The sequence below is a fragment of the Bradyrhizobium ivorense genome, assembly GCF_900696085.1.
GTDB classification, from domain to species: Bacteria; Pseudomonadota; Alphaproteobacteria; order Rhizobiales; family Xanthobacteraceae; genus Bradyrhizobium; species Bradyrhizobium ivorense.
The window spans coordinates 55,420-111,780 of the sequence record NZ_CAADFC020000025.1 but is presented as its reverse complement, the minus strand read 5'-3'; the positions used below and the strand labels follow the sequence as shown (position 1 = coordinate 111,780).

The window sequence follows — 56,361 nt, the reverse complement described above, 5'->3', positions numbered from 1 at the left end:
CACGCGAAGCGTTACCTTGTCGACGGCGGGTTCAACAAGCACGAAGACATCGAATGGGCTGCTAGCCAGGGGATCAAGGTCTATGGCCCGCCGGCCAACAGCAAGCATGGGAGCGATCCCTATGCACCACGCCCCGAGGACGGCCCCGGCATGGCCGCCTGGCGCAGACGGATGAAAAGCCTGCACGGCAAGAGCGTCTACAAACGCCGGGCGCCGGGCGAATGCATCAACGCCCGCTTCCGCAACTGGGGCCTGCGCCAGTTCACGGTTCGGGGTCGCGAAAAAGTGCTCACCGTGCTGCGCTGGTTCGCCCTCGCCAACAACGTCCTCGCCGGACACAGGCTCCTGGCCCAAGCAGCATAACCAAACACCAGCGACCTTGAGGGTTGCGCCCTGATCGCCATCGCTCTACTGGGCCAAATGGCGCGGTCACCCCTGTTAGGGTCACAAGCTCTCAGGATGACGGAGATGGATTCGGCCGCATCCAAGATTCAAATCAGTCCTTCATCCCCGTGATCGACGTGCTCATCGCCCTCGGATCGCGCATCGGCCAGCGGCCGCTCTCGACCTGCGCGAGGAAATCACTGACGATCCGGTTGTATTCGTCGGGCTCCTCGATGTTGATGGCGTGGCCGCAATTCGGCATTACTGCGAGCGCGGCGGACGGAATGTTCTGCTTCATCAGGATGCCGGGCAACAGGCATGGCCAGTCCTCGTCGCCGGTGATGATCAGCGTCGGCACCGTGATCCGCTTCATCTCGTCGGTCAGCGTGTACAGCGACGGCCGCTCCTTCTGCACGCCCTGCTGGGTGTTGGCCGATCCGACCGCCGAGTGCTCGGCCAGCATCGCCTTGAACTCGGCGTGACCGCGCGGATCCTTGTTCTCGTACTGCACGCGGGTCGGGCCATAGGCGTAGCGCTCGGCGAAAGCCGGCATGCCGTCCTTGCGGATCGTATTCGCGATCACGTCGGCCTCGGCGCGAAACGTCTCGCGCTTGTCGAGCTCGGCGCCATAACCGCAGCCGCCGATGCACAGCGAGAGCGCGCGCGCATGGTGACGAAGCCCGAAATGCAGCGTGGCAAAGCCGCCCATCGACAGGCCGACGATGTGCGCCTTGTCCGCGCCGATGTGATCGAGCACCGCCAGAATGTCATCGGCGGCACGCGCCTGTGAATAGGACGCGACCTGCTCCGGCACGTCCGACGGCGGAAAGCCGCGCGCATTGTAGGCGATGGTGCGGTAGCGCTTGCCGAAATGCCGCATCTGCGGCTCGTAGCTGCGCAGATCCCCGGCGAATTCATGGACCAGGATCACCGGGTGGCCCGAACCGGTCTCCTCGAAATAGAGTCGGACGCCGTCGTCTGCTGTCGCGTAGGGCATGGTGACCTCCTGCCTTCTTTTTCGCGTGTTACCGAATGGTTGCTGCGGCCGGCGGCTTGGCACGCGGCAGGTAAGCGCCGTGGCCCTTGCTGCCGACCAACTTGCCGTCGTCGACCACGACCTTGCCGCGCACCATGGTCAGCACCGGCCAGCCGGTGACCTCGAGCCCTTCATAAGGCGTGTAGTCCGAGCCGTCATGGATCAGCTCGTGGCGGATCGTCGTCTTACGCTTCGGGTCCCACAGCGCGATGTCGGCATCCGAGCCGACCGCGATCGTGCCCTTGCGCGGATAGAGGCCGTAGATCTTGGCATGGTTGGTGGCGCTGAAGGCGACGAAGCTGTTGAGGTCGATGCGGCCCTTGACCACGCCTTCCGAGAACAGGATCGGCAGCCGCGTCGCCACGCCGGGGATGCCGTTCGGCACCCAGCGGAAGCTGGTACGTCCCTTCGGCGCCAGCTTGCCTTGCGGATCGTCGTAGCGGAACGGGCAATGGTCCGACGAGAACACCGAGAACACTTTCTGCTGCAAACCCTCCCAGCATGCCTGCTGGCTCTCGACATCGCGCGGCGGCGGCGAGCAGACGTATTTTGCGCCTTCCATGTTGAGCTGATCGAGATCCTTCTCGGTCAGCATCAGATATTGCGGACAGGTCTCACCCATCACCCGCAGACCGCGCTGCTGCGCGCGGCGGATTTCCTCCATCGCCCCGCGGTTCGAGACATGCACGATCATGATGGGGACATCGACCAATTCGGACAGCGAGATCGCGCGATGGGTGGCCTCGCGCTCGACCGGGATCGGCCGCGAGGTGGCGTGAAAGCGCGGCGCGGTATTGCCGGCGCGCTCCAGCCGGTCGGTGAGAAAGCGGATCGCGTCAAAATTTTCCGCATGCACCATCAGCATCGCGCCGGTCTCGCGCGCCACCGACATGGTCTCGAGCAATTCGCGATCCGACAGCGCCAGCCCCTCATAGGTCATGAACACCTTGAGCGAGGTGTAGCCGTCCTCGACCAGCGCCGGCAGCTCCTGGCCCAGCACATGATCGGTCGGATCGGTGACGATCAGATGGAAGGCGACGTCGACATGGCATTCGCCTTCCGCCAGCGCGTGATAGCTCTTGAGCGCCTCGCGCAGCGTCTGGCCCTTCTCCTGCAGACAGAACGGCAGCACGGTGGTGTTGCCGCCGAACGCCGCCGAGCGCGTGCCGGTAGCAAAGCCGTCGGCCATCACGATGCCGTCACCCGACGGCTGGGCGAAATGGACGTGGCTGTCGATGCCGCCGGGCAGCACGAGTCGATCGGTCGCGTCGATGATCTCAGCCGCCGCGCCGAGATCATGGCCGAGCGCCGCGATCTTGCCGTCGCGGATCCCGACGTCGCAGCCAAAGGTATCGGCGGCGGTGACCACGGTGCCACCGCGAATGATGGTGTCGAAGGCCATCAGCGGGCTCCTTGTTTCGGTGAACGGTGTTCGATGACGGCGGCCAGCGGCTCCGCCAGCCCGCGCGTCGGCTTGGGATCGGGCCGGCGGAAGGTGCCGGCGACCGCCTTGCGCGGCCTGAGCACGGCGAGCGTCTCCGCCTGGCGCACCGCGGCGGCGACCGGATCGATCACCGGCACGGGAATGCGATCGCGGACTTTTGCCGCGAGCCCGGCGAGCGGCGCGCCCGAGAGAATGACGACGTCGGCGTGATCCTGCTCCACGGCTTGCTTGGCCAGCGCCACCAGCAGTTCTTCCTTCTCGGCCTGCACCTCGGAGATCGACTGGAATGCACCGTCGAGCGCGCGGACGCCGGCGCAGCGCGCGGTGAGCCCGTGCATGGCGACGCATTCCTCGTACCAGGGCGTCAGCACGCCCGCGAAGGTCACGATGGCAAAGCGCCGCCCGACCATGCAGGCGGTAAGCATCGCGGCCTCGGCAAGACCCACGACCGGAAACGAAAACAGCTCGCGCGCGCCGAACAGGCCGGGATCGCCGAACGCGGCGATGATGGCGGCATCACAGCCGTCGCCGGCCTCGGCCAGCATTTCGAGCGCGATCGCCCCGCCGATCTGGGCCTCGGCGCGGGTCGCGATATAGGGCACGCCGCGCGACGCTGTGACCGGCACCAGCTCGGTCCCCGCCGAGACCACCTTGCTGCCGGCGGCGTGCAGCAGATCGGTCACCGCCGCCGTCGTATTGGGGTTGAGCAGCAGGATCTTCATCGTTCGGTCTTCCTCGTCTTGCGGCCGCGCGGCTTGATCGGCGGCTTGGCGGGCGGCTCGGGCGCCGCGGCGGCGGCCGCGTTGTCATCCAGCGTTTCGATGACGATCTCGCCGGTGCGGCGCACATGGTGGGCCAGCACCTGCCCGGCGCGCGCGGCATCGCGATCCCTGAGCGCCGCCAGGATCTCCTGATGCTCGCGCACCGATTCGTCCCAGCGGCCGAGCACCGAGAGTGCAAAGAAGCGCGCGCGCTCCGCCCGCGCCAGCAGCGCCTCGTGCGTCGCCTTCAGCACGGCGTTGCGGGCAAAGCCGACGATAGCGGAATGGATCTGCTGGTTGGTCTGAAAATACTCGCGCAGCTCGCCCCGGCCGTGATGCCACTCGATCTTCTCCTGCAGCGCGTCGAGCCGTTCAAAGTCGCCCTCCTCCATGCGCAAAGCGGCGAGCTCGGCGGCGCAGCGCTCGATGCCGCTGACCGCCTCGAACAGCTCGGTCAGCTCGGCGCGGCGGAACGGCGCCACCACCGCGCTGTGGTTGAGCCGCAGCTCGACCAGGCCTTCGCTCGCGAGCTGTTTCAGCGCCTCGCGCAGCGGGGTGCGCGAGATGCCGAGCGCGTCGGACAGATCGGCCTCGCCCAGCGACTGTCCGGGCGACAGCTCGCCGCGGACGATCATGGTGCGCAGCCGTGCCGCCGCCTGCTCGTGCAGGCCGACGCGCGGCACCCGCAAGCGGCGCCGCTGCAGCGCCGTCACCGGCTGGGGCCGCTTCGGATCCTTGTTGCGCCGGCTCGTTCTGATTTCAGTCACGGTTCGCCTTCATTTCGATATTGCCCTCGATCGCCACATTGGCGCGCAAATCGGGATTCGTGAACAGGCTACCCCACCCCGAAATGCGCGACGGATCGCGGCCGGTGGCACGCAGGCACGCCCACAGCGTCACGGCGATCGAATCCAGTACGGGAACGCCAAATTCCCGCTCCAGCCGCGCGGCGGCGCCGGCGCCCCGCATGTTGGTGCAAAGCACGACGGCGGCATCGCAGCCCTCGCGCACGACCTCCTCGATCAGCGTCGCGACCTCGGCCTCGCGCACCTCGGCAAAGGAGAAATTGTCTTGCAGCGACAGATGCCGCTCGGCAAAGCAATTGAGCCCTTCCGAATTCCAGTTGGCGATGATCCGGTCCTGCACGTCCTTGCGGTACGGCGTCACCAGCCCGATGCGCCTGGCGCCGATCCGCCGCAGCAGGTCGCGATAGGCCAGCACCGTGGTGCACGCCTTGATCCCGGTCGATGCCGTGATCTGCTCGCAAAGCCGCTCGTCGCGATCGAAGCCGAGCCAGCTCGCCGAGGTGCCGTTCCAGGCGATGACGTCGACCTTGGCATGCGCAAGCAATTCGGCTGCGCGCAGGATCTCGCTGGCATCGAACTGGCGCAGCGCCGCGTCCGACAGCGCGATCTCCGTCACCTTGAAGCGCGAGAAATGCACCGAGACGTCGCCGATGCCGGCCAGCATCGCATAGGTGATCGGCTCGAGCGCGGTGTTCGAGGACGGCGTCAGCATGCCGAGGCGGACGGGACGTGTCATTCGCGAGCCTCATCAATCGGTGCGCCCGCGGACTCGTTGCACCTCTCCCGCTTGCGGGGGAGGTCGTATCGCATCGTTAGATGCGATACGGGTGGGGGCTCCCTCCACACAAAGGGTGCCGCTCGTGGCGACACCCCCACCCCAACCCTCCCCCGCAAGCGGGAGAGGGAGCGCAGCTTCTTCGCGGTTGGTGCTCGATCCAATCCTAGCATGCTTACACCGGCAGCTTGCGGCTGTAATCGATCAGCGTCGAGCAGATCAACAGCGCGATGCCTGCGGTGGCAAAGTACATCAGCGCCAGGAAGTACGAGCCGGTGGCCTGCACGATGAAGCCGACGATCAGCGGCGTGGTGATGCCGGCGATGTTGCCGCCGAGATTCATGCAACCGCCGAGGAAGCCCGACTTGCCGCGGCCGGCCAGCGCCGAGGGGATCGCCCAGTACATGCCGCACCAGCGCAGGAAGAACAGCGTGGTCGACAGCAGCACCACGACCGCGACCGGATTGGTGACGTAGGCGACCAGGAAGATCGAGACCGTCGCCATGATCGCGGCAATGCCGAACAGGGTGCGGAACACCATGTTCGGTGAGCCGCCCCGCTCCCGCCAGCTGTCGCCGATCCAGCCGCCGACCAGCTCACCGACGAAGCCGGCGAAGAAGATGATGAAGGACGCGCCGCCGAGCGCCTTGATGTCGAAGCCGTGCACCTTGAACAGGTAGTTCGGCATCCAGGTCAAAAGCCCGTAGAAGGTGGTGTTGAAGAACATCCACCCCAGGCACATGCACCAGACCGAGCGGAAGCGGAAATAGGCTGCCCAGCCCGCACCCGACGCGGCCGGCGTCGCCGCGTCCTCGATCGCATGCGCCTCCTCGAGATAGCGCGCTTCGGCCTCGTTGACGCCGGGATGCTCGCGCGGCGCGTTGCGGATGTACTGCCAGGCCCAGATGCCGCACAGCATGGTGCCGACGCCGGCGATGACGAAGGCCATCCGCCAGGAATCGAACGCCGCGATCAGCCATGCGATCACGATCGCGCCGAGGGCGGCCCCGAGCGGCGCGCCGCCGTCCAGCAGGGTGGCGCCGCGGCCGCGTTCGGTCTGCGTCATCCAGATCGCGTTGAGCTTGCCGCCGGCCGGATAGATCGGCGCCTCCGACGCGCCGAGGCCAAGCCGGGTCAAGAGCAGCAGGAACCAGCTCGTCGAGAGCGCGGCGAGCGCCTGGAATGCGCCCCAGAAGAATGTCGCCGCCGCGATCACGATCCGCGGCTTGTAGCGATCGGCGAGCATGCCGCCCGGCACCTGCATGAAGGCGTAAGTCCAGAAGAACGAGCTCAGGATCAGGCCCTGCATCGCCGGATCGATGTCGAACTCCTTGGCGATCAGCGGCATCGCGACCGACAGCGAGGCGCGGTCGATGTAGTTGATCGAGATCAGGAACAGCATCAGCAGAAAAATCTTCCAGCGCACGCCGGTTGGCTTCGCCGCGTCCGTCATCGCGATGGTGGACACCTGTTCGCTCATGGCTTCCTCCACTGTCGGCAGATTGATGTTTCCCCGTCGCGTGACCGTCGCCATTGACGGTCATGTCGCCTTGCCCTGCCCGCCGTGAAGTCTGTTCGAATGACGGTGAAACGACAAGCACATTTTGCATTCTGCATACACTTTTTAACAACATATTGATATTACGACATTTATCGACGTACATGCCTTGTCTTTGAGCAGGTCACTGGTGAGCGGTTAGGCAGGGTTCGGCCTGCGCCGTCAGTGCGGCACGCGTCCCGGCACCAGGCGGACGTGTCGTGGCCCCGCAATCCAGATCGCCACGGCTGACATCAGACAGAAGGCGATGATCAACACGAAGGCGAGCCGATAGCTTCCGGTCGCATCATGGATGACGCCGGCCATCCAGGGCCCGGCGGCGCCGCCGCCGATCAGCGCGATGGTGATGGTGCCGAAGATCGCGCCGTAATGCGGTCCCTCGAAGATCTCGGCAACGATCGGTCCCATCACCGAGGTCAGCGCGTAGCCAAAGAAGCCCTGCGCGAACACCATGGCGTAGAGCAGCGCGTGCGACGGCCAGAACTCCAGCGCCAGCAGCGCTGCATAGGAAATCACGAAGCCGAGACAGCCCGCGGTCCAGATCCACTCGCGGCCGATCCGGTCGGACAAGCCGCCGAGCAATATCTGGCCGGGAATGGCGATGACGCTGACCGCGCCGAGCGCCCACGCCGCGACCAGCGGCGAGAAGCCGATCTCGACAAGGTATTTGGTCTGGTGCACCTGCACCGCGTACCAGGCGATCAGCGCCAGGAAATAGCCGAGCGCGATGCACCAGAATCGAAACGTGCGCAGCGCGCGGCCGAGCGTCCATTCGGTCGCCGCCCAGGCGGGATCGACGATCGCGGCGGCGCCCCTGCCCGCTGTCTTGTCGATCGGCGTCTTGTCGCCATCCGGGTTTTGCCCGACATCGGCCGGCCCCTTCCGCACCAGCAGCGCCAGCGGTGCGATGCCGAGCAACACCAGCCATCCCATCGCGACGCAGGACGCGCGCCAGCCCTCGGTCAGAATGATGCCCTGCAGCCAGGGCAGCAGCAGCACGGCGCCGACCCCTGCCCCCGCGAACGCAATGCTGATCGCGAGCCCGCGCCGGCGCACGAACCAGTTCGGCAGGAATTGCGAGTGCGCGGTATAGGTCATCATGTTGGCGCCGCCGCCGACCGCGACCCCGAGCGTCGCATAGAGCTGCCACGGGCTTGCGATCCACGGCGCCAGCAACAGGCCGGCCGACATCAGCGCGACACCGCTGAGGATGACGATGCGGGGACCGCGCGCATCCATCACCCGGCCGACGATCGGCGACAGCACGGCCGAGACGAGGAAGCCGAACGAGAACGCGCCTGCCGCAAGGCCGCGGTCCCATTTGAACTCGTCGATCAAGGGCGGCAGCAGCAGCGAGAACGCGGTGCGCCCGGTCACGCCGATCGCCATGGTCACGAAGGCGATCGCGACGATCAGCCAGCCATAGTAGAACGGCAGCCGCGCCTGCCAATGTTTTGCACCCTGCTCCGCCGGCATGATCAATTCGCCGCCGCGACCGCGTTGAGCGGCGGTTCGCCGCGCGCCGTCCGCTCGATATTTTCAGCGATGAGCCCGGCGCGCGATTCGAGCATGCCCTTGGTCCAGCCCGAGACATGCGGCGTCATGATCACATTGCCCAGGGTATGGAACGGCGCCGTGGATGGCGGCGTGACGCCTGCAGCGGTCGGGTAGCGGTACCAGACGTCGAGCGCAGCGCCGGCGAGCCGTCCTGCAGCGAGCGCGTCAAACAGTGCCTGCTCGTTGACGATTTCTGCGCGCGCCACGTTGATCAAATAGGCTTGCGGCTTCATCAGGGCGAGCCTGTCGGCGTCGAGCAGATCGCGCGTCTCCGGCGAGAGCGACAGCGTGATGGCGAGATAGTCGGAGAGACCGAGCAACTCGTCGAGCCGTTCCGGCCCGCCGACGAACATCAGCTCGCGCGGCACATCGGCTTGCGCCTGCCGTCTGACGGCGCAGACTTTCATGTCGAACGCGTGGGCGCGCCGCGCCAGCGCTTCGCCGATATGTCCAAACCCCAAAATCCCGAGCGTCTTGCCGGCAACCTCCGGCCACAGCGGCGGCGCCGGCGCATCGACCGACCACTGGCTCTCCCATTGGCCGGCCCTGAGCTTTTGGTCGATGCGTTGAAAATTTCGCGTCAGCGCGATCATGGCGCCCATGACGTATTCGGCGATCCCGGCCTCGTGGCCGTAGGCATTGGCGAGCGCCAGTCCCGAGCGGAGCTGCGACCGGTCGATGCGGTCGAGGCCTGCGCCCGGCACCTGCACGAGGCGCAGCTTCGCGCCCGCAGAGGCAAATTGTTTCGTGAACGCCATCGAGACCAGAACATCCGCATCGCCGAGCTGATCGACGACAGCAGCTTCGTCGCCCGCGACGATCTCGCACGGCATGGTCAGGCGCCGCCGCACCGGCTCGACCAGACGGACCGCAAACGATCCGGCGAACACAGCCTTCATCTGTTCGATCCTCTTTGCCGGCGGCACTTGTCGTGCAGCTTCTTGCTCGGCACTATCGCCGCGCGTCTGTCGGCAATCAACTACGTGCCAGGTAGTCATGACCATGCAATCGAGCTTTCCATCGCGGCTGGCCGACGCGCGCAAGCGGCGCGGCCTGTCGCAGCTGCAGCTGGCGTCGATTGCGGACTGCTCGCAGCGCCATGTCAGCTTCCTCGAGCTCGGCCGCACGCGGCCGAGCCGCGAGATGGTGCAGCGCCTGTCGGTGGCGCTCGCGCTGTCGCTGCGGCAGTCGAACGACCTGCTGCTGGCCGCGGGCTTTGCGCCGACCTGGTCGGAGACGCCCTACGGCGCCGAAGCGCTGGCGCCGATCCGGCAGGCGCTCGACTTCATGCTGGCGCAGCAGGAGCCATATCCGGCGGTGGTGGTCGACCGCCGCTGGAATCTGCTGCACGCCAACAACGGCGCCGTGGCGATGGTGGAATTTCTGGTCGGCCCGCTCGACCCGGGCGCCGCGGTCAATCTCGCCGATGCGCTGGTCGCGCCGGACGTGCTGCGCCCTCACCTCACCAACTGGCCTGAAGTCGTCGCCTATTTCGTGCGCAGCGTCGAGGCCGATGCCGCCGCCGACGGAACGGCAGAGACCGCGGCGCTGCGCGACCGCTTGCGCGGCTACGCCGGCGTGCAAGCAAGCCTCGCCGCGCCATCCGCCGAGACGGCCAGCGGCCCGGTGCTGCCGATGCGATTTGCCAAAGGCGCGGTCACGCTCGAGCTGTTCACGACGCTCGCCACTCTCGGCACGCCGCAGGACATCACCCTGCAGGAGCTGCGCATCGAAAGCTTCTTCCCGATGAACGACGCGACCCGCGAGGTGTTCCGGCAATGGGCGTCGGCGCCGACGAGCGGCCGGGCGCGCTGATCCCTGCGGCCAGCCGTACAAGAACGGCGCCCTCGAATCCCGCATGGTGGAATGTGGACGATGCGGATGCGCCGGACATCCGCTGCTGAATGACGAGGCACCTCGCGGAATATTCCCAGTGGCGGCGGGCGCCGGGTCCGTGTTACGATTTTGCTTCAGCGCCGCAAAAACAAAAAAGCGGACACATCAGGGGAGGACTGCACCATGCTGCGAGGCAAGTGGTTGACGGCGTTCTTCGGACTCCTGCTCGCGATCGCCGGTGGCGGTCAGGCGCTGGCACAAGGCACCATCAAGGTTGCTTACACCGATCCGCTTTCAGGGCCATTCGCGCAGGTCGGCGACGCCAACCTGAAGCAGATGCAGTACATCATCGACTACATCAATTCCAAGGGCGGCGCGCTCGGCAAGAAGTTCGAACTGGCGCCGTTCGACAACAAATCGCAGCCGTCGGACGCGCTGATCGCGCTCAAGAGCGCCACTGACCAGAACATGCCCTTCATCATGCAGTGCAGCGGCTCGAACATCGCCGCCGCGCTGATCGACGGCGTCAACAAGCACAACGACCGCAACCCGGACAACCGCATCATCTATCTCAACTGCGGGGCGGTGGCGCCGGAGCTGACCAACGAGCAGTGCAGCTTCTGGCACTTCCGCTTCGACCTGCATGCCGGCATGAAGGCCGAGGTGATGGTCCGCGCGCTGCCAAAGCAAACCACAAAGGTCTATCTGATCAACCAGGATTATCTGTTCGGCCAGTCGGTGCAGCGCGAGGTGAAGAACTATCTCGGCAAGCTGCGGCCCGACATTCAGGTGGTCGGCGACGAGTTGATCCCGCTCGGCAAGATCAAGGATTTCTCGCCCTACATCACCAAGATCAAAGCGTCAGGCGCCCAGGCCCTGCTGACCGGCAATTGGGGGCCGGACATGAACCTCCTGATCAAGGCCGGCATCGATGCCGGCGCCGATCTGCGCTACTACACCTTCTACGCCCATCTCGCCGGCGGGCCGACCGCGATCGGCGCCGGCGGCGACAACCGCGTGCTGGCCGTGATGTCCTACGGCGAAAACGTCGCGCCGGAGATCGGCAACAAGGAAGCCGAAGCGTTCACCAACGGATTCCGCGAGAAGCACAAGTTCGACTTCTCCGCTGCCGGCTTCCGCACCATCTTCGAGTATCTGCAGGCCGCGGTGAACAAGGCGGGTTCGGTCGAGCCGGCCAAGGTCGCCACCGCGATGGAGGACCTCACGGTCAAGGACTTCCTCGGCTTCGACACCAAGATGCGCAAGGAAGACCACCAGATCATCAGCGAATATTTCGTCGGCACCTTCAAGAAGGGCGTCAAGTATGACGCCGAAGGCACCGGCCTCGGCTGGGCCACCTCGGCGACGATCCTCGCCAAGGATATCGATCAGCCCAACACCTGCAAGATGAAGCGCCCCGGCGCCTGACCGGCACAACAGTCGCCTGCTTCCCGTCGACAGGGAAGCAGGCGTCGTACCTTGCGGTGGGGCCGGTGCCATGGAAGTCTTCGTCGTCTCGCTCCTGAACGGCCTCGTCTACGGCATGTTGTTGTTCATGCTGGCGAGCGGGCTCACGCTCATCCTCAGCATGATGGGTGTGCTGAATTTCGCCCATGCCAGCGCCTACATGCTGGGCGCCTATTTCGCCTATACGATCAGCGTTCACATCGGCTTCTGGCCGGCGCTGGTGATTGCACCGCTGCTGTGCGGGCTGATCGGCGCCGCCATCGAGATGTGGGGATTGCGGCGCGTCCATCGCAACGGCCACATCGCCGAATTGCTGTTCACCTTCGGCCTTGCTTTGATCATCGAGAAGGTCGTGCAGATGACCTGGGGCCTGCTGCCGGTGCCCTACCGGGTGCCGGAGTTGCTGGATTTCCCGCTGTTCCGGATCTACGGCACGCAATTCCCGGCCTATCGCGCCTTCATGCTGGCGATCTCGGCGCTGATGTTCGGAGCGATCTGGCTCGGCCTGACGCGGACCCGCGTCGGCCTCGTGATCCAGGCCGCGCTGACCCATCCCGATATGGCCTCGGCGCTCGGCCACAACGTGCCGCGGATCTTCACGCTGGTGTTTGCCGCCGGCACCGCGCTGGCGGGGCTCGCCGGGGTGATCGGCGGCAACTACCAGGTCACCGAGCCGGCAATGGCGTTCACCATGGGACCCATCGTGTTCGTCGTCGTCGTGTTCGGCGGTTTGGGTTCGCTGACCGGCTGCTTCATCGCCTCGATCCTGATGGGATTGATCCAGACCTTCGCCGTCGTGTTCGACGTCTCGCTGGCCGATCTGCTGGCCAAGTTCGGCTTCACCGTGACCTCGAGCACGCCGTTTGCAGAAGTTCTCAACGTGACGCTGCCGCGAGTCGGCGCCCTGCTGCCGTTTCTGCTGCTGGTGCTGATCCTGGTGTTCCGGCCGCGCGGGCTCATGGGGACGCGTGACACATGAACATGCTGCGCCGCCATTGGCCGTGGTTGCTCGCCTTCGTCGTCCTGCTGGCGATTCCGTTCCTGTTCTACGACTGGAGCAAGGGCCGCCATTCCGGCTTCGTGCTGACGCTGATGAGCGAGATCGGCGTGATGGCGATCTTCGCGCTCTCCTACAACATGCTGATGGGCCAGTCCGGCCTGCTGTCGTTCGGGCACGCCGTGCTGCTCGGCATGGGCGCCTATTGCGCGGCGCATGTCGTGCTGCTCGTCAAGGCCGGCGCGTTCTGGCTGCCGACCGAACTGGTGCCGCTCGCGGGCGGACTGGGCGGGCTGTTCTTCGGCTACGTGTTGGGCTGGCTGGTGACCAAGCAGCGCGCCACCGCGTTCGCCATGATCACGATGGGGCTCGGCGAACTGGTCTCGGCCGCGGCGCTGATGTTCATGGGCTTCTTCGGCGGCGAAGGCGGCATCCCGATCGACCGCGTGATGGATACCAGCGTGCTCGGCGTCAGATACAGCTCGCCCTGGCAGGTCTACTGCCTGGTGCTGGTCTGGGCCTTCATCGCCGCGGCCCTGATGCGGCTGCAGACCCAGACGCCGCTCGGCAGCATGGCCAATGCCACCCGCGACAATTTCGAGCGCGCCCAGTTCGTCGGCTACGATCCCCGCATGGTGCGGCTCTACCAGTTCACGCTGGCTGGCTTCTTCGCCGGCATCGCCGGCGGCCTGTACGTGCTGATCTACGAGATCGTCACCTTCGACACGGTGTCTGCGGCGAAGTCGGCCAACGCGCTGCTCGCGGTCTATATCGGCGGCGCCGGCGGCTTCTTCGGTCCGATCCTCGGCACCGTCGTGGTGGTGCTGCTGCAAAGCGGGGTCAGCCTGCTCAGCAACGCCTGGCTGCTCTATGTCGGCGTGCTTTTCATCGTCATGGTGATGTACGCGCCGGGAGGCCTGATCGGGCTGATCTTCATGCACGCGCCGATCTGGCGCGCCGGACGGCTGCGCGAGCTGGCGCTGCCCTATGCACGCGCGTTTCCACCGGCGCTGCTGGTCCTGCTCGGCTTCGTGCTGCTGGTCGAACTGGCCTCCTTCACCACGATCGGCGCGGCCCAGGGCAAGACATTCACGATCGCGGGCAACACCATCGACACCATGGCGCCGATGCCATGGGTAATCGCGCTCGGAGCGCTCATGCTGGGCGGACTGTGGCTGCGGCGCGAAGCACGCAGTTTTCGCGAACGCTGGGACGCGTTGATGGAAGGCGCCAAGGCCGACAGCATCAAGCGGCAGATCGACGCCGGCATCGCCATCGTCAAGACGCAGGAGGCGGTGTCGTGAGCACTGGTGTCGCCGCCACGCCCGCCGTCGAACTGCGCGAGGTGCGCAAGAGTTTCGGCCCGACCGAGATCATCCGCGGCGTCAACCTCGCGATTCCTCGCGGCGAGCGTCACGCCATCATCGGCCCCAACGGCGCCGGCAAGACCACGCTGTTCAACCTGATCTCCGGCCGCTTTGCGATCAGCTCGGGCGCGATCACGGTCAACGGGCGGTCGACCGCCGATCTGGCGCCGCAGGAGATCAACCGGCTCGGCCTGTCGCGCAGCTTTCAGATCACCTCGATCTTCCCCCGCATGAGCGTGTTCGAAAACATCCGCTGCGGCCTGTTGTGGTCGCACGGCTACCGCTATTCGTTCTGGCGGCTGCTCGGGCAGCAGAAAGCATTGAACGAGGCCGCCGACCGGCTGCTGGAACGGCTCAAACTGTCGGACCGCCGCAACGTGCAGGCCGGGCTGTTGTCCTATGCCGAACAGCGCGCACTCGAGATCGGCATCACGATTGCCGGCGGTGCCGAGATCATCCTGCTCGACGAGCCGACCGCCGGCATGAGCCACAGCGAGACCGAGAGCGCGGTGGCGCTCATCCGCGCCGTATCCGAAGGCAAGACGCTGATCATGGTCGAGCACGACATGAGCGTGGTGTTCGGCCTTGCCGACCGCATCACGGTACTGGTCTATGGCGAGGTGATCGCCTCGGACGCACCGGCTGCCATTCGCGGCAATACGGCGGTCCAGGAAGCCTATCTCGGCACGGTGGCGGCATGATGCTCGAGGTCCGCGATCTCCACGCTTTCTATGGCAAGAGCCACATCCTGCAAGGCGTCGATCTCTCGGTCGCCGAGGGCGAAATCGTCAGCCTGCTCGGCCGCAACGGCGTCGGCCGCTCGACGGTGTGCAAGACCATCATCGGGCTGGTGCCGCCGGTCGGCCGGATCGACTTCAAGGGCCGCTCGATTGCAGGCCTCCGGCCCGATCAGATCGCCCATGTCGGCATCGGCTACGTGCCGGAAGACCGCCAGGTGTTTCCGGGTCTCACCGTGAAGCAAAACCTCGAGCTTGGCCTGAAGCGCGCGGGCGCGACCGGGAGCTGGACTTTCGAGGACGTATTTTCGCTGTTTCCCAATCTCGCCAAGCGGCAGGACAATCCGGCCGGCGTGCTGTCGGGCGGCGAGCAGCAGATGCTGACGATGTGCCGGACCCTGATGGGTGACCCGGATCTCATCATCATCGACGAGCCGACCGAGGGCCTCGCCCCGAAGCTGGTGGAACAGGTCGGCACGCTGCTCGACGAAATCGCGCGCCGCGGCACCGCGATCCTGCTGGTGGAACAGAAACTCACCATTGCGCTGCGGATTTCCCGACGTCTCTACGTCATGGGCCACGGCCGCATCGTGTTCGAGGGCACCCCGGCGGCACTCGCCGACAACGGCCGCATCCGCAAGGAGTGGCTCGAAGTCTAGCCTTGCTTGGTGCCGCATGCGAGAGCTCGCGGCGCGGTCGCGTCTCCACCACCGCCGTCATCGCCCGGCTCGCCGCCTCCGCTAAAGCTACGGCGTGCCCAAGATCGCAAGCCTCGTCGAAGCCTTGGCGTAGACGGGACCGGGCGATCCAGTACGCCGCGGCCTCTCGGTTCAATCACTGCCGTCTCTGGAATACTGGATCACCCGCATGCGCGGGTGATGACACCGGTTATTTGGCGGGCGATGCGAAACCTAACGCAGCGTCGTGGCCGTATTGCTTTTACCGCTCCCGTGGATTATCACGGCCGTAGGGGAACTGCAGTCTCCCCTTGAGACCTCGGTCCAAGGACTGTGCATAGCTCGACGTGTCGAGGAATTTGCACACATGGACCAAAGCGATCCCCCACCTCCTCTCAGCGTTTTTCTCTTGAGGTCCGCATCCGAGCGGAAGCCGCCGGATATTGATCCGCCGCCGGAGCCTGGCCGAAGCAATCCCTCGAAGCCACGGGCGATGCCCGGAAGGCGATGGCCAGTGCGGCTCCTTGAGTAAACAGGAGTCTGCCGATGTCTCATCCACAACGGCGCGCGGCCATCATCGCAGCCGCGCTTTTCTTCACCGGAGCAAGTGCCATGTCGAACCATGCGATCAGTTTCGAGAGCCCGCAGACCGGCGTCGCGCCCGAGGGCTGGACCTCCACCCTCACGGGTTCGGGCGATCCAAAATGGACGGTCGAAAGCGACGAGACCGCGCCGTCGAAATCCAAGGTGCTCAAGCAATCCGGCCGCGCGACCTACCCGCTGCTGCTGAAGAACGACAGCAGCATCAAGGACGGTTTTGTCGAGATCAAGTTCAAGGCCATCGCGGGATCGCAGGATCGCGCCGCCGGCATCGTCTGGCGGGCGAAGGACGCCAACAACTATTATGTCACCCGGGCCAACGCGCTCGAGGACAACGTTGTTCTCTACAAGACTGTCAACGGCGTCCGCAGCCAGCTCGACATTGTCGGCCGCAAGGGAGGGTATGGCATCAACGTCAAGGTTCCGTCCGACGTCTGGCACAGCCTGCGCGTCGACTTCAGCGGCTCACGGTACCGCGTGTCGTTCAACGGCAAACAGCTGTTCGAGGTCGAGGATTCCACCTTCGTCGACGCCGGCAAAATCGGGCTGTGGACCAAGGCCGACAGTGTGACGCTGTTCGACCAAATCACTTATGGGGAAGCACGGCGGTGATGGCGATGTTCGAAACGACAAGCAGTAGGCGGCTGATCCGTGTGAACGGTCCGCGGCAGGCGATATGGAGTTTCGCCGTTGTCTTGACGGCCGCGATCGGGGTCCTTGCGAGCATCGACGTTGTATTCGGACAGACCAGTTGCAAGGTCTGCGCCGACCAACAGAAGGCGTGCATGAAGAACTATGCCGGGCCGACCTGCAAATCCGAGTACAAGATGTGCGTGAAGTCCTGCAAGAAATGACGCGGGCATCCGTACGCATTGGAGTTGAGCATACGTTGGTCGTTGCTGCCGCAGCGGCCGTCGGACTGATGTTGCTGGCATCCGACGGCTTCGCTGCCGCGGACGCTCGAAGGCTAACCGGCGCCCAGATCAGGGCCAGGCTCGCGGGAATGCAGCTGACGGATGAGGTCCACTACCGCCTCGTCTACGAGCGTGACGGTACGCTGCGAAGCTTTTCGATGGGCACGAAGAAGGTCGGGACGTGGTCGATCGACAAAGACCAGCTGTGCCTTCGGCTTGGGGACAACGACGACGGTTGCTACGCGGTGACGCTCAGCGGCGAGCGCATCGAACTGGTGCCGTCCGGGCTCGGGCTCGCATTCGACGGGATCGTCCAACCCGCGGACCGGAATTGAAGTGAGATGCTAAGATGCGAACCGTGGTCCGGAATGTTCAGGCAAGGCTGCGCCTCGTGGCTGCTGTCTTTGCGATCCTGACGGTATCGGCCGCGTCCGCGCCGGCGGGTGAGCCAAAGACCATCGTCTTTGTCTGCCAACACGGCGTGGTCAACAGCCAGATGGCCGCTGCCTATTTCAACGGGGCCGCGCAGGAACGCGGACTGCCGTTCAGGGCGATCTCGCGCGGCATCGATCTCTATCGGTCTGTTCCGGTCAGGGTTCAGGACGGTCTTGCACTGGATGGTCTGGAGGCGGCCAATACGCCGCAACAACTGACCGCGGACGACATGATTGCGGCGGACCGCGTGGTGGCGTTCGATCAAATTCCCCCGGAGCAGCGCGGCCGCGCCGATGTGACCTACTGGTCCGGCATTCCCTTGGGCATCGACGACTATGAGGCGACCCGCGATCAGATCGTGCAGCGGATCGAGGCGCTCGTTCCGATGCTGGCAGCGGCAGCCGAATCGGCAGGAGACAAGGCGCCGCTCCAGCTCGAAACCAAGATCCCGCTCGGCGATATCAACGGCCGGATCGATCACCTGGCGGTCGACCTGAAGCGTCAGCGACTGTTCGTGGCCGAGCTCGGCAACGACAGCGTCGGCGTCGTCGACCTCGCGGCACACCGTCTGCTTCGAACCATTACCGGATTGAGCGAACCCCAAGGCGTCGGCTATGAGCCGTCGACCGACACCCTCTATGTCGCCAATGCCGGTGACGGATCGGTACGGCTCTACGAGGCCAACGAGTACAAGGCGACGGGGCGGATCGAACTCGGCAGCGATGCCGACAACATCCGGGTCGATGCGGCGGGTAAACGTGTCATCGTCGGCTTTGGCAGCGGCGGCCTGGCGGTCCTGGACCCATTGACCCGCAGCAAGGTTCAAAGCGTTCCGCTGAAGGCGCATCCGGAAAGCTTCCAGATCGATCCGGAGACCGGCCGCATCTTTGTCAACCTGCCGGACGCGCGCGCGGTCGCGGTGGTGGACGGCGCTTCCGGGAAACAGCTTGCCAACTGGCCGCTGGACAAAGGCGGCAATTTTGCGATGGCCATCGATCGCGACCGGGACCGCGTTCTCCTGGTGTACCGCAGTCCCTCCGAGCTTGCCGCCTTCTCGACCGACGGCAAGGCGGTCGCAATCGCCGAGACTTGCGGCGATGTCGACGACCTCTTCGTCGATGCAAAGCGCGGACGCATCTATGTGAGCTGCGGCGGGGGATACGTCGACGTTTTCGAAATCGATGGAGCGGCTTATCGACGGATCGCGCGCCTGCCGACGGCAACGGGCGCGCGAACGTCGCTGTTCGTGCCGGAGATGGACCGTTTGCTGGTTGCGGTCCGTGCGGGCGCCGCCGGGCCAGCGGCGATCTGGGTGTTCAAGCCGATGCCTTGAGATTGACTCTGTAGGAGGCGGCGCATGCGCGAACCCGGCTGGAGCCTCGGCAGCTTCTCGAGATACCTTGCGCTGCGCGTGACGGTCGCTTTGACGTTGGCGGTCTGGTCTGGTCCAGCGTGGGCCTATCGCCCGTTCGACGGCACCGATGCCGCGGTCGCAAAAAAGGGAGAAATAGAGATCGAGCTTCAGCCGGCCGGGCGCTTGCGCGATGAGAGCGGAACGAGCCTGATCGCACCGGCTTGGGTCATCAATTACGGTTTGACTGAAGATTGGGAAGCTGTCTTCGAGGGCCAGGGGCAAACGCCGCTTTCTCCGTCGGGGCCGACCAGCCTGACCGCCGCCGGCGCGTTTCTCAAACACGTGGTTGTGCCCGGCAGCCTGCAGGACAAGACCGGCCCGAGCATCGCGACCGAGTTCGGTGTTCTCCTGCCGGACAGCACCGGCAATTCAGGCGCCGGGGTCAGCCTGGCTGGTATCGTCTCGCAGCGCTGGGATTGGGGCACTGTTCACTTGAACGCCGAGACTGCCATCACCCGCGACCATCATGCCGATGTATTCCTCGGCGCGATCGTCGAGGGGCCGGCGACGTGGACGGTGCGTCCCGTCGCCGAGATATTTTACGAGAACGAGTTTGGCAAAGAGGAAACGTTCTCTGGCCTGGTCGGGTTGATCTATCGCGTGCGCGACGATCTCAGCTTCGACGTCGCGGTCCGGCACGCGCTCACCGGTGGGCATCCGGTGAACGAAATTCGTGCGGGCTTGACCTTTGGTTTTCCGCTTTCCTTCTTCGAAGGTCATGCCGCGCACCAGACCTCGCCAAGTCTGCCTCGATAGTCTATTGGCGATCCCGGTTCTCCGGATGCGCGCGCCAGTCGCGGCCGACGGTTTGATGGTCGTCGTTCGGCGGCGCCTGCCCCGCGTGATCGTTCTCGCCACCTTGAGCCTTCCAGTCGCGTCCGATCTTGACGTCCTCTGCCCGGCTGCGGTCCCGCTCGCGGGATTGCTCCGCCTGCTGGGGCGGCTGTGCCTGTTGTACAGGCGCAGATTGCGCTTTTGCAGCGCTCCCGGAGAATGCGAAGGTCAACGCGACAGCGCATAACGCAGCGAGTGATGTAGAATTTTTCATGGGTGTCTCACTTCCTCGTCAGAACTGTGCACTAACTCGCCGTGACGGGCTTTGTTCGTAGAACGAGCACGTTTTCACCTCGGTCGTGACGCTGGAACCGGCAGGTCTGATCGCTTCGCGCGATGTGCCACGACCATCGCGTTGACCGTCTCCTGATCATTGTTTGCGCGCATTCTGATGAACTTTCCGGACATCCAGACTTCATTGCAGTCGGCCGATGTGCTGCCCGGCACGGTCATGCAGAGCCGGTCGTTGCGGATCGCCCAGCTTCCGGTCCATGAGCTTCCCGATTCTTCGCCGATCAGGGCGCCGTCGGGACGAAGATGCATCGACCAATGCGGTCCATCGGTGATGTCCATGCCAACGACGCGCGCCCTGATCTGCTTCCCGTCCAGCATCCTGAACTGATCCTCCGCCTGAGCTGGACCGAGCGCCAGTACCGCCACGCAAATGCCCCACGCCTTGGCGCATCGCAGAATGTGAAAAGAGGAGAAGCAAAATGCAGACATGCGGCGTCCTTCGATGTATGGACGCGATTCTTGGGCATGTCGCCTCGCGGGGAGACCGCTTCCCCGTTCGCGCAGATAGAGCGCGGCGCATCGATTTGTCAACGGGACTTGCAACTCAGACGCGGTGACGGGTCTCGGGACGAAATTCCGCCCGCACCCATCTTGCCGCCCTGCTCGGCGGCTTCGTCAGCGGCTGTTCCGGCTTTGCCATGGGCTCGTGGTGTCGGCGTGTGGCTCCACATATTATGCCGACGCAAACCGCAGGAGGTCGTTCCTGCCCTATGGAGATCATCTTCGCATTTTCCGAATTTGTTCTTGACAGGCACCCCAAGTCACGGATTTAATGCGCGCCGTCTCACCCGATCGAGGGGCGCTGCGCATCGTCATAGTGTTGCGGTGAGATGCGGTGGACGCCGCGTGTGCCAGTGACGACGGCATGCGAGGCGGACGGTGAAGTCGTGCAGGCCTGACGCCCTAGTGGCAGGTGTCTTCTCGCAGGATGGGAATGCGTCTTGCGAGGACGGTGACAAAAAAGCCCAGTCTCGCCGGGGAGAGCACGTATAAGCCGTAACCCATCGCGCAGGGAAAGCCGGGTTGTTTCCGGTTACACCTGTGGTCCTACCCCGGTGCTTTTTTGTTGCACCGGGCCCATGGGTGCAATCGGCACCCGGCTTTCCCTGCGCCCTCTGTTCACAGAGCGGCGAAACGAAACGCAAAGCTCGGACAAATCATGTCGCGAGATGGCAAAACTGCGTCCTCACCCACAGCTGTCATCGCCCGGCCTCGACCGGGCGATCCAGTACGCCGCGGCCCATCGGCTCAACAACGACTGCCTCTGGAATACTGGATCACCCGCCTGCGCGGGTGATGACGCCGAGCTAGCTGTTTGACACTTGAATCAAACCAACACCCGTGCGTCACGCCGCCGTCGGCTCGCTCGCCAGCGCGGCGAACACCGTCTCCGGCGAATGGGCGATCACGGCGAGCAGTGCGCGGGCGGGTCCGCGCGGGGCGCGCTTGCCCTGCTCCCAGTTGCGGATGGTTTCCACGGGTACGCCGAGCTTGGCGGCGAATTCGAGCTGGGTGAGCTGGGCGCGGCGGCGCAGGTCGCGCACCGCGGGCTGCGTGGTCGCCGACGTGGGTGCGGGTTCGGCCGGGGCAAGCGGAAATTCCCTGCCGTCGCGCAGTTCGACGATCCGTCCGTCCGCCTTGAGCCGCAAGCGCCGCATGATGGCCCCCTGGAAGATGGAGGCATTATGCATGGAGCGCGTTAAGGCTCGATTAACGATAAAGCTGCCCTCGTCTGAGGCGTTTTCTTCCCGTGAACCGGGCGCCACTTCGCTCGAAAACGCTACGCTACTTCAGCCCGAACCACAGCGTTGCAATGCCGAGGAAGGAGAAGAACCCGACCACGTCGGTGACCGTGGTGACGAACGTGCCGGAGGCCACGGCCGGATCGGCCCGCACCCGCTCCAGCACCATCGGAATCAGGATGCCGCCGAGCGCGCCGGCGACCAGGTTGCAGATGATCGCAAGGCCGATGACGAGGCCAAGGCCCGGGATCTTGAACCAGGCCACCGCGGCAATCCCGGTGATGACGGCGAACGCGATGCCGTTGACCAGCCCGACCATGGTCTCGCGCAGCACCACGCGCAGCGCATTGAACGAGCCGAGCTCGCGGGTGGCGAGCGCGCGCACCGCGACCGTCATGGTCTGGGTTGCGGCATTGCCACCCTGGCTCGCCACGATCGGCGCCAGCACCGCGAGCGCCACCATCTTCTCGAGCTGGCCCTCGAACAGGCCGAGCACCGAGGAGGCCAGGAACGCGGTGGCGAGATTGACCAAGAGCCAGTTGAAGCGGCCGCGGGCGATGGTCCAGACCGTGTCGGAGAGCTCTTCGGGATGGGTGACGCCGCCGAGCGCCTTGAGGTCCTCGTCGGCCTCCTCCTCGATCACGTCGACGACGTCGTCGATGGTGATGACGCCGACCAGGCGATCGGTGGTGTCGACCACGGGGGCTGCGACCAGATTGTACTTGCCGAACATCCGCGCCACCTGCTCCTGGTCCTCCAGCGCGGAGACGCGGCGGCGGTCCTCGTCGACCAGGTCGGTGATCGGAACCGGGCGGCGCGCGCGCAGCAGCACGTCGAGCGGAACCGCGCCCAGCCAGTGCTTGTCGGCGTCGACCACGTAGATTTCGTAGAATCGATCCGGCAGATCGGGCGTGTCGCGCATGTAGTCGATCGCCTGACCGACGGTCCAATCCGGGGCGACCGCGATGAACTTGGTCTGCATCCGCCGGCCAGCGGAGTTTTCCGGATACAGCAGGCTGCGCTCGATGTCCTCGCGCTCGGCCGCCGGCAGCTTCTCCAGGATCTCTTCCTGGTCCTCCTCGTTGAGACTCTGGAGCAGCTCGACGGCGTCGTCGGATTCGAGCTCGCGGACGCCCTCGGCGACCGTCTCCGGCTCGAGTTCCTCGAGGATCTCCTCGCGGACCGCCTCGTCGACCTCGTTGAGCGCCGAGAAGTCGAAATCCGCACCTGTTATCTCGACCAGGGTGACGCGGTCCTCGGGCTCCAGCGCCGCGATCAGGTCGCCGAGGTCGGCCTTGTGCAGTTCCGCCACCACCTCGCACAGCAGCGGCCGGTCGGCGGCGTGGATCGCGCTGGTGATCGCCGCGACGAATTCGTGGCGGAGCTGGCCCTCCTCGTCCCGCATCGGGGTGCGGTCGAGCAGGGTCTCGGCGGATCGGGCAACGTCGATTTCCTCGGCCATGCCGCGTCTCGAAGGTTTGACAGGAGGGGAAAACTGGTCTGATTAGTGCGGACCGGATTACCGAACCGGCGGGGCCCTGCGCAATGAGAAAGATGTCGAGCGGACCACGGTCGATCTTGAGCGCCATCGCGACGCTGGTCGCCCTCGCGCCGGCTGCGCTGATCGCCCCGGCGCAGGCCGCCGAGTGCCAACGCAAGGACGCGCTCGGCACCGCGCGGGTGCTCGAGGTCGATCCTGCGACCTATCCGCGGGTCGGGCTGAAGAGCTTTCCGCAGACCCTGCCGCTGCGCGATCGCGAGGTGGTGCTGACCTTCGACGACGGACCGACGCCTGTCGTCACCGACAAGGTGCTGACGGCGCTGGCGGCCGAATGCGTCCGCGCCACCTTCTTCATGGTCGGGCGCAACGCGGCTGATCATCCCGATATGGTCCGCAAGGTCGTGCGCCTTGGCCACACCATCGGCTATCACACCTGGGACCATCCTCATCTCAACAAGCTCTCGGCGGAACAGGCCGAAGCCAACATCAATCGGGGGATCGAGGCGGTGGGGATGGCCCTGCGCGGGACCGCGAGCACGATCCCGGCCACGCCGTTCTTCCGGTTCCCCTATTTCGAGTCGACGCCCGAGCTGCTGAACCACCTCGAAAAGCGCGGTATTGCGGTGTTCGGGGCCGATTTCTGGGCCAGCGACTGGGTCAGGATGACGCCCGAGGAGGAGCTCAAGCTGCTCACCGGACGGCTCGAGGCCGCCCGCAAGGGAATTATCCTGCTGCATGACCCGCAAATGCGGACCGCCGAGATGCTGCCGGCCTTTTTAAGGTATCTGCAGGAGCACAATTACCATGTCGTCCACATCGTCCCGGCGGCGATGAAAACCGTGTCGGACCGGACACGTTGAACCCGGAATAGGGGCTGGATTACAGACCGTTAAGGCGGCATTCATGGCGCCACACTTAAGGGATTCGTCAGTGCGTTTGGAATGCGGCCGAGATCGATGATTGCGAACGTCCTGACGACTATCCGGAAGCGGTCGCTGACCGTGATCGGCGCGGCGCTGCTCAGCTGCTGCTTCATGACGCCGCAGGGCGCCCTCGCCGCGGATTGCCAGAACCCCAACGCGCTCGGCACCTCACGAACCCTGGTGGTCGATCCCAGGGAGCATCCGCGGATCGGCACCATGCAGTATCGCGAGACGCTGCCGCTGGCCGATCACGAGGTGGTGCTGACCTTCGACGACGGGCCGCTGCCGAAATACTCCAACCAGGTGCTGGCGATCCTCGCCAGCCAATGCGTCAAGGCGACCTTCTTCATCATCGGCAGCCAAGCCAACGCCAACCCCGAAGGCGTGCGCAAGCTGATCGCGGCCGGGCACACCGTCGGCACCCACAGCCAGCACCATCCGCTGACCATGGACCGGATGCCGCTCGAGCGGGCCCGGCAGGAAATCGACGACGGCATCGCCTCGACCCTGGCCGCGCTGAACGGCGACAAGAGCAAGCTCGCCCCGTTCTTCCGAATCCCCGGATTGATGCGCGCCGAGATCGTCGAGAACTATCTGGCCTCGCAGGGCATCCAGACCTGGAGCGCCGACTTCCCGGCCGACGACTGGCGCCACGTCTCGCCGCAGCGGGTCTATGACCTCGCGATTCAGCGCATCGAGGCCAAGCGCAAGGGCATCTTGCTGCTGCACGACATTCAGCCGCGCACCGTCGCGGCGCTGCCGCGGATCCTGGCCACGCTGAAGGAGCGCGGCTATCGCATCGTCCACGTCGTGCCGGCGGCGGCTGATCGTCCGGCGACGCCGACCGAGCCGCAGCAATGGTACCTGCATCCGCCGTCGGAGACAGTGGCGATCTCGCGCTGGCCGAGGGTACCGAATTTCGTCTTCACCGAGACGCGGACATTGCCGGCGCCGGTGCTCGCCGACCTGGATTGGCGCGACGCCGAGATGCTCGACCACGCGCCGCGGACCCGCCTCGCCCCGGTTCGGCGGACGCTGTGGCCGCAGCCGCGGCTCGCCCAGCTGGCGCCGATGGCGACATTGCCGATTCCGGCCGCTGACGTGTTTCGCGTTCCCGAAGCGCTCGGCCTGACGCTGCTCGCAGCGCGCTCGCCTGGCGGCCGCAAGCTCGCCCAGCGTGCGCCCGATGCGGCAGCCAGCTCGGCGCCGCGCGCGCAGGCGATCTCCGCGCGCCAGGCGAGGCATCCGAAGCAGGCCGCGCATCACGCCCCCGCCGCGGCGCACGGCAAGGGCCATGCGGACGCTCAACCTGCCGCGCAGCCGAAGCCGAACGGCCGTCCACTCCATATCGCCAAGCGCGCGCCGCGTGCAGAAGCATCCGCGATCGCCAAACGCGTGGCCGACTAGACTCTAATTGGTGACGATCTTGGCGATGCAGAGCAGGATCACCAGCGCCAGGAAGAGCAGGTCGATATAGGATTTGATTTCGCCGGCATGCCTGAGCCCGGTGACATCGGCGACGATCCGCTTGCGCGATGCCGCCGAATTGGGCCCCTCGCCCGCGGCCGACGCCAGCCGGCGCGTCTCGCCCTCCAGCCGCTCGATGCGCTGGAAGAAATAGAAGGAGCGCACCGCGGAGAATGCATGCATCGCCGCATAGACCAGCAGCAGGATCGCGACGGTGGCGCGCTGCGAATATTGCCCCAGCACGTTCAGCGTGAAGTAGACCAGCCCCAGGAACACGAAATTGGAGACGATACGGTAGGCATAGCTCAGCAGCGTCATCGGGCGCTCCGGGTGGACAGGCGTTCGGCGCGGCAATCAGGGAAACAGGTGCTTGCGGCCCGCAGCGCCGAACCGGCAAGCCCCTGCATCCGACAAACTACGCGACCGGTGTTGCGAGACGGCATTGCCCTCCCCAAAACGCGCGGGTAGCGGCGTTCTGTTCGGGCCTGGTCGGACGGACCAAATGGAAGCGGGATTGGTGGCGTGTTCGAGGGCGAGAGAAGAGATCAGCAACTTCAACAGCTTGCCGAGGCAGACAAGCGCCGATGCGCCGCTCGGCTATATGCGTTTTCCAACGCCGGCGCCAGCGCCAAGCCGGGCATCGAAGCCGGATCATTGCGGACAAGCGTCAGGAGCGTTGCGATGTTCCTAAGGCCTCGGATCAGAATTGAGCCATGTTCTTTAGACGATACTGCTGCCTCCGATGCTATCGCGGCATGCGGCTCCCGCCGCGTTCCGCCGGCCAAGTTGCGTACTCGTTCGTGCAGCCGTGATCTACGGACGCTACCATGACGTGATGACTCTTCTCCGATTGCGCGCCACGCCGACGTCGGCGATGGCAGGATCCCTTTTCTAAATCCAGATTGCACCCATGTTTGATTTCATCAAATCGGTGATCGGCATCGGCAAATCGGCGGGACTGCCCGCCACGGACGCCGACAGGGCTACAGCAGCGGATATCGCGACTGACCTCAGACGGCTGGAGGCGATCAGCCCCGACCTCGCACAGCGCACCATCGCCTATGTCCTCAACGGCGAGCACAGTTCCGTGCTGCTGCAACTCGAGCAGCAGGCGAACGCTGTCCAGACGGCGCTCAGCTCCTACGCACACACCGGCAATGCGGCAACGCAGGCTGCGGTGCAGAAGGCGGCCCTCGCCCGCAGCAATGTTCTCAAGCGCCAGCACGGACCGCAAGCTGTCTGGATGCGTCGCTATTTCGAGGTCATCACCGCGCCTCAGAGAGGATCGCGCTATGGCCTCTACGGCCACGAGGGACCGAGCCCGATGTGGCTCCGGGCCTATCTCTCGTATGGATCGGAGCAGAAGCCGCGCGCCGATCTCAACGCCGTCCTGAACTGGCGCGACCCGGACGACAACGCAACCCTCTTCGCGCTCGACCTGCTCGTGCTCGAGAAGAGCAGCCAATACTACTTTCACAATTACGACGTCGCATCGAAGTTCGATTTCAAGAATAATCTTTCGACGGAAAAGCAGGCTGTCATGGCGGCATTCGCAAAATATGACCGCCCGTCCCAGGCCACCATCATTCATATCCTGAAGCAGTTCGACCTGATCAGGGACGAGTATTTTCACTTCATCTATCAGCAGTACCTGTTGTCCACGAGCAAGGCGGTGCGCGAAGCCGCGCAGAACGCCCTGCTCGCCTCTCCGCCCGAGGCGCTCGCCGCCAGCGCCACGCAGACCCTGGCCGACGGCAATCCGACGGCGCGCGCGCAAGCCGCGCAGTTGCTGCCGCTGGTGTTGGGCGAAGCGGCGCGGCCGGTGCTCGAAAACCATCTCGCCAAGGAAACATCCAAGACGGTCCGCAAGGTCATCGAACTGGGGATGGGATCGGCCGTCGTTCGCGACGAAGCAACAGCGGCGCCGCGCACGCTGAGCGCCGACGGCGCGGACGGCTACCTCGCCGCTGACGGCACCGAGGTGCTTTGCCCGCCGCTCGCGGCGATGCCGCGACCAGCGCCGCTGCCTGACAGCGTCAAGGCCGGATATCTCGGCCTGCTCGACAAGGCCTACGCACAGTGGATGAAGAGCTACGAGAACCAGAAGGCACGCCACGACAACGCCACCGCCGAGCAACGCAAGAACTGGACTGCACCGGTGCAGCCCAAAGCAGTCGATCCCGCCATCGTCGACAAATATTGCGCACTGCTGGCCACGGACAGTCCGATCGATGAGGCCGAGATTTCCAAGATCGGCTATTATTCAGTCTTCGCGCCCTACGGCGTCGAGGCGGCGGCCGAACCGCCCTTCAACAGTCCCGACCTCACGCTGTGGCATCTGTGCCGCGCGCGCGCCATCCTTGCCGCTTCAAGCAGGAACCACATCTGGTTGATCTCAAACCTGATGAACGGCCATGGCGCCATCCACGGTGCGATCCATGCGCGACTGACCAATGGCAACGACCTGCGAACCCTCGCCGCGCTGATCCAACCGGGACTCGAAGCGAAGACACTGGCGGTGCAGGCGCTGAATGCCGGCATTTCCGAAGACCTGCCCGCCGAGGCGGTCTGGCCGTATCTCGCGGCGCAATTCGACGTACTCGACCAGGCGCTCGGGCAAGCGGCGGCGACCGATTTCCGCGAACCGCCGACCTTGAACGCGCTCGGGCTGCTGCGGCTGTTTCCAAAACTACCGGCGCGCTATTTCAACACGGTGCTGACCCACGCGCTGTCGACCAAGAAGTCCCTCAACGCGCCGGCGCGCTCCTTGTTGCTCGACATCGACGGCATCGAGCAGCGCCTGGTGCCGTTCCTGTCCGACAGCAAGCAGGACGTGCGCTCGGGCGTTGCGCAGATGCTCGGCGCGATCGGCGCCAAGAGCAGCATCGAGCCGCTCAAGACGGCGCTCGGCAAGGAGAAGTCCGAGCTGGTGCGCGCGGCCATCCTCGGCGCCTTGCGCCGGCTTGATGTCGACATCTCCAGTTACGTCTCGCCGGAGATTTTGATCAAGGAAGCCGCAGCCGGCCTCAAGGGCAAGAAGGCCAAGGATATCGCCTGGTTTCCGCTCGACAGCCTGCCCGCGTTGAGCTGGGCCAGCGGTGGCACCGTTCCGTCGGACGTGCCGCGCTGGTGGATCGCACTGGCCGGCAAGCTGGCGCAGCCCGGCGGCAACACACTGTTCTCGCTCTGGCTCGACGAGCTCGCGCCTGATAGTGCCGAAGCCCTCGGCCGCCATATCCTCGGCAGCTTCCTGCGCTACGACGCCGCGCATTGCTCGGAAGACGAAGCCAACGCCCACGCCAAGGCGCATGCCCAGGCGCGCTACGACCAGTATCAGGGCTATGCCAAGCGCTGGAACAACGAGTTCTACCGCTCCTACACCTATGAGAAGGCGTTCGCCGACCTGCGTGCCGAGAAGCTCGGCATCTATCTCAACAACGCCCACGCTGACCGCGGCATCCTTGGGCTCGCGACCCGTGCGGAAGGCACCTTCGCGGTCCAAATGGTCCGCACCTACATGCGCGATCACTACACCCGGGTCGCACAGGTCAAGGCGGTCACGGAATATCTGAGCGGCAATCCGTCGTCCGCCGCGCTGCAGATGCTGCTGTCGATCGCGCGCCGCCATCGCACCAACTCGGTCCAACTGCTGGCGCAGGCCCTGGTCGAACGGATCGCCGACGAACGCGGCTGGAGCACCGACGAACTGGCCGACCGCACCATCCCGACGGCAGGCCTCGACGAGCGCGGCATTCTCGATCTCGAAATCGGCACCCGCCTCTATCAGGCCAAGCTCGACGCCGAAGACGTGCTGACGCTCTACAACCCCGACGGCAAGGTGGTGAAGGCCCTGCCGCAGGTCAGCGAGGGCCCCGACAAGGAAAGCGCTGCGGAAGCCAAGAAGGCGCTGTCGAACGCCAAGAAGGAGCTGAAGCAGGTTCACGAATTCCAGGCCAAGCGGCTCTACGAGGCGCTCTGCGTCGGCCGGCGCTGGCAGCTCGCCGAATGGAAGCGCTTCCTGCTCGAGCACCCGATCGTCGGGCGGCTGGTGCAGCGCCTGATCTGGCTTGGACTGGATGCGCAAGGCGACTTGATCGGGTCGTTCCGGCCGCTCGAGGATCTGTCGCTGACCGACAGCAGCGACAAAGCTGTCGATCCCGAAGCCTTTGTTGCCATCCAGCTGGCGCACCGTTCGCTGCTCACGGCAGAACAGAGCGAGGCCTGGAAACAGCATCTCGACGACTACAAGGTCGAGCCGCTGTTCAACCAGCTCGACCGCCCGGTGCTGGCGAGTGCCACCGGCATCTCGATCGACGATCGCGCCGGCCACATCATCGAGGCCTTCAAGCTGCGCAGCGCGGCGCAAAAACTCGGCTATGAGCGCGCGCAGGCCGAGGACGGCGGCTGGTTCACGCAATACATCAAGCCGTTCGGCGGCATCGGCATCAATGCCGTGATCGAGTTCACGGGATCGCCGCTACCGGAAGAAAATCGTGCGGTGGCGCTGGTCGCCGCCAAGTTCGTGCGCCCGCGCAAGGGCGGCCGATCGAGCTATGGCGCGCAGCTTGCGCTCAACGACGTGCCGCCGGTGCTGCTGAGCGAAGTCTGGAACGACCTGCATCAGATTGCGAGCGCCGGCAGCGGATTTGCCGAGGACTGGCGCAACAAGGTAGCCTGGTAATGGAACAGCGAAACGCGTTGCAGCTGCGCCCGAGCGCCGAAGCGAGATTTGCCGACGAGCTCGCGGCGCTCAAAGCGTCCGATCAGGGCCGGCGCCCGCCCGGATGGGCACTCTCCGCCCGCGCAGTGCGCAGCTTCATCCTCGGCGACAACAAGCTGTCTATCCGCCGCAAATTCTACGGCGACGATGCGCTGGTCGAGCGCGCGCTCGTCGCGCTGATGAGCGAGCAAGGTTTGATGCTGGTCGGCGAGCCCGGCACGGCCAAGTCGATGCTGTCGGAATTGCTGGCGGCTGCGATCAGCGGCTCCTCGATGCTGACCGTGCAGGGATCGACCGGCGTCACCGAGGACCATGTCCGCTACGGCTGGAACTATGCGCTGCTGATCGCCGAGGGCCCGACGCCGCGCGCGCTGGTCCCCTCCCCGGTGATGGAAGCGATGCGGCTCGGCCGCGTCGTCCGCGTCGAGGAGTTGACGCGATGTCCGCCCGAGATTCAGGACGTGCTGATCTCGGTGCTGTCGGAAAAGGTGATGACGGTGCCCGAGCTCGGCGAGAGCGCCAGCGTCTACGCCGCGCCGGGTTTCTCGGTGATCGGCACCGCCAATTTGCGCGACCGCGGCGTGCACGAGATGTCGAGCGCGCTGAAGCGCCGCTTCAATTTCGAGACCGTGGTGCCGCTGACCGATTCGGCACTCGAGATCGAGTTGATCCGCCAGGAGGTCGGCAAGCGGCTCGGCCAGGCCGACATCACCGTGAACTTTCCCGACGAGGTCACCGACCTTCTGGTCACGACCTTCCAGGATCTGCGCCGCGGCCAGACCAAGGACCATGTGCCGCTGTCAAAGCCGGCCGCGGTGATGTCGACCGCGGAGGCCGTCAACATCGCGCATGCGGCCGCGCTGGAGGCGGCATTTCTCGGCAATGGCGATGTCGGCGGCGCCCATATCGGCCGGCAGCTGCAGGGCGTGATCATCAAGGACAATGCGGAGGATGTGAAGAAGGTCCGTGCCTATGTCGACCACATCGTCAAGGAGCGTGCCCGACGCAGCAAGGTGTGGGCGGATTTCCTCGGCGCAGTGAAGGCGATGAAGGACGAGAGCTGAGGCTCACGGCATGAGCGTACTCGATCCCGCCGCAACCGCCATCCGCCTGTTTGACGCCGAGCGCAACCTTCATTTCTTTCCGATCCGTCATCACTCGCCGGCCTGCGCGCTACATCTGCGCGAGGCGCTGCGCGTGATCCGCCCCTCTGCCGTCCTGATCGAGGGGCCGGTCGATTTCGAACCGCTGATCACCGAGCTGCTGGCGCCGGGCGTCGTGCCGCCGGTCGCCATGGTGGCGCTGCCCGACGCGGCCGAGAAAGGTCGCGGCGGCACCACCTACTATCCGATCTGCCGGCATTCGCCCGAATTCGTCGCGATCCAGCAAGCGACTGAGCTCGGCGCCACCGTTCGCTTCATCGACCTGCCGTCGCGTCACCCCGCAATGCTGTCCGACCGTCGCGACCGCCAGGACCAACCGCTGCTGCCGATGCGGGAAACCATGTTCGATCGCGGCGCCTATGTGGAGGCGATGTGCGCGCGGACCGGCTTTCGCGACGGCCTCGCGCTGTGGGACGGCCTGTTCGAGGCGCGTGCCCGCGGCACCGACTGGCGGGGCTTCTTTGCCAGCGTCGGCGCCTATTGCTCCGCGCTGCGCGCCGCGTCGGACCCGGACGAGCTGGAGGCCGACGGGACGCTGCCGCGCGAGGCCATGATGCGTTCCTGCATCCAGGAGGCGATCGCGGCGCGCTCCGGACCGATCGCCATCATCACCGGCGGCTTTCACACGCCCGCGCTGATCGATGCGCATACCGATGCGTCGCGGCCGGCCGGCGCCGCGGCCCGCTCGAATGCGTGGCTTGTCCGCTACGATTTTCGCGCGCTCGACCGGCTCAACGGCTATGGCGCTGGCCTGCCGCTGCCGGGCTTCTACGAGCGGGTGTGGCAACGCCTGATCGGAACCGACGACGCGCAGAGCACGCTGACGGAAGACATCCTGGTCGGCTTTCGCGCCCATCTGATCGAGAAAGAACCGGCGCTGACGTTCTCGTTCCCGACGCTGCAGTCGATGGTCGAAACAGCGCGACGGCTGGCCGAGCTGCGCGGACTGTCCGAGCCGGGACGAACCGAGCTGTTCGACGCGCTGCAGTCCTCCGCGATCAAGCAGGAGATCGAGGTCGGCGCGCATCCGCTGCTCGCCGCCTTCACGACATATCTCCAGGGCGACCGCCTCGGCGACCTGCCGCCCGGCAGCCGGCTGCCGCCGCTGATCGAGCGCACGGGCAGCGAGGCACGATCGCTCGGCCTGTCGCTCGACGACGCCATACCCAAGACGCGCGAGCTCGATATCTACCGTAAGCCGCGCCACGGCCAGACCAGCCGGTTCCTGTACGCGATGCGGCTGGTCGCGCCGCCCTTCGCCGAGCGGGTCAAGGGCCCGGACCGGGTCTACGGCTTCCGCGCCGACATGCTGATGGAGACCTGGACCTATGCCTGGTCGCCTGCCGTCGAGGCCGCGCTGATCGAGCGGGCCGGCGATGGCGAAACCGTCCGCGATGTTGCCGCCGCACTCCTGATCCGCAGGCTCGAAGATCTCGAACAGGAAGGCCAGCGCAACAATGCCGAGGCGGCGTTCAATCTTCTCAGCATTGCCTTCGATGCCGGGATCGGCAGCGCCGCCGAGACGCTGATCGCAGCCGTCAGCGAGGCCGTCGGTGCGGACACCCAGCTGCTGCGCCTGACCAACGCGCTGGTGATCGGTCAGGCGCTCAACAGCCGGGCTAGGGCGATGCCGTCCGACGCTGCCATCAAGGCATTCGCGGACCTGCTGCCTGCCCTGCTCGACCGGCTGGCGCGGCGCATCGCCGAACTGCTGCCCGACCTTGCCGCCGTCAACGCCGACAATGTCGGCGGCGCGATCGCGTGTCTCGCGGCGCTGGCCGAGGCGATGGCCGATCCCGATCCGCCGTTCCCGACCCAGCCGCTGCGCGACGCCTTGCAGGGTCTGATGTCCGCGCAGCTCGATCCGCAGCTGACCGGCGCCGTCATTGCGCTGGCCGCTTTGGTCAGCCTGATCGACGAGGCCGAGGCCGGTCAGCGATTGTCGGCCGCGTTGGCCGGTGCATTCGAGCGCCCCGGCGATGCCATTCGCACATTGTCGGGCGTGATGGCGCTGGCGCCGCAGCTGTTCGTCAATGACAGCAGCGTCATCACCGCCATCGACGACCTGTTCGGCGCCGTCGACGACCAGGGCTTCCTCGACCTGTTGCCGCAACTGCGCATGGCGTTTGCCGAGCTCAGCCCGCAGGAGACCGACAAGGTTGCCGCGATCGTTGCGGCGGCGCACGGCGCAAGCGAGGACGATCTTGCGCTGCTGCAGCGGGTGCCGGACGCGCGGGTGCTGGCGGATCATCTCATGCTCAGCGAGCGTCTGCGCAGCCAATGGCAAGCGGACGGCCTTGCAGCCTGGCTGGAGCCCGCGCCATGACGCCCGGCGACAAGCCCACGCAATTGTCCGCCGAGAAAACCCGCCGCCTGCTGCGCTGGCGCATGGCGCTCGGGCGCTATGCAGAGAACCAGCTCGGCGGTTCGGGCCTGTCGGCGGAGGATCGCCGTCGCGATCAACTCCTCGAGCGCATCTATGCGGAGCGCGGCCGTCAGCGCGGCCTGCGGCTCGGCAGCGGCCGCAAGGGCTCGCTCGATCCGAGCCAGATCACGATTCCCGACTGGCTCACCGACAGCCGCAAGCTGTTTCCGGCTTCGGTGTTCGAGACCATTCAGGGCCATGCGCTGAACGATCTCGGCCTCGCCGGCCTGTTCGCCAGTCCGGCCGCGCTCGAGAAGCTGCAGCCCAATCTCGACCTGATGAAGGTGCTGCTCGCCTTCAAGGGCAAGGCGGACCGAAATCTGGTCGAGGCGATCCGCCGGGTGGTGGATGCGGTGGTCGAGGATCTGAAGCGCAAACTGAAGGCCGAGATGGAGCGCGCGCTGTCGGGCCGGCGTGATCGCTTTCGCCGCGGCCGGCTGCGCTCGGCGGCCAATCTCGATCTGCGCCGCACCATCCGCGACAACCTGCGCCACTTCGATCCCGAGCGTAAGGCGATCATCGCCGAGCGGCTGCATTTCGTCTCGCGACAGAAGCGGCGCATGCCCTGGACCATCATCCTGTGCGTCGACCAGAGCGGCTCGATGCTGAACTCGCTGATCCACGCCACCGTGATGGCCTCGATCCTTGCAGGATTGCCGGCGGTCGATGTGCGCTTCGTCGCCTTTGACACCTCGATCGTCGATATGTCCGACAAGCTTGCCGATCCGGTCGATCTCTTGCTCTCGGTACAACTCGGCGGCGGCACCGACATCGCCCGCGCCATGACCTATTGCGAGAGCCTGGTCGTCAACCCGAGCCGCACCGTGATCGCGCTGATCAGCGATTTCGAGGAAGGCGGCTCGCTCGCCGAGTTGCTGCGCTGTGTCCGGCGCCTCGCGGAAGCCCGCACCCGGCTGATCGGCCTCGCCGCGCTCGACACCAACGGCGAGGCGGTGTTCAACCGCTCGGCCGCGGAAAAGCTGGCCGGCCTCGGCATGCAGATCGCGGCGATGACGCCCGACCGCTTCGCCGAATGGCTGGTCGGAATCATGGATTAGGGCCTCGATGACCAAACTCATCTCGCTCTATGCGCAGATCGACGATGCCACGCTGGAGACGATGACCTCCAAGGGCATCGTACGCCGCGCCCGCACCGATGCCGCCAACGTGCAGTTCGAAGCGATCGGCGCCGACGAGATCGTCGGCAAGATCGAGGGCGCCACGGTGCGGCTCGACGACATGGGACTTGCCCAGGGGCGCTGCAGCTGCCCGGCCGCAACCACTTGCCGGCACCGCATCGCGGTCGTCCTCGCGCTGCGGACACAGGGTGGCGAGCAGCCGGCGGCACCGGCCGTCGAGATCGATTGGCCGGCTCGGCTTGCGGCGTTCGATCGCAAGGCGCTGCAAAGCGCGGCCGGCAAGACCGGCCTACGCGAGGCGATGCGGCTGTTCGCGCTGGCCGATGCCGTCACGGTCGAGCCCGGCCCACTCTCGCTCAAGGTCGTGCTGCGATCGAAGGCGGAGGAGATCGAGGTCGCGATTCCCGGCCACGGCGAGTTTAGCGCGATCGCATCCGGCCTGCCCGAGCGCCGCCGCCCTGCGGGCCACGCCGCCGCGATCCTCGCCGCGCGGCGTCATTTCGGCCAGGAGGCAATCGAGCTCGATGACGCGGAAGCTGCCGCCGAGCCGAAGGAGTTTGCACCCGACGGCCCGCTGCTCGCGGCGATGCAGGATTCGGTGCGCCGCGCCTATGCGCAGGGTTTTGCGGTGCCGTCGCGCGCACTCGAAGAGCGGCTGATGCTGCTCGCGGTCTCCAGCCGCGCCGAGGCGATGCCGCGTCTGTCCGCCAGCCTGCGCCGCATCGCCGAGGGGCTGGAGCAGCGCCGCTTGCGCAACGTCAATCACGATCCGGTCGAGTTGCTGCGCGAAATCGCCTTCGCGCATGCCCTGCTCCACGCGCTGTCGCAGACCAAGGAGGACGCGCGGCTGCGGCGGCTGGCCGGCACGGTGCGCGCGGAATACGAGCCGATCGGCGATGTCGATCTGATCGGGCTCGGCGCCGCGATGTTCGAGACCATCACGGGCGCAGTCGGCGTGACCGGGCATTTCGTCGAGCCCGCCACGGGACGGCGCTTCACCGCCACGCTCGCGCGCAGCACCGCCCACGACATCCGCTTCGATCCGCGCGACGCCTATCGCACCCAGGCGGTGTGGGGCTACACGCTGGCGCGGCTGTCATCGTCGACCTTCCGCCTGTCCGGCGCGCAGGCGTCGGCGACCGGCCGGCTGTCGCTGTCGCAGAGCAGCCGCGCCGAACAGGTCGCGCCGTTCAAGCCGAGCCGCGATCCGGTCGTCGCCTGGGCGCAGGATCTCGATGCGCCCCTCGCCGGCCTTGCCCATCTATCGTGGCCGATGCTGGGCGGCCATCTCGCCCGCGCGTTCGCGCCGTCGCTCGATGCGCCGCCGCTTGCCGCCGAGCCGGTCGTGCTGCTGCCGAGCCGCATCGCGCCGCTCGTGTTCGATGACCTGACCCAGCGCCTGCGCTGGCCGCTGATGGATGCGAGCGGCAGCTGGATTTCCCTCACGCTCGATCATGACGACGACGGACGCGGGCTCGGCGCGCGCCGCATCGCGGCGCTCGAGGCTGCGCTCGGCGATGCCGGCAACAAGCGGCCGTTCGCCATCGTCGCGCTGGCGCGGCCCGAAGCCGGAAAGCTGGTGCTGGAGCCGATCGCGCTGTGGGGCGACACGGCGACGCTGCTCGATTTCCCCGAGCGCGCGCCTGCACCGGGCAAGGACGTGGTCTCCCGCATCATGGCCGGCCTGCGCCGCACCGTCGCCCAATTCGCCCCGCCCCCACCGGCCGACGCCACCGTGCGTCAGACCTCCCGGCTGCTGCAAGGCGGTGTCGATGCGCTGATCGGCTTTGCGGAAGCCGGCCTGCACGCCTCCGCACGCGAGCGCCTGCTGGCGCCGCTGGCAGGAACCTACCAGCTGGCGTCGCTGGGCCCGCTCGCCCAGCTGTTCGCGCGGACAGCCGCAAACGGTGACCGCGACACCTCCGCGGCCGCACTCGCCGCCGCCCAAGGCCTGTTCACGCTGCAAAGCTTTACCGGCCGGCTTCAGGTGTGGACGTGATCGGTCCGCCACCTGTCGCCGAAATTGGCTATGCCAGAATTGGCATAGACCTCGCCAAGCACGACTGAGACAAATCAGGTGACGATGATGGCAAGATCAGTTTTCCACGACCTCTTCTCCGAGGAAGAAGCTGCAGAGCTTGAGATGCGCGCCAAATTGCTTTCCGGCATCAACAAATGGCTGAGCAAGTCCGGATTGACGCAGACCGAAGCGGCGGAACAGCCCGGCGTTACCCAGGCTCGGGCATCGGAGATCAAGAACGGAAAGATCAACCGGTTCAGCCTGAGCATGCTGGTCCGGCTTGCGCAGCGCGCCGGGCTGCGCCCCGGGATCAAGTTACAGAAGGCGGCGTGACCGGGCGAGTCAAACATCGGGCTGTGGTGGGCGGCGCGCTAGACCTCGAGCCGCTCGATCAGCCACTGCACCTTGGCGTCGGCCGGCCAGTCGTTCCGCAGCGTCAATTTGATCTCTTCGAGGAGCACCTTCAGACGCCAGGCTTCGCCGCGCGCGTCGTCGCGGTCGTTCCGGACCTTCTCGACATAGGCGGCTTCGGAATCCGAGATCGTCATCGGCCGCACTATGGCCGATTTCAAACGCCCCAGCAAACGCCCCAGGTTCTCGTTCTGTCCGAGATTCACGCTCGGCAGACAGAGCCGACAAGCCCTGATTTCTGCAATGATTTGAGGGTGGTGCGCTCGGAGGGACTCGAACCCCCACGGTGTTACCCACTGCCACCTCAAGGCAGCGCGTCTACCAATTCCGCCACGAGCGCTTTGGGATGCCGGATGGAGCCCTTTGGATGGAACCTTTGGGGCGCCGCCGGATCGACGGCGCGATGTAACAAATCACGGATGCCGGGACAAGGCGATTGATGAGCAAATTAACTGCGGACACCCGGGGATTTCGGCAGCATTTGCTTGACCTCGACCGCAATCCGGTTGCGGTCGACCAGGACGACGCCGCTGGCAATCGGCAGGTTGTTGGCGAGGATCTTGACCTCGTCGGCCTCGGTGGCGTCCAGTTCGATGATGGCGCCACGGGACAGCCGCATCACCTGATGAATCGGCATTGTGGTCGTGCCGAGGACCACCATGAGATCGACGCTGACTTTATCGAGGGTCGCCACTTCTGAACCGCCAACCGGGGAACTAACTTGTGGGTTCACCTGACCACGTTAGGGTTAGCCAATGGTTAACGACCGCCAAAGCCTTGATTTGACACGATTTGCGCGCCCGCCGGGCGGCGACACGGTCGAATGGCGGATTTCGGACGTACCGGTGCCCTACCCCGATTCCCTCGCCGAGATGGACGCAAGGGTGGCGGCGATTGCGGCCGGCTCGGCGCCCGAATTGGTCTGGCTGCTGGAGCACCCGCCGCTCTATACCTCCGGCACCAGCGGCAAAGCCGGCGATCTGCTCGATCCGCGGTTTCCGACCTTCCAGAGCGGCCGCGGCGGCCAGGTCACGTATCACGGCCCCGGCCAGCGGGTCGCCTATGTGATGCTCGACCTCAAGCGGCGCCGGCCCGACGTTCGCGCCTATGTCGCCTCACTGGAAGAATGGATCATCCGGACGCTCGACGCTTTCAACGTCCGCGGCGAGCGCCGCGAGGATCGCGTCGGGGTCTGGGTCAAGCGCCCCGACAAGGGTCCGGGCCACGAGGACAAGATCGCCGCGATCGGCGTCCGGCTGCGGCGTTGGGTCTCGTTCCACGGCATCGCGATCAATGTCGAGCCTGACCTGTCGCACTTCCAGGCCATCGTACCCTGCGGCGTGGTCGATCCGCGCTACGGCGTCACCTCGCTGGTCGATCTCGGGCTGCCCGTCACCATGGCCGACGTCGACATCGCGCTCCGGCAGGCGTTTGCCGAGGTGTTCGGGGCTGCCGCGAGCGCGACGCGCGAAGAAGCAGCGCTGTGACCTGATGCGCAAGGGGGTGCTGGTGGCGTTCGTCGTCGTGGCCGCGGCGACCTTGTCGTATCAGCTGCTGGAAACGCCGGTCGAAAAGCTTCGACAGGACGCAACGGTGCGGCGCGTGCAGGATTTCATGGCGCGTCATGGCACCGACAAAGCGATCGCGTTCGTCGGCGACAGCCTCGTCGAGAGCGCGAGCTTTTCCCCTGCGCTCTGCGGCCGGCCCGTTTTCAACGCCGGCTATGCCGGCGCGGTCGCGAGCGGCGTGCTGCAGTTGCTGAAGGAGTTCGGCCGCGTCGGGTTTGCCCCGGCCATTGTCGTGGTCTCAGTCGGCGTCAATGACAGCCTGGTGGTCGACCGCCGTCCGTTTGCCGAGAGCTATCAAGAGATCGTGCGGCGGGCCGGCGCGCACGGCGGCAAGGTCTTCGTCGTGTCGCTGGCGCCGATTGCCGACACCGGCGTGCTGGCCAATGCCATCGATCGCGCGCGCTTCGCCGACATCGACCGGACGATCCGGCAGACCGCCCGCGATCGCTCGCTTGCGCTGATCGATGTCGGCACGCTGAACACGCCGGCGAAGGCGCAGGTCGAGGACGGCATCCATCTCAGCGCCGATGGCTATGCCGCCTGGACCGGGACGATCGAGAGCGCGATCGGCGGACGGTGTCCGTGAGACACGCAGCCGGCGATCAAGCTGCCGCCTTCTGCGGCGCGACCTCGAGCTTGCCGGCGATGTAGCGGCGCTCCTGAGTGAGGCCGCCGAAGCCGTAGGCGTCGCCCCTGACCTCGTCGACATGGGCGTAACTCTCGTTGTGGAGCGGCCCGAGCAGCTCGCCCATCCGCTGGAACAGCGCAGCGAGATAGGCCGCCTTCTCGTCCTTGGTGTTGGTGCCCTCAGTAATGTGGATGTCGAGCCAGTAGCTGGCGAGGTTCTGCTCGGCGAGCGACTTCCCCCCGGCAAACCAGTCGGCGGCATCGGCCGACTTCACGATGATCGCGGTGACCTTGGGATCCTTGTGCAGGATCTTTGCAGTGAGCTCCGAGACGGCCGCGGCGATGTCGGACTTCAGCGACGACATCTGGCGCGAGGTGGCGTAGGTGACGGTGATAAGGGGCATGGTCGGTCTCTCCTTGAATTCCGTTGGCGCGGGTCAACCGCGCCCCTCCTAGCTAGACCTTTCCGCACCATCTTGGTATCTTATCCATACCAATAGCAATGATAACGATTGTTGATCATTTATGACCACGCTCGACATCGATACCGTGCAGGCCTTCCTCCTCGTCGCCGAGCTGCAGGGCTTTACCCGCGCTGCCGAGGCACTCGGCACCACGCAGGCAGCGATCAGCATGAAACTGCAACGGCTGGAGACCGTGCTCGGCAAGCGGCTGGTCGAGCGTTCGCCGCGCGCGGTGCGGCTCACCGCCGACGGCGCCGCCTTCCTGCACCACGCCCGCGCGCTGATCGAGGTGCATGAACGTGCGCTGTCGGGCGAGCGGCCGGCGCGGCAGCTTCTGACGCTCGGGATCAGCGATCATGCCGCCGGCCCCGAGCTGGTGCCGCTGCTGGAGCGGCTGCACGCGATGGCCTCGCAGCTGGCGCTCGCCGTGACCATCGGCTTCTCGCGCGCCGTGCTCGACGCCTACGACACCGGCGAGCTCGACGCCGTGATCGTGCGCCAGGAAGGCAGCCGGCGCGGCGGCGAGAAACTGACGGAAGACGAATTCGGCTGGTTCGCGGCAAAGCGCTTCGTGTGGCCGCGCGGCGACGCGCTGCCGCTCGCGACATTGGCACCGCCCTGCGGGGTGCGCGCGCTCGCCGTTCGCGCCCTCGACAAGGCCGGCGTGCCCTGGACCGAAAGCTTCGTCGGCGGCGGCGTCACCGCGGTGGTCGCCGCCGCGCTCGCCGGCCTCGCGATCGCCCCCCTCGTCCGCCGCATCGCGCCGCCGGGCCTGGTCGATATCGGACCGGCGCACAAGCTGCCGAAGCTCGGCACCTCGAAGGTGATGCTGCATTCGAAGGTCAGCGATCCCGCCAAGCTCGCGGCGTTGCGGACGCTGGCGGCGACGTTCCGCAGCGTCGCCGCGACAGCGTAGGCGGTCTCACATCGAATGCTCGTAGGCAGCGAGCTCGCGCGTGACGAAATAGTAGGTCAGGCCGGCGACAAACCCCGCCACGATGAACAGAATGCCTACTCCCGACGTCCAGACGGCGGCGGACCGCATCAGCACGCTGATGCTCAAGGCTCCGATCGCAGCGCCGGCGCAGCCAAAGAACATCGCCGATCGGATTCGGAACGCCTCGCCAAGCCAGACGACGACGGCCGCAGGAATGGCGGTCAGCAGGCAGGTGATGACGAAAACCATTGCGGAAGGAAGCACAAGCACAGCGATCCCTTGCAGCAATCGCGCGACATCGCCGCCTGATGCGATCATGAAGAAGGTCTGCACGACGGCGGAGATGACCGCCGTCGCGGCGCCGCATCCCGCGAGCCAGCCCCCGAATGCGTGGGTACAGTTGCTGGACATCCTCGCCTCCTCACAAAATCGCCTCGAACGCGCTGCGCAGGGTTTCGTGCCGGAATACAAAGCCGTTGCTCAGCGCCTTGTTCGGCAGCACGCGCTGGCCGCCGAGCAGGAGCTCGTTGGCGAAGTCGCCGCCGACGGCGCGCAGCAGCGCGGCGGGAACGCGGAAGATCGCGGGTCGATGCAAACGGCGGCCGAGCTCTTCGGTGAACTTCGTGTTGGTCACCGGGATCGGCGCGGTCGCGTTGATCGGGCCGGACAGTTCGGGCTTGGCGATCACATGCGCGATCAGTCGCACCAGATCGTCGCGCTCGATCCACGACATCCACTGCTTGCCGGAGCCGAGCGGCCCGCCGAGCCCGAACTCGAACGGCGTCAGCATCCGCGTGATGAAGCCGCCATCAGTGCCGATCACGAGACCGATCCGCAAGTAAGCGACGCGCACGCCGTGGTCGGCGGCCGGCCGCGCCGCGTTCTCCCAGGCCTCGCACAGCTCATGACTGAAGCAGGCGTGAGATTTTGCCGACTCGGTCAGCACCTGGTCCTGCCAGAGCCCGTACCAGCCGATCGCCGAGCCGTTCACCAGCACGGACGGCTTGTGTTCCAGCCGCGCGATCAGCTTGACGACATCGGCGGTCATGTCGATGCGCGAGGCCAGAATTTTGCGGCGCTTGGCTTCGGTCCACAGGCCGTTGCCAATCGGCTCGCCGGCGAGATTGACGATCGCGTCGATCTTCGTGTCGGCGGACAGCTGCTCGAGGCCGGTGATCAGCGTGATCGGCGGCGGCAGCATGTCGGCCTTGGCCGGGTTGCGGATCAGCGCAATCACCTGATGGCGTGATGCGGTGAGGCTTGCGACCAGACGGCTGCCGATGAAGCCGGTCGCGCCGGTGACCAGCACGGTCTGCCGCGCCGGCAGTTTCTCGACCAAGCTCGCCGCAGGCACCGAGGTCATCCGTCCGAGGCGCCGCGCCGCCGCGAAATCCCTGATGCCGCACAGCGCGGCGCCGACCGCCGAGGCGGCCGCAATGATGCTGAGCCATTCGGTATAGGCCAGCACGATGCCGGTCGGCCGCATCGCCCAGCCGATCAGCACCGGCAGCAGCAGCACGAGGATGGCGCCATAGTTGAGCGCGAGCAGCGTGTGATTGATCCGCTCGCTCGGCGGCAGCTTGCGGCTCAGATCCTCCTCGACGAAGTCCATCAAGGTGATCACGACCTCGACGACCAGCACCGCGATGACCGCCATTGCGAAGATACCGTGCACCTCGAGCCAGCCGAGCACCAGGAACAGCAGTGCATAGAGCATGTTGCGCACGCCGTGCAGCTTGAGCTCGTAACGCTGCGAGGGACGCCAGGCCAGCCGCTCGGTGAACTCGTGATGATAGAAGGTGTCGAACACGCCCATCACGATCTGTATCGCGATCAGCGTCCAAAGCAGCGGCGTCATGACGAGGCCTCCCTGAACACGGCCGACTGCCGCAGCAGCCGGCCAAAACGCGGGTGGATGATCTCGAGCGTGAAGCGGAAGTCGCCGCCGCCGAGATCGGAATGGGTCACGGTGAGGTCGCCGGGGGTCAGCCATTCCGGCAGCCGCAGCCGAAATGGGCCGAGCTGCAGCGAATAGAACACGCTGTGAAACGCCAGCGCCTCGTGCTCGACCGCGATGCGCAGCGCCATGCTGACGCCAAAGCCGACATACTCTTCCAGGCCGGTCGGACCGGCGAAGCGTTTTGCGGAGTGAATGACCTGCGGAAACCCGTCGCGGCGCGCGCAGATCCGGCTCCAGATCTGGCCGCCGCTGGCGGCGTCCTCGGTGACCGTGACGACCATCGGCACCTGCGTCTCGCTGCCGGTCGGCAGCGGTCCGCCGATCAGGCGCGCCGCCCGCGCCAGCCACCAGCCGGCTCGGCTGAAGCTGGCCTCATCGACCTCGCCGACATAGACGACGGTGTTGCCGTCCTCGAAGCGCTTTGAAAATCGCCGCCAGATCGCGACCGGGAGACGCCCCCAATCCTCGTCCGACAGCAATGTGCGGAAGCGACGGTCGTCGAGCAGTTTTGTATCCGAGACCGGCGATGTCCTTAAGGTGGAAATCCTTGCTGACGCCATCGCACACTCCCGTTACCGCCGCCCCTATTTGGCTTTGCCTGTCGGCAGGAAACTCACGACCTTCTCGCCGAGCTTGATCAGCGCGACCAAACGCGGCCGCGGCACCTTCAGCATCTGCTCGTACCAGCGGTCGACCAGCTCGGTGAACGCCAGCATCTCCTTCAGCCGCTTGCTGGCGACCGGGCTGATCGCCGGATCGTCGGCGGCGTCGGACACGCAGGCGCGCAGCGCGGCGACGGCCGGGTCGATCTCGCGCTCCTTGCGGCCGGCGGCGATCCTGGCCGCGACCTCCCAGATGTCGGTCTCGGCCTCGAAGTGGTCGCGGCGGTCGCCGAGGATCGGCACCCGGCGGATCAGCCCCCAGGCCAGCAATTCCTTGATCGAGTTGGAAACGTTGGAGCGCGCCATGCCGAGCGTGTCGGCGATGTCCTCCGCGGTCATCGGCGCTTCCGCCAGATAGAGCAGCCCGTGGATCTGGCTGACCGAACGGTTGACGCCCCACTCGTCGCCCATGTCGCCCCAATGCAGGATGAAGCGCTCGACGACGGTGGGGAGTTTCTTCTTGGCGGTTGTTTCTGTCATGACAGAAATATCAGACAGTTCGGAGCGAAAGTCAAGGGCCCCGTCCCGACCGCGAAAGACTGTCCGCCTCACGATCTCTGTGATCTGCGTGTGATGACAATTCAGCGCGAGTGACGCGGTTTTTCTTTGTGGCCGTCGCGGCGTTCGTTCAAGCTGGCGGCGGGTTGGACAGATGGATGTCGTCGGCCTGGTCGGCGGCCGCGCGGAGGAGATCGAGCCATGGCAGCGTCTGACAAGGAGTTCGTCGGCTCCATTCCGGAACTCTACGACCGGCTGCTCGTGCCGATGATCTTCGAACCCTACGCGCGCGATCTCGCGCAGCGCGTCAGGGCGTGCCGGCCGCGCGACCTGCTCGAGACCGCCGCCGGGACCGGTGCGGTGACGCGCGCGCTGTCGTCGGCGCTCGGCCGCGATGTCAGCATCGTGGCAACCGATCTGAACGAGCCGATGATTGCGCGCGCGAAATCCAATATGCCGGACCGGCCCGACATCACCTGGCAACAGGCCGACGCACTTGCCCTGCCGTTCGAGGATGCAAGCTTCGATGTTGTCGCCTGCCAGTTTGGCGCGATGTTCTTTCCCGACCGGGTCAAGGGCTATGCCGAAGCCCGCCGCGTGCTGCGGGGCGGCGGACACTTGCTGTTCAATGTCTGGGACCGGATCGCGGACAATGAGTTTGCCGACGTCGTGATCCATGCGCTGCAGACGTTATTCCCGGACAACCCTCCGCAATTCCTGGCGCGCACGCCGCATGGCTACCATGATGCCGCGCGCATCCGCGCCGACCTGGCCGCCGCGGGATTCAAGGACATTGCGATCGAGACGATCGCGCATCGAAGCCCGGCGGCGTCGCCCCAAGATGTGGCTATCGCCTACTGCCAGGGCACGCCGATGCGCGGCGAGATCGAGAGCCACGGCGCAGCCGCGCTCGAGGCCGCGACGAAAAGCGCCGCGGAGGCGCTGGCGCGTCGTTTCGGCACGGGCGCAATCGACGGCAAGATCCAGGCGCTGGTGATTTCGGCCGCCGGGTGAAGCGGCGCCTTGCAGTGCGACCTACAGCGTCGGCAGCACCGAGAACCGCTCCCCTGCCCGGCGCAGGTTGAGAAGATCGGAACTGCCTGATGCGGCCTGCACGGCACCGACCCGCGCCGACACCGGCCCGCGATCGCATGCCGCGATCATCCCGGATACGACGTCCTCGGGGCCACAAAACACCGCCTCGACGCTGCCGTCGCGGCGGTTGCGCACCCAGCCCTCGAGGCCCCGCGAGACCGCCTCGTCCTCGACCCATGCCCGGTAACCGACGCCCTGGACGCGGCCGCTGATGGTGACGTGGCGGATCACGCCGCTCATGTCTTGAGGCCCAGAAACTCGCTGCTGCGCGCTTTCATCTCCGACTCGCGCATCGCGCGGCTGGTCAGTTCGGCCGAAGCAATGCCCTTCAGGTGCTTCGGCGAGGTGCCTTCGCGCAGCGCCTTCAGCGTCTCGTAGACGGCTTGCGTCGCGGCGGCAAACGGCGCGTGGCCCTGCAGCGCGATCCTGACGCGCTGACTGGCGAGATAGTCGGGCGCAGTCATCTCCTCCGGTGCGCCGCCAGTCACGATCGGCAAGGTCGTTGCCGCCGACAGCGCCTCCAGCTCGCTGCGCGACTTGATGCCGGTCAGGAACAGTCCATCGACGCCGACCGCCTCATAAGCTCTAGCACGCGCGATTGCATCGTCCAGGCTGGTGATCGAGACGGCGCCGGTGCGGCCGAGGATGACCAGCGACGGATCGCTGCGGCCGTCGAGCGCGGCCTTCATCTTGCCGACGCCCTCCTCCAGCGAGATCAGCTGCGGCTTGGCCTGGCCGAACGCCTGCGGCAGCAAGGTGTCCTCGATGGTGAGGCCCGCGGCGCCGGCGGCCTCCAGCTCCTGCACGGTGCGGCGGACGTTGAGCGCATTGCCGTAGCCATGGTCGGCATCGACCACGAAGGGCAATGTCGAGGCGCGCGACATCCGGCGCACCTGCTCGGCCAGCTCGGTCAGCGTGATCAGCGCGACATCAGGGTCGCCGAGCACCGCAAGCGAGGCCACCGAGCCGCCGAACATGCCGAGCTCAAAGCCGAGGTCTTCTGCGATCCGGATCGAGGTCGCATCATAGACCGAGCCCGGGCGGATGCAGGTCGATCCGGACAGGATCGAGCGCAGTGCTTCGCGGCATTTGCGGAAGGCCATGGTGCGTCGTCTCCATATTCCACGTCATTGCGAGGAGCGAAGCGACGAAGCAATCCTTGCTGCCGCGATATGCGGAAAGATGGATTGCTTCGCTTCGCTCGCAATGACGGTCTACACGAACTCCAGAATCAGCGCATCGACGGCGAGCGTGGCGCCGGCGGCGGCATGGATCTTCTTCACCGTGCCGTCGCGCTCGGCGCGCAGCACGTTCTGCATCTTCATCGCCTCGACCACGGCCAGCGTCTCGCCGGCCTTGACCTCTTGGCCCTCGGTCACGGCGATCGACACCACAAGGCCCGGCATCGGACACAGCAGCTTCTTGCCGGTGTCGGCCGCCGAGGTCACCGGCATCAGCCGCGCCGAGGTCGCCTCGGTCTCGGTGAAGACGTAGACCGGCACCTCAAAGCCCTGATGCGCGAGGCGGAAGCCGTTGTTGATCGCGCGCACCTGCAGCGCGACAAAATTGCCGTCGATGGTGCCCTGCCAGACCGGCTCGCCCGGCACCCAGCTCGACACCAGATTGTGCGGATTGCCCGGCAGGCTGTCGCTGCCGATAAAGCGCACCGCGATCGCGTCAGCCTCGCGCGCGACGTCGAGCGCGATCTCGGCGCGATCGAGCCACACCGCGCGGCGCCGCTCGCGCTGCACGACGCGACCGCCCATCTGGCCGGAAATCTGCCGCTTGCGCTCGCCCAGCACGTGGTCGATGGCGGCGCCGACCGCGGCAAGCCGCCGCGCGATCTCGCCTTCCGGCGGCCGCGCCGAAAAGCCCTTTGGAAATTCCTCGGCGATGAAGCCGGTCGAGAGCCGGCCCTCGCGCCAGCGCGGATGGTTCATCAGCGCCGACAGGAACGGAATGTTGTGCCTGATGCCGTCGACATAGAACGCATCGAGCGCGGTGGCCTGCGCCTCGATCGCGGCGGCACGCGACGGCGCATGGGTAACGAGCTTTGCGATCATCGGATCGTAATGGATCGAGATCTCGCCGCCTTCCTGCACGCCGGTGTCGTTGCGGATCGTGACGCCGTCATGGCTGGCTTCCGCCGGCGGGCGATATTTCACCAGGCGTCCGATCGACGGCAGGAAGTTGCGGAACGGATCCTCGGCATAGACGCGCGATTCCACCGCCCAGCCGGTCAGCGTGACGTCCTTCTGCGCGATCGCAAGCTTCTCGCCGGCGGCGACGCGGATCATCTGCTCGACGAGATCGATGCCGGTGATCAATTCGGTGACGGGATGCTCGACCTGCAGACGGGTGTTCATCTCCAGGAAGTAGAAGCTCTTGTCCTGGCCGGCGACGAACTCCACGGTGCCCGCCGAATCGTAGTTCACCGCCTTGGCCAGCGCGACCGCCTGCTCGCCCATCTTGCGGCGGGTGGTCTCATCCAGCAGCGGCGACGGCGCCTCCTCGATGACCTTCTGGTTGCGGCGCTGGATCGAGCATTCGCGCTCGCCGAGATAGATCACGTTGCCGTGCTTGTCGCCGAGCACCTGGATCTCGATGTGCCGGGGATCGACGATGAATTTTTCAACGAAGACGCGGTCGTCGCCGAACGAGGATTTCGCCTCGGCTTTCGCCAGATTGAAGCCTTCGGCGACCTCCGCCTTGGAATGCGCGATCCGCATGCCCTTGCCGCCGCCGCCGGCGGAGGCCTTGATCATCACGGGATAGCCGATCTCGTCGGCGATCTGCACCGCGTGCTTGTCGTCCTCGATCACGCCGAGATGGCCGGGCACGGTCGAGACTTTCGCCTTCGCAGCGGCCTTCTTGGATTCGATCTTGTCGCCCATCGCGGCGATCGCGCCCGGGTTGGGGCCGATGAACACGATGCCGGCCGCCTCCAGCGCGCGCGGAAACGCCTCGCGCTCGGACAGGAAGCCGTAGCCGGGATGTACCGCCTGCGCGCCGGTCTTGCGGCAGGCCTCGACGATCTTGTCGATCAGAAGGTAGCTCTCGGCCGCGGCCGGCGGGCCGATCAGCACGGCCTCGTCGGCCATCTCGACATGCAGCGCGTCGCGGTCGGCCTCGGAATAGACGGCGACCGTCTCAATCCCCATACGGCGCGCAGTCTTGATGACCCGGCAGGCGATCTCGCCGCGGTTGGCGATCAGGATTCGTTTGAACATGCTCTCTTGCTTGGGCTTTTTTCGGACTTTGGGCAGGATCCTCCCCGCGCAATCTGGCACGGGCGATTGGGCGTCACCACTCCGTGGTACAGCAAATTGTCCCGGAGGCAAGTGCAGCCCTGCCCGGCCGCTTCGGCGGCCCGAGCGGTATTTCAGCCCGAATAGCTCTGGAAGCGGCCGCGCGTATAGGCGTGCGAGACCGCCTTCATCAGCTCGCTGACCTCGTTCTCCAGAAATTCATTGGCGACGATCAACGCGCGGATCGCCGCCCGCATGTCCCCGCCGCAGGCGGAAATCGCCTGATCGACGGCCGCTTCCAGCCCGTTATCGTCGTCAGTTTCGGGCAGTGCGGCAGGCATGGGAAATATCCGGATCAAGGGAGCCGGCTTATGTTCCTATTTTGTTCTCATCAAGTCAATGTACCGTTTGAGTTGAGTCTACTCACTGCAACGCGCCGGATGATCCATCGGGCCATGGCTCTTGGTTTGACCGCGCCCGACTGTGCTAGACAGTCCGTGACATCAGCCAGGCCCCCGACGTGAAAAAATGCAGTTTCGTGCTTCCCTTCTGACGACGCTTCTCCTGACATGCCTGACTGCGCCTCCCGGCCTCGCCGCGTCAGCGGTGATCAAGGACGCCGGCACCGTCCAGCTTGGCAACACCACCTACCGGCTCGACGGCATCGACGCACCGCCGCTCGACCAGCTCTGCACCGACGAGCACGCCGACGTCTGGAGCTGCGGTATCGAAGCACGGGACCAACTGGCAAAACTGATCGGCGGCAAGCCGGTGCGCTGCGACGACATCGGCGCCGATCCGAGCTCCAAGAAGCGCCGGCTCGGCGTCTGCAAGATCGAGGGCGACCCGACCAGCCTGAGCCAGCTGCTGATTCAGAAGGGTTACGCGCTGAACCTCGAGGCATCGGCGACCGGCCGCTTCAAGCCGGATGAAGGCGCCGCGCGGGACAATCGCGCCGGGCTGTGGAAGGGCTGCTTCGTCGCGCCGCGCGATTTCCGCCTCGGCAAGAAGGACGGCGCCCTGCTCGGCAATTCCTGCCCCGCCGACCGCGACACCCAGATACGCGCCGCGCTCTTCCCCGACAGCCTGCCGATGCCCGCAAGCTGCAACATCAAGGGCAAATACGCCGTGCGCGCCCGCGTCACCGGCAATATCGGCATCTATCATCTGCAGGCCTGCCGCAGTTACCCCGGCTTAACCAATCCGGACCGCTGGTTCTGCTCCGAGGAGGATGCGCAGGCAGCCGGGTTCCGCAGGGCCTATAATTGCCGCCCACCCGCCAAGGGTAAGTAACCACAGCAAAATCACCGCTGGCAAAGCCGCCTCGTCCTGTGTTTCACTGAACGCAGAGGTTGCCTGCGCGTATGACCCCGTCCGATCCCGCTGATGTGCTCCCCGAAACTGCGGCAGCCGAACGGCTGCGGCAGCATCTTGAGGAGCTGGCGCGCGAGCGCGACCGCGCCCATCGCGAGCTGCAGGAGCGCGAGGCCGAGCTGGCGCGGATCCAGCGCATCGCGCGGGTCGGCGGGCTCGAGATCGACTTCCGCGACGGCGTGCGCAACATCCGCTCCCCCGAATATCTGCTGGTGCACGGGCTGTCGGACGCACACGTCAACGAGGCCTATGAGGACTGGATCTCGCGGGTTCATCCCGAGGACCGCGAGCGCACCATCGAGCACCTGTTCAGCGTGCTGAAGAGCGGCGGCGAGGATTACACCGACGAATACCGGATCATCCGTCCGAGCGACGGCGAGAGCCGCTGGATCCGCGTCGTCGCCAAGATCGAGCGCGACCGCAACGGCCGCGCGCTGCGCCTGGTCGGCGCCGATCTCGACGTCACCGACCAGATGCTGGCGCAGGAGACGCTGCGCGAGAGCGAGGAGCGCTTCCGCCTGATCGCCGACAGCGCGCCGGTCCCGGTCTGGGTGACCAAGCTCGACCGCACCCGCTCGTTCGCCAACCAGGCCTATCTCGACTTCCTCGGCCTGCCGTTCGAGGAAGCGATCGTGTTCGACTGGCGCAAGGCGCTGCATCCGGACGACCTGCCGCGCATCCTGCAGGAGCAGATCACCGGCGAGCTCTCGCTAAAACCGTTCGTGCTCGAGGCGCGCTACCGCAATGCCGCCGGCGACTGGCGCTGGCTGCGCTCGGAATCGCAGCCGCGCTGGGATGCGAACGGCAAGCACATCGGCTTCATCGGCGTCGCCCACGACATCACCTCGGCCAAGGAGGCCGAGATCGAGCTGCGCAAGCTCAACGAATCGCTGGAGCGGCGGATTCTGGAGCGCACGGCGCAGCTCGAATCGCGCGAAGCGCAGACGCGCGCGATCCTGGAAACCAGCCATCAGTATCAGATGCTGCTCAACCAGGACGGCAATTTGCTCTACGCCAACGAGACGGCGCTGGCCGGCATCCGCGCCGAAGCGGGCGACGTCGTCGGCAGGCCGTTCTGGGACACGCCGTGGTTCACCGAGACCGAAGGCATGCCGCGCACGATCCAGAATGCCTTTGCGACCGTGATGCGTGGCGAGGAGGTCAAGCTCGAGATGCAGCTGCGCCTGCCGATGGGCGAGCGCTATTTCGATTTTGCGATGCGGCCGCTGCTCGACCAGCACGGCAGCATCGTCGGCGCCGTGCCGGAGGCCGTCGACATCACCGAACGCCGCCGCGGCGAGGAGGCGCTGCGACAGTCGCAGAAGATGGAGGCAGTCGGCCAGCTTACCGGCGGCGTCGCGCACGACTTCAACAATTTGCTGACCATCATCCGCTCCGCGACCGACTTCCTGCGCCGCCGCGATCTCCCCGACGAGCGTCGCCGCCGCTACATCGATGCGATCGCAGACACCGTGGAGCGGGCCTCCAAGCTGACCGCGCAGCTGTTGGCATTCGCACGCCGGCAGCCGCTCAATCCCGAAGTATTCAACGTCGGCGCCCAGGTCGACAGCGTGGTGCAGCTGATCCGCCCGCTGGTCGGCGTGCGGATTCAGATCGAGGTGCGGATCGATAATCCCGACTGCTTTGCGGTCGCCGACGTCGGCCAGTTCGAGACCGCGCTGATCAATCTTGCGGTCAACGGCCGCGATGCCATGGATGGCGAGGGCCAGCTGACGATCGCCGTCAGGAAGGTGCAGACCATCCCTGCCCTGCGCGCCCAGGCCTCGCGCAGCGGCGACTTCGTCGCGGTCTCGATCCGGGATACCGGCACCGGCATCTCGCCGGAAAATCTCGACGCGATCTTCGAGCCGTTCTTCACGACCAAGGAGGTCGGCAAGGGAACCGGTCTCGGCCTGAGCCAGGCCTTCGGCTTCGTCAAGCAGTCCGACGGCGACATCGAGGTCACCAGCAAACCCGGGCACGGCGCCACCTTTACGATCTATCTGCCGCAGGCGATGCGCCCGGCCGACGCCAAGATCGCAGCAATCGCCGGCAGCGAGCAGGCCTCGATCGGGCGCGGCTATCGCGTCCTCGTCGTCGAGGACAATGACGATGTCGGCCAATTCTCCACCGAGCTGCTCGAGGACCTCGGCTACTCGGTCAAGCGCGCCGCCAGTGCCAACGCGGCGCTCGCGATCCTCTCGGAGGACGAGTTCGCTGCCGACCTCGTGTTCTCCGACGTGATCATGCCCGGCATGAACGGCGTCGAGCTCGCCGGCGTCATCCGCGACCGCTTCCCCGGCCTGCCGGTGGTGCTGACCAGCGGCTACAGCAACGTGCTTGCCGAGAACGCCCACAGCGGCTTCGAGCTGATCCAGAAACCCTATTCGGTCGAGGCGCTGTCGCGCACGCTGCGCAAGGCGATCGCCGAGCAGCGCGCTTCCCGACCTTGAACGCAGCGCGCCGGCTGCGCCGCTACTGAATCACGACATGCGCGACGCCGTGCTGCAGGATGCCGAGCGCCCGCGCCGCCGTGGTCGACACGTCGATGATGCGTCCGCGGATGAACGGGCCGCGGTCATTGACGCGGCAGCGGATCGATCGCCCGCGATAGGAGACGGTGAGCATGGTTCCGAATGCCCTGTGGCGATGCGCGCAGGTCATCTCGCCGTTCCTGCCGATGCCACGATAATAGGACGCAAGGCCGCTCTCCGCGTTTGCCGCACAAGAGGCAAACAGGAGTATGGCCGCCGACGTTGCTGCGGTCTTCATGGATTGCCTGCCGGGTCGAGCCCCCGCGAGGGAACGCGGTTCCGCGGTTCCGGTTCCGCGTTCGGCCCCGGCAGATCGAAATTTGTAGCTCGCTCCCCCTACCCAGCGGGGCGCGCCGCCAAATGCCGAAAAACAACCCCATGCAAAGTAGCCGGTGACGGCCGGCGCTCGACCGGGCCAGCGTTCGACACGCCGCGTTCGACACGCCGCTTGACACGTCGGGCAACTCACCGTTATTCTTCCAATATTCCGAAATCGCGCAAACGGCCGCAGCTGCGCGGGACGAGCTTGGCATGACGAGTTATGCGACCCGGCCCGTAGCCATATGCAATAGCCCCGCCGGACGACGCCTACTTCGCGGCGAGATCGATCAAGGCGATGCCGAGATCGGGCCGCTTGGTGCGACGTAGCCTGGTCGGCACTTCCGTGAGCACCACCTCCAGGGTCGGCCGCACGTGACCTGCAAGCAGGTGACCGCCGCGGGTCGAGCCGTCGGACAAGCCGAGCACGATATGGATATGAAGGCTGGCCTTGCCGTCGTCGCCGGTGGCGACGTCGCCGACGGCGCTCAGCACCTCGCACTGCTCGTCGATCTCGATCTTGCGGTAGGTCTTTGACGCGAAATCGAACCAGCCGACGGTCGCCCGCGCGAACGCCCCGATCGCGGTCAGCGATGCCGCCGCCAGCTTTTCATCGTTGGCGAATTTCGTCAGCGCGGCAAAGGTCTCCTCGCCGCTGTCGAGCACAACGACGTGAACCTGCGCACCGGGCGCATCGGATACCTGCCTGCTTTTCATGGACCGCCTCGATTCTGAAAGTCGTCGTTGGACTCCCAATTTGAGGCGGCATGGATTGTTCCTGATGGATCGAAGGCGCTTCGAACGGCGGATCGCTCAGGCGGCGTCTTCGACGCTGTCGGCTGCCAGCAGCGTCCGCAGGTCGGGTGCGGGAACCGGCCTGCTGAACAGATAGCCCTGCATCTGGGTGCAGCCGAGCATCTGCACGGTGTCGCGCTGCTGGTCGGTCTCGACGCCTTCGGCCGTCGTGATCATGTTGCGGTCGGCGGCGATCGAGACCACCGCGCGGATGATCGAGGCCGAGCCGGAGTTACGGGTCACTTCCTTGACGAAGCTGCGGTCGATCTTGATCTTGTCGAACGGGAAGCGCTGCAGATATTGCAGCGACGAGTAGCCGGTGCCGAAATCGTCGAGCGCGATGTGGACGCCGAGTGCGCGAAGCTGGCCGAGCGTGACCAGCGCCGCATCGTCGTCGGCGATCAGCACCGCCTCGGTGATCTCGAGCTCGAGCCGCCGCGCGTCGAGCCCGCTCTCGGCGAGCGCGCTCGCGACCTTCAGCGACAGCGTCTCCGATTTGAACTGCACCGGCGAAACGTTGACCGCGACCCGCACATGCGCCGGCCACGCCGCCGCCTCGATGCACGCGGTGCGCAGCACCCACTGCCCGATGTCCTCGATCAGGCCGGTTTCCTCGGCAACCGGCACGAACTCCGCCGGCGAGATCATGCCGCGCACCGGATGGCGCCAGCGCAGCAGCGCTTCGCAGCCGGTCACCTCGTCGCTGCGCAGATCGACCAGCGGCTGATAGTGCAGCTCGAAGCCGCCCTCGGCCAGCGCGGTGCGCAGGTCGGCCTCCAGCTCGCGGCGCAGATTGGCCTGGGCTTCCATCGCCGGATCGAAGAAGCGATAGGTCCGGCGGCCGGCCGCCTTGGCGGCGTACATCGCAAGGTCGGCGCATTTGAGCAGGCCGAACAGGTCGGCGCCATGGCGCGGCGCGATCGCGATCCCGATGCTGGCATCGCCGGACAGCCGATGGCCGTGGCAGTCGAACGCCGCGCGCAGCGACTGATAGATCCGCGCGACCAGTCCGTTGACGTCGTCATCCGAGGCGATGTCGTGCTGCACGATCGCGAACTCGTCGCCGCCGAGGCGTGCGATGAAGTCGTTCGGCCCGACCGACCGGCGCAGCTTCTCGGCCACGCTGCGCAGGAATTCGTCGCCGACCAGATGGCCGAGCGTGTCGTTGATGCGCTTGAACTCGTCGATATCGATGTAGAGGATCGCGAATTCGCGCGCGGCGGGCTCGAGCAGCAGCCCTTCCGCGTGGCGCTGGAACAGCATCCGGTTCGGCAGATTGGTCAGCGCATCGTAATGCGCGAGATACTCGATCCTGGCCTGGGCGCGCCGGCCCTCGGTGACGTCCTCGAGCGTGGTGGCCCAGCCGCCGTCGGGCGAACGCTTGTAGATCAGGCGGATGTTGCGGCCGTCGGGCGTCGCGATCACCATGTCCTGGACCTCGGCATTGTCAGGACTGGTGAAACGGGCGCAGTAGTCGTCGACGTCGCCAACAAAGGAGCCGGTCGCCTGTCGGTGCAGGATCAGCTCGCGCAGGTGGCAGCCGGGCCTTGCGATCTCCGGCGAGATACCGAACATCTCGATATATTGCTGATTGCAGATCACCAGCCGGCCCGAGGCGTCGAACAGCAGCAGGCCCTGCGTCATGGTGTTGATAGCGGTGTCGAGATGCTGGCTCTTCTCGGACAGCCGGCGCCGCGCCGCCTCGTGCTGGCGCTGCAGCTGGCGCACGATCAGGAAGATCGTGACGACGACGATCAGCACCGCGAGCACAGCGGCGCAGAACTGCAGCTTGGTCTGGGCGCGCCAGTCCTCCAGTGCGGTGGACGTCCGGGTCGTCGCCAGGATCAGGATCGGAAAATGCGACAGCGACCGGACCGCCCCGACATTCTCCTCGCCCGACGTGCCGGCGAAGCGGCCCGACGTGTTGCCGCCGAGGCTCAGGACCTTGCGGAACAGCGGCTGATCGATGACGTTGCGGCCGACCACGCTGGCATCCTGCGGGTAGCGGGCGATGATGGTGCCGTCGCGGTGAATCATCGAGATCACGGTGTCGCCGTTCAGCGCCAGCGACGCGACGAAATCCTCGAAATGGCTGGGCTCGACGCCGCGGCTGGCAAAGCCGATGATCTCGCCGTTACGGCCGGTGATCCGGCGGGCGAAGATCGTGGTCCAGTTGCCGGTCACCTTGCTCATCGCCGGCTCGACGATGACCGGCGACGTCGGCCTGCCCGAGGTGAATTCCTGATAGTAGCGCCGGTCAGCGATATTGATGTCGGGCACCGGCCACATCTCGGACGAGTTGATCAGCCAACCCTTGGCGTTGAAGACATTGAGCCCGCCGACATGCGGCAGAGCCGCAAGGCGGGTGCGCAGCATCTCGTGCGCGCTGAGCAGCGACATCGTCTTTTCGAACTGGTCGGCGGTGTCGACCTGACCGGCCTGCAGGTAGCTCACGATATCGTCGTGGACGTGCTGGAGATCGCTGAGCTGCTGGTCGAAATGCCGCGACAGCAACAGCGCCGTGTTGTTGAGCTCGCGCTCGGACATCTCCAGCGCACGCTCGCGAAACTGCAATGCAAGGTAGCCGGTGCCGAGCGTGATGGCGAGCACCAGCAGCGCGGCGCTCAGCACGAGCCACTGGATGGCGCCCATCCGCGTGGCGCGCAGCACACCTTTGATCGACAGCCACCGGTTTTCCGGCATCGCGCTGCACGTTGAACCAACCGACATTTTCCTGCCCTGCGGGTGCCCTTGTACGGGAACACAACCCAAGGGGTCGTTAGGAAAATCAGTTATCGGGGGGTTAAGACGATCGCGGCCGGCACGACAACGCTCGGTCAGGAGGCCGCCGCTTGCGTTGCGCCGGCCTCTTTCAGG

Annotated in this window: 53 protein-coding genes, 1 tRNA gene and 1 pseudogene (1 of these 55 only partly in view); 26 read left to right on the top strand and 29 right to left on the bottom strand. The window is 65.9% G+C overall.

What is annotated here, in order from left to right; genetic code table 11:
• Positions 1-363: pseudogene (locus CI41S_RS30745) on the top strand (IS5/IS1182 family transposase); the annotation flags it as partial.
• 133 nt (positions 364-496) lie between these two features.
• On the opposite strand, the gene CI41S_RS30740 reads toward CI41S_RS30745, so the two are convergent.
• From CI41S_RS30740 to CI41S_RS30705, 8 genes are all read right to left on the bottom strand, one after another.
• Complete coding sequence (locus CI41S_RS30740; protein ID WP_139862920.1) at positions 497-1,381, bottom strand: alpha/beta fold hydrolase; 885 nt, start codon at positions 1,379-1,381, stop codon at positions 497-499.
• 28 nt (positions 1,382-1,409) lie between these two features.
• Positions 1,410-2,822 (bottom strand): dihydropyrimidinase, encoded by a 1,413-nt coding sequence (gene hydA / locus CI41S_RS30735; RefSeq protein WP_139862919.1) that lies wholly within the window; start codon positions 2,820-2,822, stop codon positions 1,410-1,412.
• Complete coding sequence (locus CI41S_RS30730) at positions 2,822-3,586, bottom strand: aspartate/glutamate racemase family protein (protein ID WP_139862918.1); 765 nt, start codon at positions 3,584-3,586, stop codon at positions 2,822-2,824. The genes hydA and CI41S_RS30730 overlap by 1 nt, the downstream gene beginning before the upstream one ends.
• Positions 3,583-4,392 (bottom strand): GntR family transcriptional regulator, encoded by an 810-nt coding sequence (locus CI41S_RS30725; RefSeq protein WP_139484156.1) that lies wholly within the window; start codon positions 4,390-4,392, stop codon positions 3,583-3,585. The genes CI41S_RS30730 and CI41S_RS30725 overlap by 4 nt, the downstream gene beginning before the upstream one ends.
• A complete protein-coding gene (locus CI41S_RS30720) occupies positions 4,385-5,167 on the bottom strand; it encodes a maleate cis-trans isomerase family protein (protein ID WP_139862917.1) in 783 nt (260 codons plus the stop codon). Before CI41S_RS30720 ends, CI41S_RS30725 begins: the two co-directional genes overlap by 8 nt.
• Positions 5,168-5,381: 214 nt before the next feature.
• Positions 5,382-6,686, bottom strand: a complete 1,305-nt coding sequence (locus CI41S_RS30715; protein ID WP_139484154.1) for an MFS transporter — start codon at positions 6,684-6,686, stop codon at positions 5,382-5,384.
• Between the two features lie 240 nt (positions 6,687-6,926).
• Positions 6,927-8,240 (bottom strand): MFS transporter, encoded by a 1,314-nt coding sequence (locus tag CI41S_RS30710; RefSeq protein WP_139862916.1) that lies wholly within the window; start codon positions 8,238-8,240, stop codon positions 6,927-6,929.
• A 2-nt stretch (positions 8,241-8,242) separates the two neighbouring features.
• A complete protein-coding gene (locus tag CI41S_RS30705) occupies positions 8,243-9,220 on the bottom strand; it encodes a 2-hydroxyacid dehydrogenase (protein WP_172628250.1) in 978 nt (325 codons plus the stop codon).
• A 97-nt stretch (positions 9,221-9,317) separates the two neighbouring features.
• Here CI41S_RS30705 and CI41S_RS30700 point away from each other — a divergent pair, with 97 nt between their 5' ends.
• From CI41S_RS30700 to CI41S_RS30650, 11 genes are all read left to right on the top strand, one after another.
• Positions 9,318-10,136 (top strand): MmyB family transcriptional regulator, encoded by an 819-nt coding sequence (locus CI41S_RS30700; protein ID WP_172628249.1) that lies wholly within the window; start codon positions 9,318-9,320, stop codon positions 10,134-10,136.
• Positions 10,137-10,340: 204 nt separating this feature from the next.
• Positions 10,341-11,585 carry a branched-chain amino acid ABC transporter substrate-binding protein gene (locus tag CI41S_RS30695; protein WP_139862913.1) on the top strand — a complete coding sequence of 415 codons (1,245 nt, stop codon included), beginning with the start codon at positions 10,341-10,343 and terminating at the stop codon, positions 11,583-11,585.
• Positions 11,586-11,655: 70 nt separating this feature from the next.
• Positions 11,656-12,603 (top strand): branched-chain amino acid ABC transporter permease, encoded by a 948-nt coding sequence (locus CI41S_RS30690; RefSeq protein WP_139484149.1) that lies wholly within the window; start codon positions 11,656-11,658, stop codon positions 12,601-12,603.
• Positions 12,600-13,925, top strand: coding sequence for a branched-chain amino acid ABC transporter permease (locus tag CI41S_RS44660; RefSeq protein ID WP_139862912.1), 1,326 nt, complete (start codon positions 12,600-12,602; stop codon positions 13,923-13,925). The genes CI41S_RS30690 and CI41S_RS44660 overlap by 4 nt, the downstream gene beginning before the upstream one ends.
• Positions 13,922-14,689: an ABC transporter ATP-binding protein gene (locus CI41S_RS30680; RefSeq protein ID WP_244626740.1), complete on the top strand. Its 768-nt coding sequence runs from the start codon at positions 13,922-13,924 to the stop codon at positions 14,687-14,689. Before CI41S_RS44660 ends, CI41S_RS30680 begins: the two co-directional genes overlap by 4 nt.
• Entirely contained in the window at positions 14,689-15,384 is a 696-nt protein-coding gene (locus CI41S_RS30675; RefSeq protein WP_139862925.1) for an ABC transporter ATP-binding protein, read from the top strand. The genes CI41S_RS30680 and CI41S_RS30675 overlap by 1 nt, the downstream gene beginning before the upstream one ends.
• Positions 15,385-16,014: 630 nt before the next feature.
• A complete protein-coding gene (locus tag CI41S_RS30670; protein WP_139862910.1) occupies positions 16,015-16,614 on the top strand; it encodes a 3-keto-alpha-glucoside-1,2-lyase-like domain-containing protein in 600 nt (199 codons plus the stop codon).
• Positions 16,614-16,856 carry a hypothetical protein gene (locus CI41S_RS30665; RefSeq protein ID WP_244622333.1) on the top strand — a complete coding sequence of 81 codons (243 nt, stop codon included), beginning with the start codon at positions 16,614-16,616 and terminating at the stop codon, positions 16,854-16,856. Before CI41S_RS30670 ends, CI41S_RS30665 begins: the two co-directional genes overlap by 1 nt.
• Positions 16,857-16,891: 35 nt before the next feature.
• On the top strand, positions 16,892-17,251 hold the full coding sequence (locus tag CI41S_RS30660) for a hypothetical protein (RefSeq protein WP_139484145.1): 360 nt from the start codon (positions 16,892-16,894) through the stop codon (positions 17,249-17,251).
• Between the two features lie 56 nt (positions 17,252-17,307).
• Entirely contained in the window at positions 17,308-18,684 is a 1,377-nt protein-coding gene (locus CI41S_RS30655; RefSeq protein ID WP_244626739.1) for an arsenate reductase/protein-tyrosine-phosphatase family protein, read from the top strand.
• Positions 18,685-18,708: 24 nt separating this feature from the next.
• A complete protein-coding gene (locus CI41S_RS30650) occupies positions 18,709-19,521 on the top strand; it encodes a hypothetical protein (protein WP_139862908.1) in 813 nt (270 codons plus the stop codon).
• A 1-nt stretch (position 19,522) separates the two neighbouring features.
• Here the strand turns inward: CI41S_RS30650 and CI41S_RS30645 are convergent, their stop codons facing one another.
• The 4 genes from CI41S_RS30645 to mgtE all read right to left on the bottom strand — a co-directional run bounded on the left by CI41S_RS30645 (position 19,523) and on the right by mgtE (position 23,097).
• Complete coding sequence (locus CI41S_RS30645) at positions 19,523-19,813, bottom strand: hypothetical protein (RefSeq protein ID WP_139862907.1); 291 nt, start codon at positions 19,811-19,813, stop codon at positions 19,523-19,525.
• 74 nt (positions 19,814-19,887) lie between these two features.
• On the bottom strand, positions 19,888-20,259 hold the full coding sequence (locus CI41S_RS30640) for a hypothetical protein (protein ID WP_244626738.1): 372 nt from the start codon (positions 20,257-20,259) through the stop codon (positions 19,888-19,890).
• Between the two features lie 980 nt (positions 20,260-21,239).
• Positions 21,240-21,551: a helix-turn-helix domain-containing protein gene (locus tag CI41S_RS30635; protein WP_172628248.1), complete on the bottom strand. Its 312-nt coding sequence runs from the start codon at positions 21,549-21,551 to the stop codon at positions 21,240-21,242.
• A 127-nt stretch (positions 21,552-21,678) separates the two neighbouring features.
• On the bottom strand, positions 21,679-23,097 hold the full coding sequence (mgtE, locus tag CI41S_RS30630; protein ID WP_139482334.1) for a magnesium transporter: 1,419 nt from the start codon (positions 23,095-23,097) through the stop codon (positions 21,679-21,681).
• Between the two features lie 83 nt (positions 23,098-23,180).
• Here mgtE and CI41S_RS30625 point away from each other — a divergent pair, with 83 nt between their 5' ends.
• Positions 23,181-23,996, top strand: a complete 816-nt coding sequence (locus CI41S_RS30625) for a polysaccharide deacetylase family protein (protein ID WP_139862906.1) — start codon at positions 23,181-23,183, stop codon at positions 23,994-23,996.
• A 96-nt stretch (positions 23,997-24,092) separates the two neighbouring features.
• On the top strand, positions 24,093-25,466 hold the full coding sequence (locus tag CI41S_RS30620; protein WP_139862905.1) for a polysaccharide deacetylase family protein: 1,374 nt from the start codon (positions 24,093-24,095) through the stop codon (positions 25,464-25,466).
• Between the two features lie 3 nt (positions 25,467-25,469).
• Here CI41S_RS30620 and CI41S_RS30615 read toward each other — a convergent pair whose 3' ends face one another.
• Positions 25,470-25,844, bottom strand: coding sequence for a hypothetical protein (locus CI41S_RS30615; protein ID WP_139482332.1), 375 nt, complete (start codon positions 25,842-25,844; stop codon positions 25,470-25,472).
• A 592-nt stretch (positions 25,845-26,436) separates the two neighbouring features.
• Here CI41S_RS30615 and CI41S_RS30610 point away from each other — a divergent pair.
• From CI41S_RS30610 to CI41S_RS30585, 6 genes are all read left to right on the top strand, one after another.
• Positions 26,437-30,207: a DUF4132 domain-containing protein gene (locus tag CI41S_RS30610; RefSeq protein ID WP_139862904.1), complete on the top strand. Its 3,771-nt coding sequence runs from the start codon at positions 26,437-26,439 to the stop codon at positions 30,205-30,207.
• Positions 30,207-31,310 (top strand): ATP-binding protein, encoded by a 1,104-nt coding sequence (locus CI41S_RS30605; protein WP_139862903.1) that lies wholly within the window; start codon positions 30,207-30,209, stop codon positions 31,308-31,310. The genes CI41S_RS30610 and CI41S_RS30605 overlap by 1 nt, the downstream gene beginning before the upstream one ends.
• A 10-nt stretch (positions 31,311-31,320) precedes the next feature.
• A complete protein-coding gene (locus tag CI41S_RS30600) occupies positions 31,321-33,735 on the top strand; it encodes a DUF5682 family protein (protein ID WP_139862902.1) in 2,415 nt (804 codons plus the stop codon).
• On the top strand, positions 33,732-34,892 hold the full coding sequence (locus tag CI41S_RS30595; RefSeq protein ID WP_139484461.1) for a VWA domain-containing protein: 1,161 nt from the start codon (positions 33,732-33,734) through the stop codon (positions 34,890-34,892). Before CI41S_RS30600 ends, CI41S_RS30595 begins: the two co-directional genes overlap by 4 nt.
• A gap of 7 nt (positions 34,893-34,899) precedes the next feature.
• Positions 34,900-36,972, top strand: a complete 2,073-nt coding sequence (locus CI41S_RS30590) for an SWIM zinc finger family protein (RefSeq protein ID WP_139862901.1) — start codon at positions 34,900-34,902, stop codon at positions 36,970-36,972.
• An 84-nt stretch (positions 36,973-37,056) separates the two neighbouring features.
• Positions 37,057-37,326, top strand: coding sequence for a helix-turn-helix domain-containing protein (locus CI41S_RS30585; protein WP_244626741.1), 270 nt, complete (start codon positions 37,057-37,059; stop codon positions 37,324-37,326).
• A 38-nt stretch (positions 37,327-37,364) separates the two neighbouring features.
• Here the strand turns inward: CI41S_RS30585 and CI41S_RS43775 are convergent, their stop codons facing one another.
• From CI41S_RS43775 to CI41S_RS30575, 3 genes are all read right to left on the bottom strand, one after another.
• The gene (locus CI41S_RS43775) at positions 37,365-37,541 is read right to left on the bottom strand and encodes a hypothetical protein (protein WP_172626982.1); all 177 of its coding nucleotides are present in this window, start codon (positions 37,539-37,541) and stop codon (positions 37,365-37,367) included.
• 118 nt (positions 37,542-37,659) lie between these two features.
• A tRNA-Leu gene (locus CI41S_RS30580) sits at positions 37,660-37,744 on the bottom strand.
• Positions 37,745-37,852: 108 nt separating this feature from the next.
• Positions 37,853-38,098: a FliM/FliN family flagellar motor switch protein gene (locus CI41S_RS30575; RefSeq protein WP_139484458.1), complete on the bottom strand. Its 246-nt coding sequence runs from the start codon at positions 38,096-38,098 to the stop codon at positions 37,853-37,855.
• Between the two features lie 61 nt (positions 38,099-38,159).
• On the opposite strand from CI41S_RS30575, the gene lipB reads away from it, so the two are divergent.
• Positions 38,160-38,891 carry a lipoyl(octanoyl) transferase LipB gene (lipB, locus tag CI41S_RS30570; protein WP_139862899.1) on the top strand — a complete coding sequence of 244 codons (732 nt, stop codon included), beginning with the start codon at positions 38,160-38,162 and terminating at the stop codon, positions 38,889-38,891.
• Positions 38,892-38,895: 4 nt separating this feature from the next.
• Positions 38,896-39,558, top strand: a complete 663-nt coding sequence (locus CI41S_RS30565) for a GDSL-type esterase/lipase family protein (RefSeq protein ID WP_139862898.1) — start codon at positions 38,896-38,898, stop codon at positions 39,556-39,558.
• A gap of 16 nt (positions 39,559-39,574) precedes the next feature.
• Here the strand turns inward: CI41S_RS30565 and CI41S_RS30560 are convergent, their stop codons facing one another.
• Positions 39,575-40,003, bottom strand: a complete 429-nt coding sequence (locus tag CI41S_RS30560) for a tautomerase family protein (protein WP_139862897.1) — start codon at positions 40,001-40,003, stop codon at positions 39,575-39,577.
• A gap of 121 nt (positions 40,004-40,124) precedes the next feature.
• Between CI41S_RS30560 and CI41S_RS30555 the strand changes: the two genes are divergently transcribed.
• Positions 40,125-40,979: a LysR family transcriptional regulator gene (locus CI41S_RS30555; RefSeq protein ID WP_139862896.1), complete on the top strand. Its 855-nt coding sequence runs from the start codon at positions 40,125-40,127 to the stop codon at positions 40,977-40,979.
• A gap of 6 nt (positions 40,980-40,985) precedes the next feature.
• Here CI41S_RS30555 and CI41S_RS30550 read toward each other — a convergent pair whose 3' ends face one another.
• The 4 genes from CI41S_RS30550 to CI41S_RS30535 are packed head-to-tail and all read right to left on the bottom strand — an operon-like array spanning position 40,986 to position 44,102.
• The gene (locus tag CI41S_RS30550) at positions 40,986-41,411 is read right to left on the bottom strand and encodes a hypothetical protein (RefSeq protein WP_139862895.1); all 426 of its coding nucleotides are present in this window, start codon (positions 41,409-41,411) and stop codon (positions 40,986-40,988) included.
• A 10-nt stretch (positions 41,412-41,421) separates the two neighbouring features.
• On the bottom strand, positions 41,422-42,858 hold the full coding sequence (locus tag CI41S_RS30545; RefSeq protein ID WP_139862894.1) for a TIGR01777 family oxidoreductase: 1,437 nt from the start codon (positions 42,856-42,858) through the stop codon (positions 41,422-41,424).
• Positions 42,855-43,520 carry a DUF4166 domain-containing protein gene (locus CI41S_RS30540; protein ID WP_139862893.1) on the bottom strand — a complete coding sequence of 222 codons (666 nt, stop codon included), beginning with the start codon at positions 43,518-43,520 and terminating at the stop codon, positions 42,855-42,857. Before CI41S_RS30540 ends, CI41S_RS30545 begins: the two co-directional genes overlap by 4 nt.
• 24 nt (positions 43,521-43,544) lie before the next feature.
• Positions 43,545-44,102: a GbsR/MarR family transcriptional regulator gene (locus tag CI41S_RS30535; RefSeq protein WP_172628247.1), complete on the bottom strand. Its 558-nt coding sequence runs from the start codon at positions 44,100-44,102 to the stop codon at positions 43,545-43,547.
• Between the two features lie 219 nt (positions 44,103-44,321).
• Here CI41S_RS30535 and CI41S_RS30530 point away from each other — a divergent pair, with 219 nt between their 5' ends.
• The gene (locus CI41S_RS30530; RefSeq protein ID WP_139862891.1) at positions 44,322-45,134 is read left to right on the top strand and encodes a class I SAM-dependent methyltransferase; all 813 of its coding nucleotides are present in this window, start codon (positions 44,322-44,324) and stop codon (positions 45,132-45,134) included.
• Positions 45,135-45,155: 21 nt separating this feature from the next.
• Here the strand turns inward: CI41S_RS30530 and CI41S_RS30525 are convergent, their stop codons facing one another.
• From CI41S_RS30525 to CI41S_RS30510, 4 genes are all read right to left on the bottom strand, one after another.
• On the bottom strand, positions 45,156-45,455 hold the full coding sequence (locus CI41S_RS30525; protein ID WP_139862890.1) for an acylphosphatase: 300 nt from the start codon (positions 45,453-45,455) through the stop codon (positions 45,156-45,158).
• The gene (locus CI41S_RS30520; RefSeq protein WP_139862889.1) at positions 45,452-46,318 is read right to left on the bottom strand and encodes an isocitrate lyase/PEP mutase family protein; all 867 of its coding nucleotides are present in this window, start codon (positions 46,316-46,318) and stop codon (positions 45,452-45,454) included. Before CI41S_RS30520 ends, CI41S_RS30525 begins: the two co-directional genes overlap by 4 nt.
• 111 nt (positions 46,319-46,429) lie before the next feature.
• Positions 46,430-48,445, bottom strand: a complete 2,016-nt coding sequence (locus tag CI41S_RS30515) for an acetyl-CoA carboxylase biotin carboxylase subunit (protein WP_139862888.1) — start codon at positions 48,443-48,445, stop codon at positions 46,430-46,432.
• Between the two features lie 152 nt (positions 48,446-48,597).
• A complete protein-coding gene (locus CI41S_RS30510; RefSeq protein ID WP_139484445.1) occupies positions 48,598-48,804 on the bottom strand; it encodes a hypothetical protein in 207 nt (68 codons plus the stop codon).
• Positions 48,805-48,991: 187 nt separating this feature from the next.
• Here CI41S_RS30510 and CI41S_RS30505 point away from each other — a divergent pair, with 187 nt between their 5' ends.
• Together CI41S_RS30505 and CI41S_RS30500 are read left to right on the top strand one after the other, a co-directional pair.
• The gene (locus CI41S_RS30505; RefSeq protein WP_139862887.1) at positions 48,992-49,756 is read left to right on the top strand and encodes a thermonuclease family protein; all 765 of its coding nucleotides are present in this window, start codon (positions 48,992-48,994) and stop codon (positions 49,754-49,756) included.
• A gap of 71 nt (positions 49,757-49,827) precedes the next feature.
• Positions 49,828-52,290, top strand: a complete 2,463-nt coding sequence (locus CI41S_RS30500; protein WP_244626737.1) for a PAS domain-containing hybrid sensor histidine kinase/response regulator — start codon at positions 49,828-49,830, stop codon at positions 52,288-52,290.
• Between the two features lie 22 nt (positions 52,291-52,312).
• Here the strand turns inward: CI41S_RS30500 and CI41S_RS30495 are convergent, their stop codons facing one another.
• From CI41S_RS30495 to CI41S_RS30480, 4 genes are all read right to left on the bottom strand, one after another.
• Positions 52,313-52,609, bottom strand: coding sequence for a septal ring lytic transglycosylase RlpA family protein (locus CI41S_RS30495; protein ID WP_139484442.1), 297 nt, complete (start codon positions 52,607-52,609; stop codon positions 52,313-52,315).
• Between the two features lie 350 nt (positions 52,610-52,959).
• Complete coding sequence (locus CI41S_RS30490) at positions 52,960-53,406, bottom strand: PPC domain-containing DNA-binding protein (protein ID WP_139862885.1); 447 nt, start codon at positions 53,404-53,406, stop codon at positions 52,960-52,962.
• 96 nt (positions 53,407-53,502) lie between these two features.
• Positions 53,503-56,187, bottom strand: coding sequence for a bifunctional diguanylate cyclase/phosphodiesterase (locus CI41S_RS30485; RefSeq protein WP_244626736.1), 2,685 nt, complete (start codon positions 56,185-56,187; stop codon positions 53,503-53,505).
• 134 nt (positions 56,188-56,321) lie between these two features.
• Positions 56,322-56,361, bottom strand: the 3' end of a protein-coding gene (locus CI41S_RS30480) for a hypothetical protein (RefSeq protein ID WP_139862883.1). Its footprint extends 638 nt past the window's final position; only the last 40 of its 678 coding nucleotides appear in the window; its start codon lies off the right edge, out of view; it ends in the stop codon at positions 56,322-56,324.

Excerpts from the sequence above, each read along its gene's own strand:
- CI41S_RS30740 (WP_139862920.1), bottom strand. The coding sequence starts at position 1,381 with ATGCCCTACGCGACAGCAGACGACGGCGTCCGACTCTATTTCGAGGAG.
- hydA (WP_139862919.1), bottom strand. The coding sequence starts at position 2,822 with ATGGCCTTCGACACCATCATTCGCGGTGGCACCGTGGTCACCGCCGCC.
- CI41S_RS30730 (WP_139862918.1), bottom strand. The coding sequence starts at position 3,586 with ATGAAGATCCTGCTGCTCAACCCCAATACGACGGCGGCGGTGACCGAT.
- CI41S_RS30720 (WP_139862917.1), bottom strand. The coding sequence starts at position 5,167 with ATGACACGTCCCGTCCGCCTCGGCATGCTGACGCCGTCCTCGAACACC.
- CI41S_RS30715 (WP_139484154.1), bottom strand. The coding sequence starts at position 6,686 with ATGAGCGAACAGGTGTCCACCATCGCGATGACGGACGCGGCGAAGCCA.
- CI41S_RS30710 (WP_139862916.1), bottom strand. The coding sequence starts at position 8,240 with ATGCCGGCGGAGCAGGGTGCAAAACATTGGCAGGCGCGGCTGCCGTTC.
- CI41S_RS30705 (WP_172628250.1), bottom strand. The coding sequence starts at position 9,220 with ATGAAGGCTGTGTTCGCCGGATCGTTTGCGGTCCGTCTGGTCGAGCCG.
- CI41S_RS30700 (WP_172628249.1), top strand. The coding sequence starts at position 9,318 with ATGACCATGCAATCGAGCTTTCCATCGCGGCTGGCCGACGCGCGCAAG.
- CI41S_RS30695 (WP_139862913.1), top strand. The coding sequence starts at position 10,341 with ATGCTGCGAGGCAAGTGGTTGACGGCGTTCTTCGGACTCCTGCTCGCG.
- CI41S_RS30690 (WP_139484149.1), top strand. The coding sequence starts at position 11,656 with ATGGAAGTCTTCGTCGTCTCGCTCCTGAACGGCCTCGTCTACGGCATG.
- CI41S_RS44660 (WP_139862912.1), top strand. The coding sequence starts at position 12,600 with ATGAACATGCTGCGCCGCCATTGGCCGTGGTTGCTCGCCTTCGTCGTC.
- CI41S_RS30675 (WP_139862925.1), top strand. The coding sequence starts at position 14,689 with ATGCTCGAGGTCCGCGATCTCCACGCTTTCTATGGCAAGAGCCACATC.
- CI41S_RS30670 (WP_139862910.1), top strand. The coding sequence starts at position 16,015 with ATGTCGAACCATGCGATCAGTTTCGAGAGCCCGCAGACCGGCGTCGCG.
- CI41S_RS30665 (WP_244622333.1), top strand. The coding sequence starts at position 16,614 with ATGGCGATGTTCGAAACGACAAGCAGTAGGCGGCTGATCCGTGTGAAC.
- CI41S_RS30650 (WP_139862908.1), top strand. The coding sequence starts at position 18,709 with ATGCGCGAACCCGGCTGGAGCCTCGGCAGCTTCTCGAGATACCTTGCG.
- CI41S_RS30645 (WP_139862907.1), bottom strand. The coding sequence starts at position 19,813 with ATGAAAAATTCTACATCACTCGCTGCGTTATGCGCTGTCGCGTTGACC.
- CI41S_RS30635 (WP_172628248.1), bottom strand. The coding sequence starts at position 21,551 with ATGCGGCGCTTGCGGCTCAAGGCGGACGGACGGATCGTCGAACTGCGC.
- mgtE (WP_139482334.1), bottom strand. The coding sequence starts at position 23,097 with ATGGCCGAGGAAATCGACGTTGCCCGATCCGCCGAGACCCTGCTCGAC.
- CI41S_RS30625 (WP_139862906.1), top strand. The coding sequence starts at position 23,181 with ATGAGAAAGATGTCGAGCGGACCACGGTCGATCTTGAGCGCCATCGCG.
- CI41S_RS30620 (WP_139862905.1), top strand. The coding sequence starts at position 24,093 with ATGATTGCGAACGTCCTGACGACTATCCGGAAGCGGTCGCTGACCGTG.
- CI41S_RS30615 (WP_139482332.1), bottom strand. The coding sequence starts at position 25,844 with ATGACGCTGCTGAGCTATGCCTACCGTATCGTCTCCAATTTCGTGTTC.
- CI41S_RS30610 (WP_139862904.1), top strand. The coding sequence starts at position 26,437 with ATGTTTGATTTCATCAAATCGGTGATCGGCATCGGCAAATCGGCGGGA.
- CI41S_RS30605 (WP_139862903.1), top strand. The coding sequence starts at position 30,207 with ATGGAACAGCGAAACGCGTTGCAGCTGCGCCCGAGCGCCGAAGCGAGA.
- CI41S_RS30600 (WP_139862902.1), top strand. The coding sequence starts at position 31,321 with ATGAGCGTACTCGATCCCGCCGCAACCGCCATCCGCCTGTTTGACGCC.
- CI41S_RS30595 (WP_139484461.1), top strand. The coding sequence starts at position 33,732 with ATGACGCCCGGCGACAAGCCCACGCAATTGTCCGCCGAGAAAACCCGC.
- CI41S_RS30590 (WP_139862901.1), top strand. The coding sequence starts at position 34,900 with ATGACCAAACTCATCTCGCTCTATGCGCAGATCGACGATGCCACGCTG.
- CI41S_RS30585 (WP_244626741.1), top strand. The coding sequence starts at position 37,057 with ATGATGGCAAGATCAGTTTTCCACGACCTCTTCTCCGAGGAAGAAGCT.
- CI41S_RS43775 (WP_172626982.1), bottom strand. The coding sequence starts at position 37,541 with ATGACGATCTCGGATTCCGAAGCCGCCTATGTCGAGAAGGTCCGGAAC.
- lipB (WP_139862899.1), top strand. The coding sequence starts at position 38,160 with ATGGTTAACGACCGCCAAAGCCTTGATTTGACACGATTTGCGCGCCCG.
- CI41S_RS30565 (WP_139862898.1), top strand. The coding sequence starts at position 38,896 with ATGCGCAAGGGGGTGCTGGTGGCGTTCGTCGTCGTGGCCGCGGCGACC.
- CI41S_RS30560 (WP_139862897.1), bottom strand. The coding sequence starts at position 40,003 with ATGCCCCTTATCACCGTCACCTACGCCACCTCGCGCCAGATGTCGTCG.
- CI41S_RS30555 (WP_139862896.1), top strand. The coding sequence starts at position 40,125 with ATGACCACGCTCGACATCGATACCGTGCAGGCCTTCCTCCTCGTCGCC.
- CI41S_RS30550 (WP_139862895.1), bottom strand. The coding sequence starts at position 41,411 with ATGTCCAGCAACTGTACCCACGCATTCGGGGGCTGGCTCGCGGGATGC.
- CI41S_RS30545 (WP_139862894.1), bottom strand. The coding sequence starts at position 42,858 with ATGACGCCGCTGCTTTGGACGCTGATCGCGATACAGATCGTGATGGGC.
- CI41S_RS30540 (WP_139862893.1), bottom strand. The coding sequence starts at position 43,520 with ATGGCGTCAGCAAGGATTTCCACCTTAAGGACATCGCCGGTCTCGGAT.
- CI41S_RS30535 (WP_172628247.1), bottom strand. The coding sequence starts at position 44,102 with ATGACAGAAACAACCGCCAAGAAGAAACTCCCCACCGTCGTCGAGCGC.
- CI41S_RS30530 (WP_139862891.1), top strand. The coding sequence starts at position 44,322 with ATGGCAGCGTCTGACAAGGAGTTCGTCGGCTCCATTCCGGAACTCTAC.
- CI41S_RS30525 (WP_139862890.1), bottom strand. The coding sequence starts at position 45,455 with ATGAGCGGCGTGATCCGCCACGTCACCATCAGCGGCCGCGTCCAGGGC.
- CI41S_RS30520 (WP_139862889.1), bottom strand. The coding sequence starts at position 46,318 with ATGGCCTTCCGCAAATGCCGCGAAGCACTGCGCTCGATCCTGTCCGGA.
- CI41S_RS30515 (WP_139862888.1), bottom strand. The coding sequence starts at position 48,445 with ATGTTCAAACGAATCCTGATCGCCAACCGCGGCGAGATCGCCTGCCGG.
- CI41S_RS30510 (WP_139484445.1), bottom strand. The coding sequence starts at position 48,804 with ATGCCTGCCGCACTGCCCGAAACTGACGACGATAACGGGCTGGAAGCG.
- CI41S_RS30505 (WP_139862887.1), top strand. The coding sequence starts at position 48,992 with ATGCAGTTTCGTGCTTCCCTTCTGACGACGCTTCTCCTGACATGCCTG.
- CI41S_RS30500 (WP_244626737.1), top strand. The coding sequence starts at position 49,828 with ATGACCCCGTCCGATCCCGCTGATGTGCTCCCCGAAACTGCGGCAGCC.
- CI41S_RS30495 (WP_139484442.1), bottom strand. The coding sequence starts at position 52,609 with ATGAAGACCGCAGCAACGTCGGCGGCCATACTCCTGTTTGCCTCTTGT.
- CI41S_RS30490 (WP_139862885.1), bottom strand. The coding sequence starts at position 53,406 with ATGAAAAGCAGGCAGGTATCCGATGCGCCCGGTGCGCAGGTTCACGTC.
- CI41S_RS30485 (WP_244626736.1), bottom strand. The coding sequence starts at position 56,187 with ATGCCGGAAAACCGGTGGCTGTCGATCAAAGGTGTGCTGCGCGCCACG.